This window comes from Chryseobacterium foetidum (genome assembly GCF_025457425.1).
Taxonomy (GTDB): domain Bacteria; phylum Bacteroidota; class Bacteroidia; order Flavobacteriales; family Weeksellaceae; genus Chryseobacterium; species Chryseobacterium foetidum.
Genome location: NZ_JAMXIA010000002.1, coordinates 115,344 through 173,014, shown reverse-complemented (window position 1 = coordinate 173,014; position 57,671 = coordinate 115,344). Strand labels below are relative to the sequence as shown.

General features: G+C 37.0%; 51 protein-coding genes (2 of these 51 cut by a window edge). 25 read left to right on the top strand and 26 right to left on the bottom strand.

Annotated features, from left to right (window positions below):
- Window positions 1-365 carry the start of a DUF4172 domain-containing protein gene (locus NG809_RS18100; RefSeq protein WP_262152736.1) on the bottom strand. It extends 601 nt beyond the left edge of the window, so the window shows 365 of its 966 coding nt (coding positions 1-365); the start codon lies at window positions 363-365; the stop codon falls past the left edge of the window.
- A 271-nt stretch (window positions 366-636) separates the two neighbouring features.
- Here NG809_RS18100 and NG809_RS18095 point away from each other — a divergent pair, with 271 nt between their 5' ends.
- A complete protein-coding gene (locus tag NG809_RS18095) occupies window positions 637-1,479 on the top strand; it encodes a hypothetical protein (protein WP_262152735.1) in 843 nt (280 codons plus the stop codon).
- 132 nt (window positions 1,480-1,611) lie between these two features.
- Window positions 1,612-2,505 (top strand): hypothetical protein, encoded by an 894-nt coding sequence (locus tag NG809_RS18090; protein ID WP_262152734.1) that lies wholly within the window; start codon window positions 1,612-1,614, stop codon window positions 2,503-2,505.
- Between the two features lie 1,137 nt (window positions 2,506-3,642).
- On the opposite strand, the gene NG809_RS18085 is transcribed toward NG809_RS18090, so the two are convergent.
- The 14 genes from NG809_RS18085 to NG809_RS18020 all read right to left on the bottom strand — a co-directional run bounded on the left by NG809_RS18085 (window position 3,643) and on the right by NG809_RS18020 (window position 14,722).
- On the bottom strand, window positions 3,643-4,089 hold the full coding sequence (locus NG809_RS18085) for a DUF3872 domain-containing protein (protein WP_262152733.1): 447 nt from the start codon (window positions 4,087-4,089) through the stop codon (window positions 3,643-3,645).
- 14 nt (window positions 4,090-4,103) lie between these two features.
- The gene (locus tag NG809_RS18080) at window positions 4,104-4,658 is read right to left on the bottom strand and encodes a conjugal transfer protein TraO (protein ID WP_262152732.1); all 555 of its coding nucleotides are present in this window, start codon (window positions 4,656-4,658) and stop codon (window positions 4,104-4,106) included.
- A gap of 1 nt (window position 4,659) precedes the next feature.
- Window positions 4,660-5,559 carry a conjugative transposon protein TraN gene (traN, locus tag NG809_RS18075; RefSeq protein ID WP_262152731.1) on the bottom strand — a complete coding sequence of 300 codons (900 nt, stop codon included), beginning with the start codon at window positions 5,557-5,559 and terminating at the stop codon, window positions 4,660-4,662.
- A 5-nt stretch (window positions 5,560-5,564) separates the two neighbouring features.
- Complete coding sequence (gene traM / locus NG809_RS18070) at window positions 5,565-6,896, bottom strand: conjugative transposon protein TraM (RefSeq protein ID WP_262152730.1); 1,332 nt, start codon at window positions 6,894-6,896, stop codon at window positions 5,565-5,567.
- Entirely contained in the window at window positions 6,893-7,135 is a 243-nt protein-coding gene (locus NG809_RS18065; protein WP_262152729.1) for a hypothetical protein, read from the bottom strand. Before NG809_RS18065 ends, traM begins: the two co-directional genes overlap by 4 nt.
- An 11-nt stretch (window positions 7,136-7,146) precedes the next feature.
- The gene (gene traK / locus NG809_RS18060) at window positions 7,147-7,770 is read right to left on the bottom strand and encodes a conjugative transposon protein TraK (protein WP_262152728.1); all 624 of its coding nucleotides are present in this window, start codon (window positions 7,768-7,770) and stop codon (window positions 7,147-7,149) included.
- A gap of 15 nt (window positions 7,771-7,785) precedes the next feature.
- A complete protein-coding gene (gene traJ, locus NG809_RS18055) occupies window positions 7,786-8,778 on the bottom strand; it encodes a conjugative transposon protein TraJ (protein ID WP_262152727.1) in 993 nt (330 codons plus the stop codon).
- A gap of 1 nt (window position 8,779) precedes the next feature.
- Window positions 8,780-9,412, bottom strand: coding sequence for a DUF4141 domain-containing protein (locus tag NG809_RS18050; RefSeq protein WP_449727701.1), 633 nt, complete (start codon window positions 9,410-9,412; stop codon window positions 8,780-8,782).
- A gap of 19 nt (window positions 9,413-9,431) precedes the next feature.
- On the bottom strand, window positions 9,432-11,939 hold the full coding sequence (locus tag NG809_RS18045) for a TraG family conjugative transposon ATPase (RefSeq protein ID WP_262152726.1): 2,508 nt from the start codon (window positions 11,937-11,939) through the stop codon (window positions 9,432-9,434).
- Window positions 11,936-12,268, bottom strand: a complete 333-nt coding sequence (locus NG809_RS18040) for a DUF4133 domain-containing protein (protein WP_262152725.1) — start codon at window positions 12,266-12,268, stop codon at window positions 11,936-11,938. Before NG809_RS18040 ends, NG809_RS18045 begins: the two co-directional genes overlap by 4 nt.
- Before the next feature lie 10 nt (window positions 12,269-12,278).
- Window positions 12,279-12,584, bottom strand: coding sequence for a DUF4134 domain-containing protein (locus tag NG809_RS18035; RefSeq protein WP_262152724.1), 306 nt, complete (start codon window positions 12,582-12,584; stop codon window positions 12,279-12,281).
- A 323-nt stretch (window positions 12,585-12,907) separates the two neighbouring features.
- A complete protein-coding gene (locus NG809_RS18030) occupies window positions 12,908-13,519 on the bottom strand; it encodes a conjugal transfer protein TraD (protein ID WP_262152723.1) in 612 nt (203 codons plus the stop codon).
- Window positions 13,520-13,521: 2 nt separating this feature from the next.
- A complete protein-coding gene (locus NG809_RS18025) occupies window positions 13,522-13,953 on the bottom strand; it encodes a DUF3408 domain-containing protein (protein ID WP_262152722.1) in 432 nt (143 codons plus the stop codon).
- A 1-nt stretch (window position 13,954) separates the two neighbouring features.
- Window positions 13,955-14,722 carry a ParA family protein gene (locus tag NG809_RS18020; protein ID WP_262152721.1) on the bottom strand — a complete coding sequence of 256 codons (768 nt, stop codon included), beginning with the start codon at window positions 14,720-14,722 and terminating at the stop codon, window positions 13,955-13,957.
- A 776-nt stretch (window positions 14,723-15,498) separates the two neighbouring features.
- Between NG809_RS18020 and mobA the strand changes: the two genes are divergently transcribed.
- The 3 genes from mobA to mobC all read left to right on the top strand — a co-directional run bounded on the left by mobA (window position 15,499) and on the right by mobC (window position 19,340).
- Window positions 15,499-15,936 carry a conjugal transfer protein MobA gene (gene mobA / locus NG809_RS18015; RefSeq protein ID WP_262152720.1) on the top strand — a complete coding sequence of 146 codons (438 nt, stop codon included), beginning with the start codon at window positions 15,499-15,501 and terminating at the stop codon, window positions 15,934-15,936.
- Window position 15,937: 1 nt separating this feature from the next.
- The gene (locus NG809_RS18010; RefSeq protein WP_262152719.1) at window positions 15,938-17,230 is read left to right on the top strand and encodes a relaxase/mobilization nuclease domain-containing protein; all 1,293 of its coding nucleotides are present in this window, start codon (window positions 15,938-15,940) and stop codon (window positions 17,228-17,230) included.
- 118 nt (window positions 17,231-17,348) lie between these two features.
- Window positions 17,349-19,340 (top strand): conjugal transfer protein MobC, encoded by a 1,992-nt coding sequence (gene mobC / locus NG809_RS18005; RefSeq protein ID WP_262152718.1) that lies wholly within the window; start codon window positions 17,349-17,351, stop codon window positions 19,338-19,340.
- A gap of 1,095 nt (window positions 19,341-20,435) precedes the next feature.
- Here mobC and NG809_RS18000 read toward each other — a convergent pair.
- Window positions 20,436-22,310 carry a T9SS type A sorting domain-containing protein gene (locus NG809_RS18000; RefSeq protein ID WP_262152717.1) on the bottom strand — a complete coding sequence of 625 codons (1,875 nt, stop codon included), beginning with the start codon at window positions 22,308-22,310 and terminating at the stop codon, window positions 20,436-20,438.
- 100 nt (window positions 22,311-22,410) lie between these two features.
- Window positions 22,411-27,306, bottom strand: coding sequence for a PKD domain-containing protein (locus tag NG809_RS17995; RefSeq protein ID WP_262152716.1), 4,896 nt, complete (start codon window positions 27,304-27,306; stop codon window positions 22,411-22,413).
- Between the two features lie 273 nt (window positions 27,307-27,579).
- On the opposite strand from NG809_RS17995, the gene NG809_RS17990 reads away from it, so the two are divergent.
- Entirely contained in the window at window positions 27,580-28,338 is a 759-nt protein-coding gene (locus NG809_RS17990) for a response regulator transcription factor (RefSeq protein ID WP_262152715.1), read from the top strand.
- Window positions 28,339-28,737: 399 nt separating this feature from the next.
- On the opposite strand, the gene NG809_RS17985 is transcribed toward NG809_RS17990, so the two are convergent.
- On the bottom strand, window positions 28,738-29,589 hold the full coding sequence (locus NG809_RS17985) for an RteC domain-containing protein (RefSeq protein WP_262152714.1): 852 nt from the start codon (window positions 29,587-29,589) through the stop codon (window positions 28,738-28,740).
- Between the two features lie 41 nt (window positions 29,590-29,630).
- Window positions 29,631-31,343: a helix-turn-helix domain-containing protein gene (locus NG809_RS17980; protein WP_262152713.1), complete on the bottom strand. Its 1,713-nt coding sequence runs from the start codon at window positions 31,341-31,343 to the stop codon at window positions 29,631-29,633.
- A 275-nt stretch (window positions 31,344-31,618) separates the two neighbouring features.
- Between NG809_RS17980 and NG809_RS17975 the strand changes: the two genes are divergently transcribed.
- The 4 genes from NG809_RS17975 to NG809_RS17960 all read left to right on the top strand — a co-directional run bounded on the left by NG809_RS17975 (window position 31,619) and on the right by NG809_RS17960 (window position 35,514).
- Window positions 31,619-31,852, top strand: coding sequence for a hypothetical protein (locus NG809_RS17975; protein ID WP_262152712.1), 234 nt, complete (start codon window positions 31,619-31,621; stop codon window positions 31,850-31,852).
- A gap of 197 nt (window positions 31,853-32,049) precedes the next feature.
- Complete coding sequence (locus tag NG809_RS17970; RefSeq protein WP_262152711.1) at window positions 32,050-33,579, top strand: MauE/DoxX family redox-associated membrane protein; 1,530 nt, start codon at window positions 32,050-32,052, stop codon at window positions 33,577-33,579.
- A gap of 24 nt (window positions 33,580-33,603) precedes the next feature.
- Window positions 33,604-33,879 (top strand): DUF6520 family protein, encoded by a 276-nt coding sequence (locus tag NG809_RS17965; RefSeq protein WP_262152710.1) that lies wholly within the window; start codon window positions 33,604-33,606, stop codon window positions 33,877-33,879.
- Window positions 33,880-33,969: 90 nt separating this feature from the next.
- Window positions 33,970-35,514 carry an IS1182 family transposase gene (locus NG809_RS17960; protein ID WP_262147575.1) on the top strand — a complete coding sequence of 515 codons (1,545 nt, stop codon included), beginning with the start codon at window positions 33,970-33,972 and terminating at the stop codon, window positions 35,512-35,514.
- A gap of 222 nt (window positions 35,515-35,736) precedes the next feature.
- Here NG809_RS17960 and NG809_RS17955 read toward each other — a convergent pair whose 3' ends face one another.
- A complete protein-coding gene (locus tag NG809_RS17955; RefSeq protein WP_262152709.1) occupies window positions 35,737-37,389 on the bottom strand; it encodes a helix-turn-helix domain-containing protein in 1,653 nt (550 codons plus the stop codon).
- A gap of 303 nt (window positions 37,390-37,692) precedes the next feature.
- Between NG809_RS17955 and NG809_RS17950 the strand changes: the two genes are divergently transcribed.
- The 4 genes from NG809_RS17950 (at window position 37,693) to NG809_RS17935 (ending at window position 39,150) form a co-directional block, all read left to right on the top strand.
- Window positions 37,693-37,923 (top strand): hypothetical protein, encoded by a 231-nt coding sequence (locus NG809_RS17950; protein WP_262152708.1) that lies wholly within the window; start codon window positions 37,693-37,695, stop codon window positions 37,921-37,923.
- A gap of 190 nt (window positions 37,924-38,113) precedes the next feature.
- Entirely contained in the window at window positions 38,114-38,347 is a 234-nt protein-coding gene (locus NG809_RS17945) for a hypothetical protein (protein ID WP_262152707.1), read from the top strand.
- A 457-nt stretch (window positions 38,348-38,804) separates the two neighbouring features.
- The gene (locus NG809_RS17940; RefSeq protein ID WP_262152706.1) at window positions 38,805-38,984 is read left to right on the top strand and encodes a hypothetical protein; all 180 of its coding nucleotides are present in this window, start codon (window positions 38,805-38,807) and stop codon (window positions 38,982-38,984) included.
- A 7-nt stretch (window positions 38,985-38,991) separates the two neighbouring features.
- Window positions 38,992-39,150, top strand: coding sequence for a hypothetical protein (locus NG809_RS17935; protein WP_262152705.1), 159 nt, complete (start codon window positions 38,992-38,994; stop codon window positions 39,148-39,150).
- 385 nt (window positions 39,151-39,535) lie between these two features.
- Here NG809_RS17935 and NG809_RS17930 read toward each other — a convergent pair whose 3' ends face one another.
- A complete protein-coding gene (locus NG809_RS17930) occupies window positions 39,536-40,201 on the bottom strand; it encodes an SOS response-associated peptidase (RefSeq protein WP_262152704.1) in 666 nt (221 codons plus the stop codon).
- Between the two features lie 62 nt (window positions 40,202-40,263).
- Here NG809_RS17930 and NG809_RS17925 point away from each other — a divergent pair, with 62 nt between their 5' ends.
- Window positions 40,264-41,520 (top strand): Y-family DNA polymerase, encoded by a 1,257-nt coding sequence (locus tag NG809_RS17925; RefSeq protein ID WP_262152703.1) that lies wholly within the window; start codon window positions 40,264-40,266, stop codon window positions 41,518-41,520.
- The gene (locus NG809_RS17920) at window positions 41,517-41,978 is read left to right on the top strand and encodes a LexA family protein (protein ID WP_262152702.1); all 462 of its coding nucleotides are present in this window, start codon (window positions 41,517-41,519) and stop codon (window positions 41,976-41,978) included. Before NG809_RS17925 ends, NG809_RS17920 begins: the two co-directional genes overlap by 4 nt.
- A gap of 368 nt (window positions 41,979-42,346) precedes the next feature.
- On the opposite strand, the gene NG809_RS17915 is transcribed toward NG809_RS17920, so the two are convergent.
- Complete coding sequence (locus NG809_RS17915; protein WP_262152701.1) at window positions 42,347-42,940, bottom strand: hypothetical protein; 594 nt, start codon at window positions 42,938-42,940, stop codon at window positions 42,347-42,349.
- A 339-nt stretch (window positions 42,941-43,279) separates the two neighbouring features.
- Here NG809_RS17915 and NG809_RS17910 point away from each other — a divergent pair, with 339 nt between their 5' ends.
- On the top strand, window positions 43,280-45,157 hold the full coding sequence (locus NG809_RS17910; protein ID WP_262152700.1) for a T9SS type A sorting domain-containing protein: 1,878 nt from the start codon (window positions 43,280-43,282) through the stop codon (window positions 45,155-45,157).
- A gap of 502 nt (window positions 45,158-45,659) precedes the next feature.
- Window positions 45,660-45,932 (top strand): hypothetical protein, encoded by a 273-nt coding sequence (locus NG809_RS17905; RefSeq protein WP_262152699.1) that lies wholly within the window; start codon window positions 45,660-45,662, stop codon window positions 45,930-45,932.
- Window positions 45,933-46,004: 72 nt separating this feature from the next.
- Here NG809_RS17905 and NG809_RS17900 read toward each other — a convergent pair whose 3' ends face one another.
- Window positions 46,005-47,513: a gluconokinase gene (locus NG809_RS17900; protein ID WP_262152698.1), complete on the bottom strand. Its 1,509-nt coding sequence runs from the start codon at window positions 47,511-47,513 to the stop codon at window positions 46,005-46,007.
- Between the two features lie 56 nt (window positions 47,514-47,569).
- Between NG809_RS17900 and NG809_RS17895 the strand changes: the two genes are divergently transcribed.
- On the top strand, window positions 47,570-48,289 hold the full coding sequence (locus NG809_RS17895; protein ID WP_262152697.1) for a DUF429 domain-containing protein: 720 nt from the start codon (window positions 47,570-47,572) through the stop codon (window positions 48,287-48,289).
- 180 nt (window positions 48,290-48,469) lie between these two features.
- Here NG809_RS17895 and NG809_RS17890 read toward each other — a convergent pair whose 3' ends face one another.
- Window positions 48,470-48,835, bottom strand: a complete 366-nt coding sequence (locus NG809_RS17890; RefSeq protein ID WP_262152696.1) for a winged helix-turn-helix transcriptional regulator — start codon at window positions 48,833-48,835, stop codon at window positions 48,470-48,472.
- Between the two features lie 103 nt (window positions 48,836-48,938).
- Here NG809_RS17890 and NG809_RS17885 point away from each other — a divergent pair, with 103 nt between their 5' ends.
- From NG809_RS17885 to NG809_RS17860, 6 genes are all read left to right on the top strand, one after another.
- Entirely contained in the window at window positions 48,939-49,643 is a 705-nt protein-coding gene (locus NG809_RS17885) for a nitroreductase (protein WP_262152695.1), read from the top strand.
- Window positions 49,644-49,658: 15 nt separating this feature from the next.
- On the top strand, window positions 49,659-50,993 hold the full coding sequence (locus tag NG809_RS17880; protein WP_317619161.1) for an NtaA/DmoA family FMN-dependent monooxygenase: 1,335 nt from the start codon (window positions 49,659-49,661) through the stop codon (window positions 50,991-50,993).
- Window positions 50,994-51,026: 33 nt separating this feature from the next.
- Window positions 51,027-51,770: an NADPH-dependent F420 reductase gene (locus NG809_RS17875; RefSeq protein ID WP_262152694.1), complete on the top strand. Its 744-nt coding sequence runs from the start codon at window positions 51,027-51,029 to the stop codon at window positions 51,768-51,770.
- A 23-nt stretch (window positions 51,771-51,793) separates the two neighbouring features.
- Window positions 51,794-52,216 carry an organic hydroperoxide resistance protein gene (locus NG809_RS17870; protein WP_262152693.1) on the top strand — a complete coding sequence of 141 codons (423 nt, stop codon included), beginning with the start codon at window positions 51,794-51,796 and terminating at the stop codon, window positions 52,214-52,216.
- Between the two features lie 53 nt (window positions 52,217-52,269).
- Window positions 52,270-53,178 (top strand): NmrA family NAD(P)-binding protein, encoded by a 909-nt coding sequence (locus NG809_RS17865; protein ID WP_262152692.1) that lies wholly within the window; start codon window positions 52,270-52,272, stop codon window positions 53,176-53,178.
- A gap of 494 nt (window positions 53,179-53,672) precedes the next feature.
- Entirely contained in the window at window positions 53,673-54,218 is a 546-nt protein-coding gene (locus NG809_RS17860) for a peptidoglycan-binding protein LysM (protein ID WP_262152691.1), read from the top strand.
- 268 nt (window positions 54,219-54,486) lie between these two features.
- Here the strand turns inward: NG809_RS17860 and NG809_RS17855 are convergent, their stop codons facing one another.
- Window positions 54,487-56,973 carry an alpha/beta hydrolase family protein gene (locus NG809_RS17855; RefSeq protein WP_262152690.1) on the bottom strand — a complete coding sequence of 829 codons (2,487 nt, stop codon included), beginning with the start codon at window positions 56,971-56,973 and terminating at the stop codon, window positions 54,487-54,489.
- Window positions 56,973-57,671: the 3' portion of a RagB/SusD family nutrient uptake outer membrane protein gene (locus NG809_RS17850; protein WP_262152689.1), read on the bottom strand. Its footprint extends 681 nt past the window's final position; 699 of the gene's 1,380 nt are visible here — the last part of the coding sequence; its start codon lies off the right edge, out of view; it ends in the stop codon at window positions 56,973-56,975. The genes NG809_RS17855 and NG809_RS17850 overlap by 1 nt, the downstream gene beginning before the upstream one ends.

Below are 57,671 nucleotides of genomic sequence, written 5' to 3'. Positions count from 1 at the left end.
TGCCAGTTTAAGAGAAGATCTTCAGTAAGTTTTTTCGAGTAAGAATTCTGAACTTCAATCATCAGCTTTGCAATGGCATCAGTTTTCCAGTTTTTACTTTTGATCTGGTAATCTTTGAGCTCCAGATTTACTTTTAATGAAGACATTACATCTTCCCGGCTAAAATATTCGCCTTCGATTTCCGAGGTTTTTAAAGCTTCAGACAACATGATTTCTGTAAAGATTTCCTGCTTCATTTCTTTGGAAAACCCCATTACAAAACCATTGGCAACGCCCAGTTGCAAAGTGAAATTTTCGATACCGGAAATGAGTTTATCCTTATCAAAACTGAAATCAGGAAAGTTTTTTTCTTGCCAAATATACATGATGAGCCGAATATTAAGTTTATTTAGCTCAATTATATTGAAAAATTGAGCCGATTAACAAATTTAATCGGCTCAAGAGATTCAAATTTAGTTAGAGTATGAAAATTAATCAGGAAGTTTGTGGTTATTATTTAAGAAAGTAAATATGGTATATCAGACTTATTAATCTAAAATAAAATCTCATGCAATATCATTATTATATGAAATAAAACTCTTCCACATTCAAAAACTAAGTATATTTGAAAGCTTTCAACAGTATAAAAATTACAAAATGAAATCTCTAAAAATATTGTCTCTCGTTGTATTGAATACTTCATTTTTCGCACAGACGAATTCAGAAAAATACGTTGTTGATGACGATGGAATTATAGTTGAGAAACCTGTCACAAGTAAGTCGTATGATGAAAATTACAACAGCAATAATATTATTTATACTATCGGGAAAAAATTCACGTATTCTTATTTTTACCAAAATGCAAAGGGAGAAAAATTTCTGATCAAAAAAGGTAAAGAAATTCTACAGCCGGATGGTTACAGTATTGCCGATTGGGATTTTGTGAATATTGACCAGCAGGACAACGAAACCGTAAAATATTTAATTTTAAAACCTAACTCTGGAAATCCTTTTGCAACTAATCTTCCGGATTATAATCAAACAGCTATAGGCTATGAATACCTGATGAATAATGGTAAATTTCTTACAATGGAAATGACAGGAGCTGTTGAGAATGAAAAAAATGTCTGGATTCACCCACCCAGAAGTAATTTTTTCGAAATTTTAGAATTAAATCCTTTTCCATACATCAAAGCACCTTATCAAGTTGGAACAAAATGGATCTGGAGTCTGGAAATTGGCGACCATTGGTCAGACAAAAGATGGTTGGAATGGAAAGGTGAAATCGAAAATCATTACATTTATGAGATTACAGGCAAGAAAAGTATTTCAATGAAGCTTGGAAATTTAGAATGTTATGTTGTTCATGCAAAAGCAAAAAGCAGAATTGGAGATACTGAGCTTATTTCTTATTTTAATCCAAAATTTGGTTTTGTAAAACTTGAATACACCAACATTGACAAAGCCAAAACCATTCTGGAACTGGAAAAAGTAGAATAATCCAAATTGTTCATCATAGATTCAAAATTAAATCTCATAGTTTTATTCTCGCCAATTTTAATTTTGAGCTTAAAACCTACCATAAAATATTTTCAAATATCAAAAAACAGAACTTCTGTATCAAAATGAGCAATGAGCAATAAAAATTTACTGAAACTGAGTTTTGCTTTAACACTGTTATTTCCTTTCAATAATTATAATTCTCAGGCCGTAAAAACTTCAGACACTAAGGAGTTTTTCTATAATATCAGCATTGGAGCTGTAATTGGGGGAATTGGTGCTTTAATTAATAAGAAGCCCGAGCAAAAATTTGATAAGGTGTTATTTAAAGGAGTATATCAGGGCGCTTTGGGTGGTTATGTGACTTTTGAAAGTAAGAGATTGATCAGAACCGCAGTTAATAATAATGATTACAAACTGTTATGGGCTGCAAAACTTGTAAATGCCGGCGGAGTCTCTATTAAAGAGAACGCCTCAATGAACAGAGATTTCTGGGAAAAATGGCATCTTAATATTGGATTTAACAGGATAGAATTTGATACGACAGATAAATTTAAGATTTATTACAAAATTATGCCTGTCGCATTGGTTTATACCATCGGCGTAGCTTCTCAGACAAAATTTGAATGGGGAAAATCTCTGAAAACAGGTGAGTTTATTTTTTCAAGCAATTCAGAGCAGTTTATAGCTACCAATTCCAGTGCTGTCGCGTTTCCTGCAAACATTGTCTTACACGACCCCTACAAAAATGAATTTGCAATAGTCGCTCATGAGATTACTCATATTTTTCAGCAAAATGACTTCTCACAGTTAGATACTTTTTTCACAAAACCTATAAATTTTGTTAATTCAAAAAGCGAAACGATGAGTAAAATAAACAAGTACATTTACTATGATTTCAGACATTTACCTTACTTGCTTCTTTACTCATTGGAGAATCGAAATACACATTTCTATTATGACAATCGGTTTGAAAGAGAAGCTGGTTACTTTTCAAATACCTTCGGAGAATGGGTCTTAAAGTGAAATAATTTTTGAAATAAATAAAAACAGTATAAGCATACATTAATTTATATATTTCAATAAATTTTATAATTTGTAGATTTAGAATTAGTGATACGGAGACATTATCCAAAGTGAATCAGAAACTTTGAGTTGGACGGAAACATTATCCCGTTTTTACGATATATAATTTAAACTTGTCTTCCAGTTGATTATAAAGTCTCAGGAACTGTTTGAAATTTTATAAATAACTGTATGATTTTTCTTCCTCGGCTCGTAAAATTTCTCAACGTTGTCTGTCATATCTGCTGCGATGTATTCTTACAAAGGTTGTTTTGGCATAATTCCTAAGGCATCCATGCCTATTAAAGCAGTCACCCTATGCCTGGAGTATTGTCGCACGAAAAAAGAAATTTTTTAAAAGACTTTATGCGCAGGCAAGAAAGATCAAAAAACCGATTCCTCAAACATCTCACTAGAATGAAGATTTCTTAAATAAGATTTGTAAAATGTTATCGGTAAATTCAATTTTATAGTACTGTAGACAATTTGGTTCTAATGTTAAATTTGATGTCATAAATCGGATAATTTCCGATTTAAGGGATTAAAAATTACATGTAACTGTTAAGAAATGGAAAAACAGAGTAAAAGGACATGATTGGTTTGACTTGGAATTTTACATCAGGAGGGAGTTCCTCTGGATTTGAATCATCTTCTTTAAAAGCTCAGAATACCGGCAACTGGTTTGAAGAAGAAATATCAAAGAATCAGCTCATAAATCTACTCATCCAAAAAATGAGATCGTAGATTTTACAAAAGTAGAAAAAGATGCAGTAAAGTTTATTCCGGATGCTTCCGTACTAGGTATCTGTAGTGCTGATTTTTTTAGAGCTTCAATTGAAAAAATGAAGGTGGAAGAATAAAAGAACTTTTTATAACATATTTGAAAAAAATAATGATTTCGATTTAACTGCGTCCTTACTGAGAACACAATTTTAGGATATACATAAATATTAAATTGTCAACCCCATTAGGCAACAATTGGATTTTAAAGTTCAAAGATTATGAAAGTGCAGCTAATTGAAAATTGCATAAAAAGATTAATTATATAAACTTATAAAAAAAAATCAATTCCCATTATTAAAAATGGGAATTGGTTTATTAATCCTTGTTACCGAATTCAAATTCGATCTCTTTCTCATTTCCGAAACTATCCGTTATCCATATTTTAAATTTCTGTGACACCGTAGATGACGATGTGTAATACAGGCGAAACTCTTTCTGACTGAGCTCATACGAATCATTGGGTAGATAGGGTGCATCATCATAATACTTCAGTGTTCCGGATCCGTCAAACTGAAAGTACCTCAAGTAGTATGTGGTTTCAGTAAAATCGCCGGAAGGGTGTATTTTAAGTCTGATTTCCACTGTTTCATCCTTTGCTATATTTTTAGGAACAGGCATGACTGAAATATCAAATGGAAAGTTCTGCTTAATTTCTAATTCATCGTTGATACATGATGAAAGGATTATTTCTGTAAAAGTCAGAATGGGAATTATTAGGAAAACAGGTAAAAAGCGTTTCGCTTTGCAGATAAAATTCTTCATAATGTTTGATTATTCTATAAATTGATTCTTAGTCCGATTCCCACTGAAGGGGTAAACTGGTTTTGCGATGTATTCCAAAGTATTTTTGTTCTGCCCGAAGCAATTAGCGTGAAGCGATCTGAAAGGTAGAATTCTGCAGTAAGCCTTCCGGCTGCTCCATATACTAATGAAGATTCATTAATAATGACTGAGCCATCGAATAAGATTCTTTCATCTCTGTTGATTATCTCATACCCGGCAATTGCTGAGATGGTTGCATTAATCATCAGACTTTTCTTTCTGTTACCAATCATGTTCAAACTGTAACCTGCTTCTGCGGTAATAGTTTCCATGGGTATTTTGCAGGTACGGTATTGGATTTCCTCTCTGGAATAATCCAGTGAATAAAGCAGATAATTTCCTTTTTTGGAATGAACAATTAAACCGGCACTTATAAAATAATTATCTGAGTTTTCTGAAACTAATATTCCTGAATTGATTTCAACACCTTTCTGCTTGGGAAGTATTCGTTGTGCGCTGATCGCATGGTTTGTGATGAGCAATACTATAATTATGATAAACCTTTTCATTCTATTTAAATTTTAAATGAATATCCTCAACAAGTTTTGCACTGATAAGGTCAGCATTTTCAACATGTATTTTCTGATGCCTTCCACCCTCTTTTTCAAAGACTTCTATTTCCAGAATCTGATCTTCCAGTAATGTAAACTGATCTAGTAGATAAACTGCCTTTTCATCGGATTGATGATTAATCGTCTTAGTGATTAAATACTCACGAACCGGTGTCAATAATTTATCCTGAACAACTGTTCGTTTCAAATTCTTCTTGTCAACAATCTTAAAGCTGAAAAAATCGATATTGTATGGAATGTTGCTTTTATTCTTAAAATTGAACATAAAATAAAATTTTCCTTCATGAACATATAAAGATTCCAACAGAAAATGTATTCCGAAACTTTTGTTTCCGATATGCCTGATGGTTCTTTTGGGATTTTCGTGCAATGTTTTCATCAAAAGCTCTGTCAATGAAGCCGGTTCTCCTTTAAGGTCTTCTAATAACACTTCTGTTGAATATTCTTTTTCATGCTGTCTTTGCAGTTTAAGAAGATCATAATTTAAAGTGTCCGGATACGAACTGTAAAATACATCAAAGCTGTAAAATTTACCATCCTGCGTAATGACTGAGAAATTCGTTTCTTCTTCAAAATCTTTTATTCCTGCCTTAATTCGCAGAACATTTCCAACATCCTCTGCTTTGTTGGCAATAAGATTTTCGCTTCCCAAATCAACATACCGAATTGGTGAAGGGAATATTAAATGGGTTGTCTTGTTATAGGTGACTTCCATTTTATAAGGTTCCATTCTTGCTTCATTCAGTGAAGCAAATTGTGGCATTTCCTGAGCTCTGGTTGAGCTTGTAAAAAATATCAATAGAATCAATATGATCCATGGTGTATGTATAATCTTCATTATAATTATTTTGATGTTATTTTATTTGTTGAGACCAGAAAAACCTGATGGCCGGCTTTTACAGTAACTTTAGGAAGTCTGACCTTTTTTTGAAAATATCCTGATACTCCCTGAACAACACCTTTTGTCAAGTCTGCCGCAATCTGCTGTCCTGCGGATTGAGTCATCATGATATTGGTTCCTGAAGTCTGTCCCATATTTCCCAAAATTTCATTTGCTGCATTTTGTTCAGGAGAATAAGGAATATGAAGTCCTGACTGCCCGTCGTTATCATGCACATTGATCTCAACCTGCTGGATGTTGCCATTGTACTCAATGGTTGAAATTTTCAACATCAACCTTCCTCCCTGAAATTTTGCAGTTGCTTTGAGTACAGTGCCTGCCGGAATAAAGGTCTTTGCTACAAGCATCGGCTGTGAAAGCCTTAAGCTTACTATACTTTCTGCGGTAATGGTTTTTGTTTCATGGATCACCCCCTTAATACTGTTGGGATAGGAAAAATTATTTACCTGCTTACTGCTTTGCAGATCGTTGAAACTGTTTCGATGTAAAGTTGTTAGAAAAGCACTGTCACTGACTTCACGGTACAGACTGGATATGATGCTTTTTCTTACTGGCAAGGCAGCTGTCACTTGAAGTTTCTTATCTTCATCCTGATTTTCAAGAACTTTATTTTCTACTGATTTCTCTGAGCCGGAGTTCGTTGGAAGATACTTTGCAGCCATCTGATAAGATTTCTCCATCAGTTCAAGCTGATCATTAATGGTTGATCCAACAGGTGCCGAATCTTTTTGTGATGATTCATTCCTGAGTCTGCTAATTTCTCTTTTCAGCTCACGAACTTCCTGATCATCCCTGCTGTAAAAAGAGCCTAAAGTCTGCTGCGCATTTCGATAACTGTTGACGGCATTCTGATCACCTGATAATATTCCGCTTTGATTTAATTGAGATTGATCACCTGCATTTTGTGAATTTCCATTCGGCAAGGTCACAGGGTCTGTCCAGTAATCTGAAAGCGTCGATAAAGCATTTTTTTTCTCTTCATTCTTCTGCTCAAGCAATTGCTGTTCGTAAGCTTTCTGCTTATCGGACTGTAATTTATCTTCTGCTGCCTGTGGAATTGCTGAATTAAAACCGACATCTTCAATTATTATTTTTTCTTTTGGTTTAAAAATAAGATACAGGCATCCTGCACAGACAACAGCCATGAGAAAATAAATCAATGGTTTCTTCAGTTTTTCAAGCTGTTCTTTTCTGGTTTCATGAAGTTCATTGTTCGATGAAAATCCGGAACTTCCTTCAGTAACCCTAACCTGGGTTGTATTCTGATCTTTCATTTTGGTACTTTTTTATTGATGTCGATTCCTACAGGGATGTTGCTGATGTGACTGCCGATTGGAATTGCTTTGCTGTGAGCCGCATTACACCAGATCTGTATAAACGCAGCCATAATGACCAAAGTGTAAACTGCAAAAAAGATTTTTGTCAGTATTCGTTGACGTTTCTCGGGCAATGCTTTCCACTTCTGCTCTGCATTCAGAACCTGTTGATCGATTGTTTGTCTAAACTTTTTCATTGGTTTTGATTTTAACGTTCAACAGTTTCAATATCTTTGTTCTCGACAACATTAAATTTTTCAATAGTAAATCCCTGGGGATTGCTGTCCGACCTTACCGAGTTTACAAGTGAGCAGTTGGTGATCAGACTTCTGATGGTCAGATTACTGGATCTGATAATATACTGACGGGCAAAAGTTTGTACTTGATAAGGATAATTGTTGAAGTTTGCTACAACACTGTCGACTTCAATTCTTTGCTGGATATTTCCAGAAATAATTCGGTTGTAATAGCCTTTTTCAGATAGGTCTTTGTAGTAATTGAAGGCAGACTGGTCAGCCAGGTTGAAAGCTCTTTTGACGTTGCTCTCGATTGCATTTTTATCGGGAGCAATTGTAAAGAAGAGTTCGTGAAAACGCCTAACATGTTCTCTCGCTTCTACAGGACGGTTGATCGACATATCCTGAGAAAGCGCAACCATCAGAGATTTTCCATTGTCCAGTACATAGATCTTCTGTCGTTGTTCTTCTGCAAATTGATAAGATTTGAAGATCACCAGTCCAACCACTCCAAAGCATAACAAGGCAAAAACAAACGTAAATAACCGGATCTGTCTGAAACTGTTTTCTATATTTCTTAAAGTTTTAAATTCCATTGTTTTTGGGTTTAATTATTTTAATAATCTTCCTGAAATATTGCCCGTCGCTGAACCTGCGGCAGCGCCGGCAATGTTTCCTGATTTCTGTGCAGTCTGGTTGACATTGCGCGTAAAGTTGCCTGCACCTCCAGCCTGTATAACCCAGCCGGTAACCGTTGGAACTGTAAAGTATCCGATGATTCCGATAATCATAAAGATGATATAGACTGTGTTAGAAGTATCAGGAATGAAGTTAGGATCAGATAGCATCTCAATATCTCTTTCGATAATCAGTGACTGGATCTTGGCAAGGATTGCACTGAAAATGTCAGCGACAGGAAGCCAAAGGTAAACACTGATATATCGGGTGAGCCATTGCGTTAATGTGGATTGAAAACCATCCCATACCGAAATCGCAAATGCAATAGGCCCGAGAATCGAAAGGACTATAAGAAAAAAAGTTCTGATGGTATCAATTACCAAAGCGGCTGCCTGAAAGAGTATTTCCAGAAATTCCCTAAAGCCGTCCCTGATCTGTTTTTTTACCTCAAACATCTGCCTTTCCATATACATTCCTGACATGGTAACCAAATCTGATGGAGACCAACCCAACTCTTCAAGTTTTTTATCAAACTCCTCATCAGAAGCCAGATAGGACATCTCAGGATTTCGAAGCAGAGCCTCCCTTTCCAACAGATCTTTTTTCTGCTGCAACTCGTTTAGATCCAAAACCTGACCTTCCAGCATGGAATGACTGCCTTCAACAACAGGACTCAGCACTCCATTGATGCCTCCTAAAACCAATGTTGAAAAAAACATAATACAGATTCCGATCGCAAAAGGTCTCAGCATTGGAAAGAGGTCAATGGGTTCGGCTCTGCTTAAAGACTGCCAGACTTTAATGGCAACATAAAACAGTGCTCCCAGTCCGGCAACAGCTTTTGCAACATTGGCCATGTCTTCGCACAACGGCATCATTTCTTCGTATACCGCACGCAATACTTCGTGTAAATTAGTCTCTTCCATCCTACCAGTATTTTTGATTTGCAGTTCCGTACAGATTTAAAACCCTTTGGGTATTATTCTGCTTTTTAGCGCGCAGGTAGCTGACAGAAATATTCTTGTTCGTATAGTAGCGAACCAGATTATGATAGTCCTTCACTTCTTTGTAAACCCTGTCTATGACATCCATTCTCTCTTTGTCATTCAACGACAAGTTGGTAGAAGTAACAATCTGCTTTAACTCTTTAAGCAGTTCAGTACTTTCGTTAAGTAAAGTGGAATATCCATTGGCAATGGCTGTAAGTTCCTGCGTATTAAAGCTTGGGTCATTGAGCATCTTCCCGAAATTGTTGACGTACATATCAGACACATCACCCACTAAAAGTACCGTCTGCTGCACTTTGCGGGCATCCTTGACCAGGTTATTCACTGCCTTTAGCTTATCATAGTATTCCTTTCCCTGTTCATACACCTTCTTGACCTCATTAAAGTTCTTGACCACATTGGAAACTGTGTTTGAGGTCTGAACAATTTCATTGGCGGAGTTCAGAATTCCTGATGCGAGATTGGCAGGGTCGGTCACTACGAACTGTGCTTTTGCAAATGTTGCTATTGCGAGTCCCGCTATCATCAGAGTTTTAATGATTAAATTTTTCATTACTTTTAATTTTAATTGATTAATTTTCTTTGTTCGATTTGATTCTCTTTAAGGAGATCCTCTTGATGGCATGTTCGACATTGCCATCCAGTTCCGAAGCTAAGTTCATGACTTCCATTTTCTCAGTTTCTTCAGTTGTGTAAGCCAGATATTCTTCTGTAGACACTTCCGTAGCATACACAGCGGAATGAGTTCCTCCTAATCCAATCCATACTTCTTTGTAAAGTCTTTTTGAATCATTGTTCATATTGATCGAAAGTACCTGAGCTTTTTCTTTGTCAGTCAAACCGAGCATCGCCTGAATATCATCGAACTTGTTCATGTATTTCCGCTGATCCAGCAGGATTTTGCAGTCTGAATTGTTGATGATACTTTCTTTTACAATGGGTGATTGTATAATGTCGTCTACTTCCTGAGTAACTACGATGGCTTCGCCGAAGAATTTCCTTACTGTTTTGAAGAGATATTTAATATATTCCGCCATCCCTTCTTTAGCAATCGCTTTCCAAGCTTCTTCAATCAAAATGAGTTTTCTGATTCCTTTAAGCCTTCGCATCTTGTTGATGAAAACCTCCATTATGATAATGGTCACAATCGGAAATAGTATCTTATGATCTTTGATGGCATCGATCTCGAAAACAATAAACCTTTTGGAAAGAAGATCCAGCTGTCTATCTGAATTGAGCAGGTAATCATATTCTCCGCCTCTGTAATAAGGTTCGAGAACATTTAAAAAGTTGGCGATATCGAAATCTTTCTCACGTACTTTTTTCAGCTCCAATACTGCCTGATAATCATTCTTTACATAGTCATAAAAGCCATTGAAACAAGGATACTGTACAGCTCGTTTGATCTGCTCAATATATCCGCTGACGGCATTGGACAAGGCGACCTCTTCTGATCTTGTAGGTGGTTCGTCATCTCTTTTCCACAAGGTTAAAATCAATGTTTTTATACTTTCTCTTTTCTCAATGTCGAAAACGCCGTCATCTGTGTAGAATGGGTTAAAAGCGATAGGATTATCTTCAGTGTAGGTGAAATACACTCCGTCCTCCCCCTTTGTCTTTCCTTTGATCAGTTCACATAAACCCTGATAGGAGTTTCCGGTATCTACCAATAATACATGGGCTCCCTGCTCATAATACTGTCTGACCATGTGGTTGGTAAAAAAAGACTTTCCGCTCCCTGATGGTCCGAGAATAAACTTATTACGATTCGTAATAATGCCCTGTTTCATCGGAAGATCAGAAATATCCAGGTGAATCGGTTTACCTGTGAGTCTGTCAGCCATCTTGATTCCAAATGGTGAGGGTGAATTCTGATAATTGGTCTCTTCGGTGAAAAAACACAGTGCAGGTTCAATGAAGGTGTAAAAACTTTCCTCACTTGGAAAATCTCCTGCATTTCCGGGTATTCCTGACCAATACAATGTGGCAACGTCTGTGGTATTGTGGCGGGGTTTGCATTCCATTAAAGCCAAAGCACTTCCGGTATCGTTTTTCAGTTGTTTAAGTTCAGAGAGCTGATCTGACCATGACATGATATTGAAATGAGCACGGATGGATTGCAGGCCATATGAATGGGCTTCATTAAGGTATTTCTCAACCCATTCCTTATTAATCTGATTTGCCCGGCTGTATCTGGCCAGAGAATGCATATTTCTGGCTGACTTTTCAAATTTGCTGAGATTATCTTCACTGTTGTCAATAAAAAGATATTGATTGTAAATGTGATTGCAGTTGAGCAGCAGTCCAACAGGGGAAGCAAATGACAGCAGACAGTCACTTCGGTCTGTACTCAGTTTTTCATAGCGGCTGTAAGAAGACACCGTTCCTGGAAGATCATCCGTATCAGATAATGTGTGCATGCTGATCCGGTTATTCCCGATTCGCATTTCTTCTGCGCCAAGATGAATATCCTGAAGGGATGGATTGAGTTCTCTGGATAAAGTAAGGTACTGTTCCAAAAGTCCTGACTGACCTGCTGTTCCGGTAATCTCATCTTCCGTCATTCTTTCCAGTCTCACATAACCGCTGTCATTCATAATTCTTTCCAACTGATCAACCGCTTCCATGAATTTGGCGATAACTTCCTTATCCCTGATTTCTTTGGGAATGAGTTTTCCTTTGCAGAGCGATGAGAAATTGCTCTGCATTCTCATTCTTTCTTTACTTGTTTTGGTGATGAAGAGATAGCAGTAATGATTCAGAAAAGGTCTTTCATTGAAATGCCTTTCAAAGGATTTGGATAGAAAACTCTGATCTTCTTTTGATAAATCCGGATTGTAGTTTTCTTTGATGAACCAATCCTGCTTGTGTACGATGCTGTAATCAGGTAATGTTTTAACAGCCTTAAACCACGCAGAATGGATGGCTTCATATTCTGCTGAAGCAACGGTAAAAAGCTCCGGTAGTCTCACTTTGAAACAGACCGTAATATCAGCATCTTTTGAAATGATGCAGTTTTCTTCCACTGCTAACAGTGGGAATTTGCTTTCCAGTGTTGCTGCTTTGGATTGATTTCTCATGCTGCAGTTTTTTTAGAGTTGATTGTGATGAACCTGAAGATGGACTTTCGGCTGATGATGTATTGAGGATGTTTTTTCTTTGCACCCAGTTTCATCAAACCATGCTCTCCGTATTTTCTGTTCAATGAGAAAGTCAGCCAGATCAAAAGTCCTGCACTTGATCCGCCCAGAAAAAGGCAGAGGTAAGTATGGACTCCCGCCATGTACATGATCATTACGAATACCAATATTCCCAATAATCCGCCTGCGAAGATGAAGAGATACTGCGCTTTTAACCCTTTGAATTCAACAGTTCTTCCGATACCTTTGTTGATATGATATGTATTCATAAGCATATTTTTAAAGGAAGAATGAACGGAGGATGGTAGCGGCAACAATTAAGAAGATACATGCTCCGAACCAGCTGGCGGCTGTCTTGCTGGTGTCGGGATCTCCACTACTGAATTTGTTGTAAACCTTAACACCTCCAATCAGTCCGACGACAGCTCCAATGGCATAAATAAGTTGAGTTGCCGGCTCGAAATAAGAGGTAACCATCTGGGTGGCTTCATTAATTCCGGCGGTGCCGTTGCCTTGTGCGGATACCTGAAATGCAGTAACAAGAAATACGCTGCAGATCAGAATTTTAATCTTTTGTTTTTCCATGAGTGAAACATTTTAGTTCATGAAAACTGCGCTTTGCAGCTTTCGGAAACAAATGTATCGGGAGCATTTAAAGATGATCTTAAACTGGAATTATCTGATAGACATTGGCATTCTGTTGCTTAACAAAACTATCATAGAAAGATGTTCGCAAAATAAAATTTGATGTTGCAGCAATTAATAATAAGCATGAAAAACCCGGCGTATGCCGGGTAAAAACAGGTAACCTTCTAAACTCAATTATCTGGAGTAGATTAACGCATATAATTAGGAAATAATAAAAAGATGGAGACACCCTACAGGGATATCTGTTTTTTTTAACTGAGCTAAATAAATTCATTGATATCAAACTCTGTCAAATCTTTTTTAATGTCCTTTTCAGCGAAGCTGTTGTCCAAAAGTTCTGCTATTTTTGCAGAGACTCCTTCAAAAGAGCTCTCCAGCAGAGCAAATAATTCTGTGCCATGAATTTTTCCAAACAGATTGCTCGCCGCTTCTTTTTCAGTGGATTGCAGTGCATGAGATTTCAACAATCTTCCTGCATCGTTTAATTCTTCAAAAGTAACTCCCTGAGCTAAATTACCGTAATTAACAGTAAGTCCGTATTTTTTCCATTCCTCTTCCTCCTCTTCCAAATCAATCGGATCGGAAAAAACCTCATCCAGGTCCTCACTGGAAATTTGAACAGATCTATCTTCTTTTACATCTTGATCATTCAAACGTTCAGATGCTTTCTCCGGATATTCTTTTTCACCCTTTGAGGACTCAGATTGAGCCGTATTAATTACAGGTCGCCTGGGCTCACCCATAACCGATGGATCTTTTACTTTTTTAACTTGATTTGAACTGGCTGTGTTAAGTGTTTCTTTATTGGCTGCTTTCTCATAGATGAGCAGGATGATCACGATCAGCAGGCATATAATAATTAATGTTTCCATAATCAAAAAAGCGGTTTAAATTTATTATTGAAATCTTCAGTGATTGCGTTTTCAAACATGTCAAAATGATGTTCGAGAATATTGTCCAGATAAGCATACAATGGAATGTTATCGTCGCCAATTACCTGTACAATACGCGTGAGTCTTTCGTGATATTCCTGCCTGATGTAGATGCTCTTATCTCCCCGCTTAGCCATTGAATGAGTGGTTAGAAACCGGTCGCCATAGTTTTCGGCTGTTAGCTTCTTTGTTTTACCTCGTTCTTTAGGCACAGGTTTATTTTCTGTTGCTGCCTGTTTCATTAGCCTATCAGATTCAGATTCAGTGTGAATCTCCGGAAGCTCAAGCCCATCTTTCTTTACTCCGTCGACCATCATATCCATCATCATCTGTTCATCAATAACAGGTGCATCTTTTTTAGTTTTTTTTTCCATTTTACAATTGAATTATTTTTAAAAATTCTTTCACAAATAAATCCAATCGACAAATCTTCATCAGGCGTTCATCCGGTGGAAGTAAAGTGCAACGGAAAATATTTTTGCTGTCCATTTCACTTTCTTTCCGAAACCTAGTACTGTTTTTGATTCGGCTGTCCATAAGGCTCAAACCTAACTCCTTAATGAGTTTATCGTAGATCCCGTACAGCGGTGTATTTTCCCTGCCGTCCACCTGATTCCAGAAAAGATTGACCGTTTCAATAGAGGTCTCCCCTTTTTTCATCACGACATCCTGTAGTAACTGCGTAAAGATCAGTGTGCTCTCCATAACCAGCCGGTCTGCTGTAATAGGTGTGAAAATGTGATGCATACCTGCGAGTGCGTTCAGTATTCCTGAAGTATTGACGGTGCCGGGAAGATCGAAGAAAATAACATCCGGAAATACCGTAGAAGATTGAATAAAATCCTTCGCCGCTTCCACCACAGTATCTGCCTTGTGCTGAATAATGGGATAGGCTTTTTTATTGATTACTGTAAACTGTCTGTAAGCCTGCTTTTTTAAAATTTCATTTTCCATGACCATTGTCAGGTCACGTGATTTCATCTTTGACAAACTGTATTGTGGGAAATCTGCATCAAAGACTGCAACATTATATCCCATCCGATAATGTAACGTACTTGCCAGCAAAGTGGTGAATGTGCTTTTTCCTACACCACCTTTCTGAGAGGAAAATGAAATAAACAAAGTTTTCTTTTTTGTATCCATATCTAAAAATTTTAGTTCATAATAATTGCACGCTGCTGCACGTCCGTCAGACTGCAAGTCATTTGTTCAGTCCTGCATAATGGCTGACTGGTTTGCCGTCATCAGACCTTGATGGATGGTAAACCTGATCAACTGTTAGCCGCATAACGTTCAGAACTGCCATCATTAAGACGATCCTGCTTTGCGGAAAAGGCTCTGAAATGCTGCCTGCCCGGCAATGATGGAATGCAGAGGGCTAAACATACTTCCCTCTTTCTAATTTGACTTCCGGCATTCCGTGCAGTTAGCAGTCTTGAATTCATGCAATCATGCATTTCTGCATTCCTTATCTCTTTAACCATCTTCATCCGGCAGGCAAACATTCGGTTAAATAATCATTCATTAATGCCAGTCTGCCTGCCAACATTACGCTGCAAAGCAAAAAACTTGATGCATATCATCACTTACTATGGCAATTAATGGCACTACAGAGAACAGTTTGTCCTGAACGGAGTTAAGCTGACATCTCCTTTCAAGCGCTTACTTTGCTTCATGAGATCGGGTAAGCGTTCACTCTTCATTTTTATATGATTTTAAATTAAAAAAGATGTTTTTGAAAATGTGGAATCAATACACATTAATCATCTACAGATGAGTAAGGGTGTTCACCGGAACACGGCAAGTTGTGTTTTGAGTGCCTCATAACTGTTTTTTGTGCCTCAAAACAACTTGCCCTGCCGGGAGCTGAAAAACATTCTCCGAAGTCGAAGTTTTATGAATAAAATAATTGAATTACTATGACCAACCAAAATAATAAGAACAGAAATAAAGGTGGCAGAAAACCAAAGGTGAATCCAAGTACCCACCGCCATGTTTTTAGACTGACAGATGAGGAAAATGATCGTTTGATGATGCTTTATGAAGAGTCAGGACTTCCTAATAAAGCAAAATTCATAGTCCATGCACTGTTTTCGAAAGAAATTAAAACGGTGAAAATTGACAGGGGAGCAGTGGATTTTTACATGCGGCTGACCTCTCTTTATTCTCAGTTTCGTGCAGTAGGGGTTAATTATAACCAGGTGGTAAAGCTTTTACATACCTGGTTTTCGGATCGGAAAGCGGCTGCATTTTTATATAAACTGGAAAAACAAACGGCTGAGTTAGCCGTTTTGTGTAAGAAGATCATTGAGATTACGGAACAGTTTAACAGACATCATTTGAAAAAGGAAGAATGAAATGATTGCAAAAATTGGGAGAAGCAGCAATATGTATGGAGCGTTAGCCTACAATAATAAGAAGGTTGAAAGTGAGAAAGGAAAAATTTTAATGACTAATAAAATGATTGAAACGGCTGATGGAAGGTACACGGTATCTCAATTAGCACATTCATTTGAACCTTATCTGGCAGCAAACCGAAATACAGAAAAGTATACCGTACATATCTCATTGAATCCTGATCCAAAGGATAAAGTCAACGATGAAGATTTTGTACAGATTGCACAGGATTATATGAATAAGATGGGATACGGAGAACAGCCTTATGTTGTATTTAAACATTTGGATGTCGACCGTACGCACATTCACATTGTTTCAGTAGCTGTTGATGAGATGGGAAAAAAGATTTCAGATCGGTTTGAGAAAAGAAGATCAATGGAAATATGCAGGGAGTTGGAAAACAAATTTGAATTAGCACCTGCTAAAATGAAAAGAGATGAGAAATTTGAGTTAACATTTCGTCCTGTCGATTACACAACTGGTGATCTTAAAAAGCAGATCGCTTCTGTAATCCGTCAACTTCCGAAATACTACCAGTTTAGAAGTCTGGGCGAATACAATGCTTTACTTTCCCTCTTTAATATTACAACAGAAAAAGTTGATGGTGACTTACAAGGTACATTACAAAATGGCCTGCTCTATTTTCCACTGAATGAGAAAGGTGAAAAAGCAGGAAATCCCTTTAAGGCATCTTTGTTTGGAAAAGATGCCGGACTTTCTGCTTTGGAAAAACATTTTCTGAAATGTCGTGAATCTCTACTAGATGATGTGCTGAAATCTCATCTGAAGGAAGTTATAGCGAATATCATAAAATCAACATTAAATGAAAATGATTTTAAAAATAATTTAATCAGACAGGGAATAAATACTGTGATTAGAAGAAACAGTAATGGGATGATGTACGGAATTACTTTTATTGATCATAATTCAAAAACTGTCTGGAATGGTTCGGGTCTGGGGAAAGAATTTTCTTCCAATAGTTTAAATGAAAGATGGAAAAATGAAAATCTACCGGAAAATAAAAAATTACGCAAAGAGAAAAATGAAATCCTGAATACAGATAAACCCTCAAATGCACTGTCAGAAAAACCACATGAATTTTTCGGTTTTTTAGAAAAACATCAAAATGACAGTCAGTCCGAAGAGAGCTTTATGGAATCAGCAGGTGGATTATTTTCATTTAACAATGACAGTCTTCAGGAGGAGCTTGAATTTGAGCATCAGATGAGAAAGAGACGGAAAAAGAAACGCTGAGGTGCAAAATATCTTCTGTAATACTGACAGATACTGCCTTATAAAGACGGAAATTTCAAGTATGCCGGCTTCAATCTTATCGTGTCTTACATTCGCTCCTAAATAATTATACAATCTTATGGGAGAAGATGATACAAGAGGTCTGTCCAAAATAATGGGATTTATGAGAGCTATCAGTATTCTATTGGTTTTGATGCATCTCTACTGGTTTTGTCACGGCTTTTTTTTGGAAAGGGGCTGGACTTTAAATCTTATAAATAGAATACTGTACAATTTTGACCGTAATGCAGGCCTGTTTTCCAATCTTTTATATTCCAAAATATTTGCTCTCGTATTACTGGCACTGAGCTGTCTGGGAACAAAAGGGGTAAAGAATGAAAAGATCAGGTGGTCAAAAATATGTGTTGTTTCAGGGATTGGGTTTGTTCTGTTTTTTATGAATTTTCCTTTGTTGGAATTGGAATTAATTATTGGCAATTTTTTTTATATTCTGTTTACGGGATTGGGATATGTCTGTATTATGGTTGCAGGAGTCTGGATGAGCCGACTTTTGCGAAATAATCTGATGGATGATGTTTTTAACAATGAGAATGAAAGTTTTATGCAGGAAACTAAACTGATGCAGAATGAGTACTCTGTCAATCTTCCCACCAGATTTTATTATAAAGGAAAATGGAATGACGGCTATATCAATGTTGTCAATCCCTTCAGAGCAACAATTGTTTTAGGAACTCCGGGCTCAGGTAAATCCTATGCGATTGTCAATAATTATATCAGGCAGCATATTGAAAAAGGCTTTTCAATGTACATTTATGATTTTAAATTCGATGACCTTTCTACGATTGCCTACAATCATTTGTTAAAGCACACCGCTCGTTACAAAGTGCCTCCAAAATTCTTTGTAATTAATTTTGATGATCCAAGGAAAAGTCATCGCTGCAATCCACTGAATCCGGAATTTATGACGGATATTTCAGATGCCTATGAAGCGGCATACACTATCATGTTGAATCTGAACAGAAGCTGGATACAGAAGCAGGGTGACTTTTTTGTTGAATCACCTATCATATTACTCGCTGCAATCATTTGGTTTTTGAAAATCTACGAGGATGGAAAGTACTGTACGTTTCCGCATGCTATAGAACTTTTAAATAAAAAGTATTCAGATGTATTTACCATTCTAACCTCATATCCTGATCTTGAAAACTACCTGTCCCCTTTTATGGATGCCTGGCAGGGAGGCGCACAGGATCAGTTGCAGGGGCAAATAGCTTCCGCAAAAATTCCGTTATCCCGAATGATCTCCCCGCAGTTATACTGGGTGATGACAGGCGATGATTTTTCACTGGATATTAACAATCCGAAGGAACCGAAAATATTATGTGTAGGAAACAATCCTGACAGACAGAATATATATTCTGCTGCTTTGGGTCTGTATAACTCAAGAATCGTAAAGCTGATCAATAAAAAGGGACAGTTGAAGAGTTCAGTGATCATCGATGAATTACCAACGATTTATTTTCGTGGTCTCGATAATCTGATTGCCACAGCAAGAAGCAACAAAGTAGCAGTATGTTTGGGATTTCAGGATTACTCGCAGTTGACCAGAGATTATGGGGATAAGGAAAGTAAAGTGATCCAGAATACAGTTGGTAATATCTTTAGTGGGCAGGTAGTAGGCGAAACTGCTAAAAGCTTATCTGAACGGTTCGGAAAAGTGTTGCAGAAAAGACAAAGCATATCGATCAACAAAAATGATACTTCCACCTCTATCTCAACACAATTGGATACTTTAATTCCGGCATCGAAAATATCTACGTTGACGCAGGGTGTTTTTGTCGGAGCTGTCTCTGATAATTTTGATGAAAGGATTGAGCAGAAAATGTTTCATGCTGAAATTGTTGTCGATAATGATCTGGTTGCGAGAGAAACGAAAAACTACCGGAAAATACCGGAGGTTTTAAGTTTTGTAGATAATGATGGAAATGATCAAATGAAACAGGTGATTGATGAAAATTACCGAAAGATTAAAACAGATATTTCAACCATTATCACTGTTGAACTGGAAAGGATTAAAAATGACCCGGATTTAAAGCATTTGGTTGACTGACAGGAAAGTTCAGTTGTTCCTGTACTTTTAATCTTTAAATGACCTGATTAACTGGAAAATTACGGATTTAATCATTTCTTTTCCGAAATTACAAAAGTAACTTTTGTCTTTTTATTTACGGTCTGACTGTAGTTTTAAAAACTTTTTAAATTGGGAGATAAGCATGGTAGCGGAATTTTCTTATCTTTTAAATCTTGTCTCAGAATATCTTTTTGAGTAAGGAAACAGCAGGATATAAAAGTTTTATGTTGTTTGTTATTCTACATCGCCTTCAATCCTGTATACCCGTATAAGTATTTAGAAATGATATGTTCAACTAAATTGTGAACATCGTTAATTTTTAGAGATATCAGTAAAAAGGAAATTATTATGTGATGTAATTCTTCCCTGGCGCTTAAAAACTTCCTGTAAAAAAGCTTAGAAATTTGATAAAGAATTAAGAGGGAATGCTGAAATCTTAACAGAAGATCTAATACTGATCGAACGCTTCTTCTATCAATTTAGAAAATTACCCGGTTATCAAAACCAGAAGTATATAAAAACCGAAGTGACTTCACTCCGGTTTACTTTTTTAATATCATCAGGACAACTGTTTGTCAATGGTGTAACTTTCCGAATCCATATGATCTCCGAATTTCGCATATTTTGCAGTTACAGGGGTCGTCACTCAGATAATACTTGTAATATTTTCCGCGACAAACTACTTCTTATAGAGGTCTTTTCAGTTTTCTCCTTAAAAAAATTACAGGCCAAAAAGAATGATTTCAAAAACCCGCATAGCATTGGTTCCTGTTTGTAAAAATCAGTATTATAAATTGCCTGATCTTATATTGATTACCTGATGTAAAAATTGTAAATAAATTACTGATTTATTTGTTCAAATTTCGCATATAAACTTGAGACAGTGCTACCCTTGCCTTTTTATCATTTTTCCTATCAAATAAAGAGAAAATGTTAAAAAAAAAGGAATATTGGTCTGTCCACCTGCCTTTTTTGCCCATTGCCACTGATGATTGGATGATTAATAATGCCTGAAAATCACTATAACTGCATACTATTTTTTTAAGATCTCTGCTTAATCTCCGTTTTTTTATTCTACTTCTTCACCACCTTCTCAGTCACCACAGCCTTCTCAGTCTTCACTTTCACATAATAAACTCCGGCAGTCAAAGCACTCATATTAATCTGCGCACTCGTATTCCCAAAGCTTCCTCTTAAAACGGTTTGCCCAACTGAAGAATAAACTTCGTAGCTTTCCAATTTGTTTCTGCTTTTAATTGTCAGGAAGTCCTGAACAGGATTAGGATAAAACTGTAATCCTGCCTCAACAGCATTTTCTTCTACAGATAAATTGCTACATGCAGATTTTGCATACTTCGTAAAGAAATTCTGAGATTTACCAGCAGTAACATTAATTGCCATTGTCGGTACGTTATCATTGGCATCTGTAAACAATTGCTGATGGAAAAAGCCACCTAAAACATAATTCCCGTCATTATCTACTGTAATTGCTGTGAACTCGTCAATCGTATTAAAACCACTGAGAATGTCTGCCATTCCCACAACAGCACCAGAATCTTTACTTAATCTCACAAGAATTGGGTCTGCACGGTCACCACTTGGTCTTGTCATATTGTAAGTTCCCCAGCCACTTCCCCAACTTCCATGAGCAAATCCTATTTCATTACCATTTTGAGCAATTCTGCCTTTCATGAATCCATATGTGGTATTTCCAAGTGTTCCCGGAGCGCCATCGGCAATCTTGGACCATTGCACAGTACCTGAAGAATTCAACTTCATAACAAATGGTATATGACCATTGTAAGATGTGGTTGGAAAAGTATATGCTCCAAAAGTTGCTGTAGAATTTACTGAAAAATACCGGCCTGAAATATAAATATCCGAAGAGTTCGAGTCCTTGATAATGGAATGGATTTCCTCATCTGGGTTTAAATTTCCAGCATCAATTTCTCTTCTCCACGCCTCTGAAACAGAACTGCCGTTGATATCAAAAGCTATAAGAAAAGCCTCTTGAGTCAATGCTGTATTGTTAAAAGTAAAATCAACAAGCGAACCAAAACTTCCCTCTCTTCTTTTTCCTGCAAGATAATAACGGTTAATGGTATCGTCAAAAAGCATGTTTACATGACCATTGTAGGTTCCTGCCATCAGACTTCCTGTTATAGGAAGCAATACAGGTATGGTTGGCGTCATATTTCCATTGTCGTAGTTAAATTTTATAAGATAATACTGGTAAGTTGAAGTGTAAGATGATGGAACTGTAATAAGCCCACCCAGATGAGTTCCTGCCTTCAATCCAATTATTGCGTGAATATTTTTTGCTGAATCCATGTACATCATTTGTGAATCACTTTGACGAACAGTCGAAACAACATCTCCCTGAAGTGGTTTACTCCAAAGAAGATTTCCAGTAGAGGTATTATATTTTAATAGAAATGCTGTCTTGGCGCCCTCATCAATAGTTGTACTGTTTGTGGCGGAGATCGCCGGCATTGTTTGTGAAGCATCAAAATGTATGGGAATGGTACCCGGTTGATAGGTAAAACCCTGATTGGTTAAATTGGTCATAATATACAAACCACCATTGTTATCCACTTCAATATTCCATGCATGTTCGGAAGTTCCTGTCCCACCAATCGTTCTTGACCATCTCACGTTTCCCTGGCAGTCTGTTGAAAAAAGAAATAAGTCTTTTTGATGATAACTTGTTACAGCAGTACCATCCAAATTTTGATTCTGTGCCCAGATTGTTGCTAAATAGTACGTATTATTGTTATTATCAACAGCAATATCCCTTATCGATTCGTCATTCAGGTAGTCGAAGCCCGAACCTACAGAGCCTGTTTGCCCACCTGCCTGTTTTCCCCATTGCCACTGGTAGGTCTGGCTTAACATTAAACCGGGTACGACAACTAAAAATGTCCACCATTTCTTTAAAGATTTCTGCATATTTAAATATTTTGTATTTGTTACTCAAACTTAATAAATAATTATGAAAATGCAGTGTTTATTTGTAAAACACTGCATTTATTATTCACTTTTTTATCAATTATTTTTTTAATAATTTTCCTTGTAATGCTTTGCCATCCGTATGGATAATCACGATATATACTCCCTGAAGCCAATCATCAACCTGAATTCCCAATTCACCGGAAGAAGATTTTAATTCTTTGGTATATTTCACCGATCCCCTAACATCAAAAATCTGAATCTGTTTTGCTTTCTCCTTATCATTACCTGTATTAAAGGAAACTGTAACGTTCTCTTTGGCAGGATTTGGGAAAATTTTCACCAAAGGTTCAGAGATTGAGGAGGAAACATACTTCGGATTTGCTGCCTTACCGATGTAATCAGGTATTTCAACCTTTGTAATGAATTTACATCCATTTCCTGCATCAAAAAATATTTCATCTGCACCACCAGGGAATGTCGGATTAGGATAAAATGCTATTGGATTAGTAAACATATCATAGGTTCCACCAGGAGGAATAGTTATTACCGAAGGTATGTAACTTCCCCATCCATTTAAACTTGAAACAGTAATCGTCATTGGTTGACCCGAGTAATTATTAATTACACCTGACAATATGAAGTGGTCTCCATTCCACTTAACTGATTCGACATGAGCATCGAACTTACATTCAGGCTCAATGCCACATTCCACGCCAGGATAGAAGTTCATTGTTCCTGAAGTAACCTGACATCCTAATTGATCAATTTGCAACTGATATGTCCCGGAATTGCTCATAAACAACGGGTATATAAAGTCATTGACACCACTTTGAATATTATTTCCAAACAGCTGCCACTCGTGACTGTCAAAAATTCCCTTTGGACCAATAACATATCTGTCACCTCTACATTCATCGTAACATCCTGTTGGAAAAACCCACATTAGACTTTCAATACTCAAAGGTACCTGAATCTGACTTGAAACTTTACATCCACTTGGAGCTGTATAGGTAACCTGATAAGCACCTCCTTCAAATACTTCAATCGACTGACCCGACATACCGTTGCTCCAATTATATTGTCCCTGAGACGATCCTGACGCAGTTAACAAAACCTTATATGGTTGACAGCTTTGTAATGAGAAACTTATTACAGGTGCAGCAGGAGGAATACTGACATTTACTGTAAAACTCTTCGATCCTACACAACCGTTCGTTGTTCCGGCAGGACGAACTTCCAAATAATATGTATATGTTCCCGCAGCTAAAGAAACGGTATTGTATATAATTGGTGCCGGAACTGGCATTAATGTCCATGGTCCACTCGGCGGAGAATTTACACCCCAACGATACTCCACATTGTTATCCGTTACAATTCCTGTTAATGTGGTGGATTGATTAGCACAAATATTTGCTTTGCCTGAAATATTGACATATGGTACATTTAATAAAGTTATATTTGCTATGTCTGTACTCATCGCATAAGATTTACATCCCTGTGCTGATTGTAGAATTGGCCAATAGGATCCTGATTCAGAAGGTGTAAATGTGGGAGAGTCGGGAGCATTTGGAACCTGCTGAGAACCATTCATCCAAATATAGTGAGCAACGTTGCCACTAGGTATTACTGTTATTGTTGGTCCATTACCAACACAACCAACCGAACTATAAAAATCATAGTCTCCATCTAAATTTGCCAAATTAATTGTAATAGGAACGTCACCTGATACAAATTCGCATCCATTAGGAGTTTTTATTTTCAACTTAATCACAGTTGAATTGCTAGAATTAATAGTTATAGCAGCCGAAGGTTGTGAAGTTACATATGATGTGTTATCAAAGTACCATGTATAAATATTATTTGGAGAATATGTGCCAGGCACATTTAATGTAAAAACCTCACCTCGACAAACTGAAGCAGGAGCTGTAAAATTCACAGATGGCAACGGCTCTAAAGTAATTATCTGTGTAGTTGTACAGTTTGGAAAACCTCCCCCTTGCATAGTCATTGTAAAGGCATATGTTCCAGGTGCTAAATTGTAAGTTGCAGTCTGACCATTTTGGCTAGGTTGCCCACCTCCACTGAACTGATAATTGATTGGTGATGTGATATCAAATATCGTTGAAGTATTATGCAGGGTAACAGTATAACCGCTTCCATTACAAGTTGTGCTTATATTGAATTTAGGTTCATATTTCTTACGAACTTCATATCCTGTACTGTACCAGCAGTTGCCATACCGTAATTTAAGAAAGACAATATGTGCACCAGCCAAAGTTGTACTATAGACGGGAGAAAGTGTACCCTGGCCGGAGACCAAAGTCAAAACACTGTCACTACCCCACTGGATTTCATCAGGAGTACCGATGTAACTCACATTGCTTACATTGATTGTATTGCAACTCGTCCAGGTTGGGGTAAAATTAATCTGCGGATCAGCCGTACATCCATTTGTAGTACAATCCTGTGTAACTTTTATCTCCGGTGAACGAACTATACAACCATTTTGATCAGTAGCCTGAACATAGTAGCTTCCAAATATATTTGAGCCGGAAAGTACATATGTAGTACCAAAGCCTACAGAGTTACCATTGTGAAACCACTCCCATCCGGTAGTGTTTGTCAAACCGGTAGAACTGTTTGCTGTGAGCGTATAAGGAGAAATTGTAGATGGATCACAAACAACAATATTATATACCGGTGACACCGTTATAAAAGTTTGCGGAAAGACCGTGAATGTTGCGCTTGCAGTAGGTGTATAGCTGCAAACACCTGATCCACTATAGGTAACAGTCACTGTTTGTGATACATTAGCTCCGGAATTATTTTGAATGTATCCGTTGTTTGCAAAAACATAATGTCCTGATCCGTCTGTTTGGGTAGGGTGAAAAGTTGTGTTTGCAAATGTAAATATCACGTTCGTTCCATTAGGAATACTTCCTTCATTAATATCGAAGGTCAAATCAGAACCCAGACAGATCGGTCCGGTGCTTATAAAATTTACTGAAGGTAAAGTATATAGTGAAAGAGGGATATCAATTATTTTCTCTACTCCGCATTTAACAATTTTTAAATGTAAAACTGTGTTAGGTGTGTTAGAGATTTCATTAAAATTGATGATTACGCTTGCCGTGCCTTGACCATTGGCAAAACTTCCAAAGTTTTCGTTGTCAAAATACCATTCCATCGTATCTGGCACAATACCATTTAAATTAGCTGTAAATGTCTGTGAGCTACTAGGACAATATATTCCCCCATTTGGGTTAACTGATATTGTGTTCAAATCTATTGGTGATACGGTTTTTGTTACCGGATTTGACAGACAACCCGCCGCACTCAACGATTTATTACGCACAGATATGGTATAGTTCGGTGCCCCGGCATTAAATATTATAGTAACTGAGTTACCGGTATTGCTGCCCTGGATTACACCACCAATGACTTCCCAAACAGGTACTGTTCCGCTGTTAACAGGATTAAGAGTGTATACATATGGTTTTCCTGCGCAAACTAAATTATCTCCGGTGATTGTTCCGGTTGGAGCTGCCGGCGGCGCAAGAACTTTTATAAATCGTGCATTGCTTTCACAACCCCCTCCTTGTTTAGCAGCTGTTACAGAATAATATCCTGCTGTTGAAAACTGGTAGGTAAATGGCTGTGTCGTAAGAGGAGACACATAAACCGTATTGCTACCTGAACTTACCGTCCACGATACAGGAACATTCGGGCTCGCTGTAAATGTTTGATTTGCTCCAACACAGACTTCATCGCTACCCCCACTTACCGCAACTGGCTCTTCTACAACAATAGTCATCGACGCATATCCTTCACAAAGTAAAAGTGTATTTCTGTAGGAGCACCATAGTGTGTAAGTTCCAGGTTGTGATCCCTGAAAAATCACTTCATTTCTTTGTTGGTTATATATTAACTGTCCCCCGGGACCAGACATATTCCACTGGAAATTGGTCGTAGGCCATTGTGGTAATGAGTAAATATACTGCTTGTCTTTACACACTACCGGAGGTCCCTGGATTTGACCATTTGATAAAATCACAGGTATTTTAATGGTTGTCCACTCCTCGCATCCGCATTTGGATTTATACATTACATATCCGAAACCATCCGCAGGGTCTACCTGATCCCAGATAACTTCGATTTCGTTTCCGTTATTTACGGCGATATGTCCACCAATCACCTTCCATTCTCCATCTTTGCAACCATCCTGAACACTGTATTTTTCAGTACTACCCTCACAAACCACTGACGCACAGTTAATCTGAACAGGTGTTGATTGCAGAACTTCAATATCCAACCTGTAGGTGTCTGAACATCCACATTTATTTGTTACGGTAAGGCTAACCTGATAACTCCCGGCTTGGTTAAATGTATGTGTTGGCTCGAAAGCAGTAGAATAAGCTGTTGGAGAATTATCTCCAAAATCCCAGAAGTAGCTTATAATTTCTGCTCCGCCGTTGTCCTGCGAAAGATTATCAAAGTTAATTACAGTTCCCTTACAAACCTTGACATCAAGATTCATCATTGCAAACTTTGCTGTAGGTCCGTTGATCTTTTCGATACAAATCGTTTGCGTTTCCGTTGTTCCATTATTATAGGTTATCAAAGCCTGAACAGAACCACTACCAACAGTTAAATTCCATGAGATTTGCGCAACGGTATTGCCAGCACCTGAAATGGTTCCGACTGAGCCACCGGCAGCACTCCATTGGACATTGGAAATATTCTGTCCGTTGACTGTGTAATTGACCTGACTTCCTGCACATACTTTAATGCAGGGTGAAGGAGCAATTTGCTCGTACGTAACGCCGTTATCGAACTCGTCTTCTTTTCCTCCCCTGTAATCGGTACAGCCGACCTGAAAATTTGAGGTGATGTGAGTTCCAATTTGGGCTTGCATGACCCAGGGGCAAACAAGCCAGATAAGCAGAAGGCATCTGAAGAGATGCATTCTACCAAAATAGATTTGGTTTTTCATATAAATAATTATTATGGTGAATATATTTCAGAGATGAACATAAAACGTGTCAGAACATTTTATCTCTCTAAAGAGTTTTAAAAAAAATTATTAGTGAAATATCTTGTGTAAAATCTAACCTGTGAGAAATTACAATTCTCGCAAGCACCCTTAGAATTAAGGAAAATGGTATGATTTGGAACATAGTATTAATTTTTTATAAAAATATTTCCTTTTTATTAGATTATTATTACACTTTAGTGTAGTTTTACAGCACCAGCCAAAAACTTTAGCATGAAAGAAATTTACAGCCATTCCAGTGGATGTGATGAGCCAGTTAAGTACTATAACAATCATTCCTTCTGCAATTCAACATTTAACAAAACTATTGAAGCACTGACGAGAGCAACCTATGGTAAAATCTTCGTTGTTAATTTTGAGGAACACAATGTCAACTATTGTCCTCAAAGCCTCTTATACATCAATGAGTTTAAATGTGAATACGACAAGGAACATGGAATTTGTCTGAATAAAAACATAACTGTTCACGCAGATCGCAGAATTTTAAGCATTATCAGTAAAGTGCTGCTGCCATTTTATCAGCAGTTATCTGATGATGAAAGGATCAGCTACATTATAAACTATGATGTTCATGTCATGAATGAGGAGAAAAAAGAAATACTTCTTAATCACAAAATAATTCCAATAGAACTTACGCAGAGTGGTCACATCCGGACTGCCATTGTACATTTATCATTATCACTGCAAAAATCCTCCGGTAACATTCAAATTTCGTCACATCTGTCAGATATTGTCTGGAAATATGATCTTTATCAGGGAAAACTGTTAAAGACAACGAAGAAAAAACTTACATCAAAAGAGATTGACGTTCTTAGATTCTATCTTCAGGGACTGACGATTCCGGAAATTGCAGACAAAATACACCTGTCGGTTGATACAGTTAAATGGCACAGAAGAAAACTTCTTGAAAAACTGGATGTAAAAAATATTTCTGAAGCACTGGCATATGCTGTTACCAATAATTTTATTTAAAGAATATATTTTAAGCTCAGAAATCCACATCATAATTCAGATTTTTAAAATACGTCATATTCTCTTTAACTAAATAGTTGTGGTAAAGTCAGATTAAATCATACAAACAAAAAAAATATTTTTTATTTATTTGATAAAGTGTAAGCTTTAAAAATACAAAACGTTTAGACCCTGTGTGTTAATAAAAAATTGTGCAGGAATATACCTGCTTCTTGGATTTGAATGACAACTGAAATTTATTAAAAGGCAATTTTTTTATAACAATCTGTAAATCGAGGATAAACTATATTTTCCGCTATTATAAAACTTACCCATTTTTAAAAGTGGGTAAGCTTTTTTTCAATATATTACTGTTACTGAAATATTGTATTTTTAATAAATGTCTTTAGCGGAAATGTTTTAAAGATCATCCATATTCCGGAAATGCTGGACCAGATTATCATTGAGTGTTTGAAGAAATTTTGTCGATCCGTTCTTTCGGTTTCTGATTTCAAATATTGTTTTGTGATAATTGCCCAGATCAATATTAAAGGTTTTTTCAGTAAATCTCATTACCTCACTTAGTTCTATGTTTCCTCCATTAAAACAGTTCATTTGAAAGAGACCGTATACAAGTTCAACTAGTGACACTTTGGATTCAGACCAGACCAAAGTGGAAGGCACTTCAGTATTTTGATCTCCATACTGACGCAATTTTTCTATTCTTAGGTTAAGAAATATTTCGGTTTCCCTGTTCGCAAGTAGCTGTGCGACGAGATGATCATGTGAAGTGGTAAAGCTTTCGTCGTAATTATAAAGCCCGGAGGGTAAACTCATTTTAAGGTCATACATTCTTCTCAGGAAATATTTTTTATCAAGATAAGCAGCACCTCTTCTGTAGTAGCTGTAAAATTCAATATGCGCATCATGATGCACAACGAGCTTTTCAATTTCCTGCAGATAATAATTAAGTTGAGCTTCGCGACCGGCTGCGGGCAGGTAGGTCAGTATATCGATGACCCTTGAATGGTAGATGAATTTTGAAATAAATAGAGGCTTCAGGTTTTTGAAAAAATAAATCTCATCTGCTGCACATTCAAATTCAAATTTTGTAACCAGGGATTTTAAACCTCTGACTGCCTCATCTATTTTAAAAAGGCTGAGCTCCGAAATCCTTATGAAGTCTTCCTCTTCAAGTTCAATGTATTCAAGATCAAGTTTTAATTTTTCATAAAGTTGTTCTGTCTTTTTTAAAATTGTTTTGTTTGCCATGTCCTTTTTTCAGAAATTTACAAACTTCCTGTGGCATTTCCCTATAAATCTCCCCTATTATCTTTGCTTTTCATCTTAATAAAGTCAGAAACCGCTATTCCATTAACAGACTTAAAATGGGTTGCAAAATTATTTCTCGAAGCAATTCCACACATTTCAGACAAAGCTTTAACCGTAAATTTCAGATAGTCCGGATCTGAGTTTAGCTTGTGGGTGATATAATTTATCCGTAGGTTCATAAGATAAATTGAGAAATGAACTCCTTTACAGTCATGTATAAATTCTGACAAATAGGTTGGATTGGTTCTGAAACGTCCCGCAAGTTTTGCAACAGTCAGTCCGGCTTCAAGAAACTGATGATGGTCTTCGAAATGTTGAATCTTTTTCTTCAGCCTTTCAACCAGTTCACCCGGCAGCTCAACTTTATTCCTGACGGGAGCCTGTGGCTGTGGCAAAGCTTCTTCCGGTTTCTGTACTGTTTGGAGTCTGAGAATAAGTTCTGCATATTTCTGTTTCAGATTTTGCTCCCTTTGACGGTATTTCCGAATCAGGAACAAGATAAGACCTAAGGAAAGGATACAGACAAGTACAATGCTCACTTTCTGTATATTGATCGACTTCTCCAATTGATATTTTTCCTTAACCAGTCCAGCTATTTCGAAATCCTCATATATTTTCTCAGCCAAATATGAAAAATCCTTTCTGATGCCTTCATTCACTCTAAGAAGCTGATCAGTATAGTACAACTGCTCTTTTTCATCTTGTCTTTTTTTATAGTAGGCAATCAGACTTCTGTAACTTTCTGATGCCTCAGGCAGAAGAAACTGATGCCTGTTGTAGATAGAATCAACTTTTTTAAATTCCATAACTCCTTTTCTGTCATCTCCATGCCTCAGGTAGATATTTCCCAGGTAGAAGTGGATCACAGCTGCCCAAGTGAAATCATTTTTCTGCTCAATAACCGGCAAAGCCTTTTTTAAGTAGTAGAGTGCGTCGCTGTACTGATTGTTTTTATAATAGATGATTCCAGCACACTTAAGAAAATAAGCACGCTCAAGGATAAATTCTGATTTATTTTTTGTGGCTGACAGACCTACGTCCAATAAACTGTCGGCTTTTGTATTTTGGTTAAGATTCCGATGGCAGATTACCATCTGATGAAGACTGTTAAGATAGCCCCTGCAATAATTAAAACGCAGGTTGGCATTGGTTTCATTTTCTGCTTTATTTTCGTTGAATTCTATAGACTGATTGAAAAGCTGCAATGCCTTACTGTAATATCCAAGATAGCTTTTTACAACACCCAGATGATAAATAATTTTCTTTTGAAGATATTCATCATTTGTTTTGACAGCATATTTATGTGCTTTAACGTATTCATCCGAAGCTAACTGAAATTTCCTGAAATTGAAATAATAAATAATCCCCTTTCCCAAAAATGCATCGCTGATCAATTCATTTTTTTTTGATTTAAATGCTGCTGCAATGGTACTGTCAGCATAGAAAAGCTTCACCTGCGCATCCTTGTTAAAGAATACTGCATCCTTGTATCCTAAACTGAGTTTTTCAAAATTATTCTCATTTTTTGCTTTCTGAATAAAAGTTTTGACATAAGGCAGGGCAGCCCTGTCATCTTTTTCCAGATTTTCATATTTCTTTCTGAGTTCAGCGTAGGATGGGCTGACTTTCATTTGTGAAAGCAAGATCGTTCCGATGATTGAAAGAAAAAAAGTAAGTACTGTTCTTCCTGACATTCCTAAAATGTGATTGGTGTTCTCCAAAAATAAATAAAAATTGAAAGATAATCCTGCATTTTCTGAGTAGATAAAAGAATCTTACTGCCTAATGAAGAAACACTAAGACATAGTGCCTGTTTACTGAATTTTTTAGATGCACCAATATCGGAATAAGCGCGTCCCAATTTTAATATATGCTCCCCATCGCCTTTTATCAGGCTCTTCCACACACTATCTTTGACCTAAGAATTCTTAATAATCCGGCCGGGAATTATTTACAAAATCTTATTAAAATGAAAAAATTAATCCCATTATTAAGTATCGCAATCGGAAGTTTTGTCATTCAAAACTGTGCCCATGATGAAGTCGAAATTGAAACATATGAAAATGATTCCGCCAACTTTAAGGATGGTCATCCTACACGTTATTCCGGCAGAGAAGATTCTACACAATCTAACAACTATGATTTAGAACTGGAACCTGATCCACCTGTGAAAGACACACATGACTGGAGAAAAAAACCATAAAATTATGAAAACTAATCCTCATATATCTGCCAGAAAGTCAACGGGTCAAACATGTCCGACCAGCGGGACATGGCAGTGTATGGGGAGTTTTAAGACAACTATCACTCTTGCAAAAGGCTCAAAAATGCCTGACTACTGCGGAATTGAAGTGCAATGGATATTAATCGCCGTCATGTAAACTGTAAAAATTGATATATATGCTTAATATTAAAATAATAAAAAAATATATTCCTGAGACTGTCAGCTACTTTTTCATCCTTTTATTTTGCTATGCAGCTATAAGCAAAGCCATGGATTTTGAAAATTTCCAGGTTCAGATTGGTCAGTCGCCCTTACTCAGCGCTTATGCGGGATGGGTTTCATACACGGTGATTATAATTGAAATTGTCGTGGTCATCTTTCTAAGTCTAAGTGGATTGAGACAGTCGGGACTATATTTTTCCACTGCTTTAATGACAGCATTTACTGTCTACATCTTTCTTATACTGAATTACAGTGACTTTGTACCCTGTTCATGCGGTGGCATTTTAGAGAATCTTGGGTGGACTGAACATTTGATATTTAATTTATTTTGTGTTGTGTTAGGCGGAATCTCAGTATTGATCAATGCAAAAACTTTTAAACCGACCTTTAAAAGATCAGTTGCTTACCTGATCATATCCAATATTGCAGCGGTCCTTATAGTGACTACCCTATTCCAAAAATCCGAGTACATCATTAAACAGGATAATAATTTCACCAGAAGATTCCTGATGCATCCGTTGATTAAGATCAATGCAAGAGACATGGAAGCATCAAGTCTGTATTTCGCCGGTGTCAGTAATGGGAATATATTTATGGGGGATCATAATCATCCGCAGCACCTGATTTCTGTGGACAGTTCTCTAACCGAAATAAACCGTTTCAAAATCAAACTGGATTTGAAAAAACACACCTTCAAAAAGATTGAAATCAAAGTTAGTAACGGATATTATTACATCTGTGACGGAACTGTCCCCATCATTATTAAAGGAAAACCGGGAGACAAGGAAAATTATGCAATCAGTACTGATGATGTATTCTTTAATCAACTTGAAATCATCAGCGACAGTCAGTTTACATTCAGAACGCAATCTGCAAAAACTAAAAATCTAATGCTGGGTCAACTTACCATCACTAAAAGCGGGAAGAATAAAGTGAAACTATTTCCTCAGCTTCTTGAAAGGCAGGCTGACGGAGTCTTTGATTCAGACGGTCATTTGTCCGCCGATCAGAAAAAAGGTGTTGTCAGTTACATTTATTCTTACAGAAATCAATTTTTAATAATGGATTCAGCAATGCGGCTTAAAAATAAAATGCGGACAATTGACACTATCCAGAAAGCTCAAATTAAAACCAGAGCGCTTTCAGATGGTAGAAACAAAATGGAAAAGCCCCCTTTGAAAGTTAACGGTCAGGCTACTCCATTTATGGGACTAATGTTCAATCCTTCTGAACTGAGGGGTAAAAACGAATCCAAAAAGAGATGGAAAAATAATAAAGTGATCGACATCTACAGAACGGATCAACAGGAATATATCGGAAGCCTGTATATCGAAAAATTCAAAGAAGAAACATTATCAGATTTTCTGGTCACCGAAAAATACTTTTATGCACTTGTTGGTCATCAGCTTATCCGATACCGTATAACAAATTCATTACAAAAACATTTCAAAAACGGGGAAGCCGAAAACCGTAACCAAGAGTAGGCACAATTATCAAATTTTTTTATTATGAAAAAAATTCTTTTTCCTGTAGTCCTGATTGTATTGGGAACAGGGTCAGCATTTGCCACAATGATGGCAAAAGAGAACAAAAAAGCCATTGTAAAAGGCTACAGAATTGTAGATGTCGGAGGCGGACAGTTTGAGTGTCAGAACACTTTACAGGACTGCAGCAACATTGCAATAGGCGCATTCTGCCAATGGACAGCAGATCCTAATGTTGAATTGCACAATGCCGGTGCATCTGAAACTATGTGTGGTGATAATCTTTATGAGTTACCATAACAATGGAATCCGTCTCACAACTGAGGCGGTTTTTTTTGGTAATTATTGCAGGATTTCGTATATTTATATCTGATAATCAGACAGTTGTTTATGAATTTTAAGCATTATAATCAAAATCAGTTAGTGCTGTTTCCTTATAGTTTTGAGGATTTGATTCCCGAAAATCATCCTGTTCGGATCGTTAATGATATTTTGGAGAAGGTAAACATTGACCCGCTCCTGAAAGCTTACAGTAAAGAAGGAAATCCCAGTTATCACCCTGTGATGATGCTCAAGGTGATGGTTTTTGCGTATATGAACAATATTTATTCATCGCGGAAAATCGAAAAAGCGCTTCGTGAAAACATCAACTTCATGTGGCTCTCCAACATGAGTATTGTAGATCACAATACCGTGAACCGTTTTCGTGCCCATAAACTTGAAGCCGCCTTCAAAAATATTTTCTCCCAGGTGGTTTTGCTTTTGGCAGAAGAAGGTTTGGTGAGCCTGAAACAGGTGTTTGTAGACGGAACCAAAATTGAAGCACAGGCGGGTCGCTACACTTTTGTCTGGGCAAATTCCATCAAAACCAACAAAGAAAAAATGCTTCGTCAACTGGAAGAGCTCTGGAAATACGCTCAAAGTGTGGCAAAGGAAGAAGATAAAGACCCTGAACCGCCGGAGTTCAAAGAGATCAGCAAAGAAAAAATCCGGCAAACGGCAGAAAATATCAATGCCAAATTAAAAGGCAGCGGGGGTAAAACCGATTCCGACAAAAAAGCCAAAGCCAAACTGAATTACATTAAAAACAATTTTGAGAAAAACCTCGATAAATACGAAGCTCAGGAAGCTATTTTAGCAGAGCGGAATTCCTACAGCAAGACCGATGAAGATGCTACTTTCATGAGAATGAAGGACGATCACATGATGAATGGACAGCTCAAACCGGCTTATAATGCACAGATTTCCACAGAGAATCAAATCATCGTCAATTATACCATCCATCAGCAAACCAATGATATCAATACTTTGGAGCGTCATTTGGAAAATTTTGAGAAATTGTTTGGTAAAAAAAGAATGGAAGAGTTGGAAGAACTCACTGCCGATGCGGGGTACGGAAGCGAGCAGAACTACGAATTATTGGAACAGAACAATATTACACCATTTGTAAAATACAATACTTTCGACAAAGAGCAGAATGCCCATTATCAGGCGAAACACAAGACTTTCAGCAAAGAAAATCTGCATTACAACGGGGAAGGCGATTTTTATATCTGTCCGATGGGACAAAAGATGGAAAAAACGCACGAAAGCACGCGCAAAACCAAGACCGGTTATCCTCAAAAGCTCTCCCATTATCAGGCTAAAAACTGCTATGGATGCCCAATTAGAGGCGTTTGCCACAGTTCCAAAGAAAACCGAAGCATCGAACGGAACCATCATTTGGAAGATTACAAAGAGAAAATACGAAAGCTTTTAAACAGTGAAAAAGGCATTAAAAAAAGAAAACAACGCTCGGTTGAAGTAGAACCTGTGTTTGCACATCTCAAACATTGCAATAATTTTAAGCGGTTTACCCTCAAAGGTCTGAAAAAAGTAGAATTGGAGTTCGGTTTACACGCTTTAGCACACAATCTAAGAAAGAAAGTTGCCTAAAGAGGACAACTTTTTCTATTTTCCAAAATAATATACATTTTTACTGAAATAAAAAATCCGCCTCAAATTTTGTTGTGAGACGGATTCTTTTATTTATAACTATTTCGAAATTATGCAATTGTCTTGAAGATCGCCACAACACTTCTGCAATAATTCTCTTAAATATCTATCAAATAAACATGATATCAATGCAGCATAATCTTGAATTTTGTCGTCAAATTTTTATATGTCAAAATATTCCTTCGGCGATTTGCCGTATTTTTCTTTAAATGCTGTGGCGAAGAATTCAGGACTTCCGAAACCTAATTTTACAGAGATTTCTTTAATCTTTTGGTTTTTAAATTGGAAATCCGTTTTCAATTTTTCATCTAAATATTCAAATCGTAAGTCAGTAAGATAGGCATTAAATGTTTTTCCTAAATTTACTTTAATGACTTTGCTTAAATACTTTTCGTTGGTGTTGAACTTCTGTGCTAAAGCTGTAAGTTTAAGATCCTGTTCTAAAAACCCTGAAGAAGATTCGAAAATTTTCATAAAAGCTAAAATCTGGTTCACCGTAAATTTATTCATTGGGCGATACAAACTATAATCTATCTCAGTGTTTTCAGAAGTCTCTTTTATGTGTCCTTGTGCTTTCGGCCGTTCAGAAATCTCATTGGGATTTTCCAGAATTTCCAAAATCTTAGGAATACCCGTCTCTTTCTTTCCTTTTATTCTTCGATAAACAAAATACACTACAACAAATGAACTTAAAGAAATAATTGCGATACTAAGCCAATTGCTAAATTTTTGCTGATCGTCAGAAAGAAGCTGTTCTTCATTCTGATGTTTCTCGTCAAAGTCCTTAAGCTTTAACTGAACATAGTTTTTAACGTCTTCTTCATATTTGTCGAACTCCAGCAAATCATTAAGTGAAGCCAATTGCTGTTCTGTAGTTCCGTGTTTTTTGTAATATTCAGTGAAGAAGTCAAATGTTGGACGAAATTCTAAAGACGTTTTCTTGGTTTTAAGAAAGTTCTTTTTTATATTTTCAAATATGGGGAAGGCTTTGTTTATATTTCCCATTTTCCAATAACACATTGCTAGATAAAAATCCAATCCATCTGTTTTCTGACTGCCAACTGATAATTTTATTTTCTTCATAATACGAATTGCAGAGTCGTAATTTCCTAAATAATAATCATTTCCAGCATATGAAAAATCCAAAAGATGTCTACCAGAAATAAGATTTTTCTCACTCATATAAAAATCATTTAGTTCCCGAAGTAGTTTTACATTTTCGTCCGGTTTTTCTAATTTTGCGTTAACGAGGATGAGTGTTGATAAATAACTGATATACCATAACTTGTCTTCAAAGTCCTTTTGATTATTTTTAAAGTATAAGTACTGCTCATGTAGTATTTTTTTTGCTGAATCGTGATCCCCAACAATAAATTTTAATCTAGCAATATTGAATAGTGATCTTTTTGCTAAATTTTCAGCTTTTTCAGTAATAAAATAATCATAGGAAATTACTGCAAATTCTGAAGCATTCTTATAATCATATTTCCCGTAACTTTTTGTTGCCATTAAATAATAGGTATTACCTATCAGAATTTGATCCTTAATCTTGACTGAGAGATTTAGAATGCTGTCACTATACTTGCTAGATAAACTATCAGGAGAAAAAAGTGTTGCATATTCATAAGCTGATAAGAGATCATGAGTATTGCCTTTCTTCTTGGCTGAAATTATATATTTCTTTGCCCAATATAGACCTTCACTTGAATCTTTTGAAGTGTTGATTTTATTTTGTAGCTCTTTAAATTCTGGTAAGATGTTTTTTTTAGTATTCTCCTGTGCACTTATTTCATTTGAAAATAAAAAAATTATCATTGAAATAAATAGAAGCCGCAAACTTTTGATCATTAAAAAATGTGAATTATCTGTCAAATTACGGAAATATTTCTATTACATGCAAGTTTGTTTCAATTTGCTGAAAATCAGTATTATTCTTTTTTAATTTTTCCTTTTAGAAAGGCTGTTTTCCTTTTGAAGAAGAATATTTTCCTTCCATCAAATAGAAATTTTCTTTTCATTCAGATACCTAATTCTCTGAATTTGGAAAATGAATTTTAGCCGCAATATATTTGCCTCAGAAATCAAAAACGGGCTATAATTTTTAAAAATAAAACAATCATGAATCAAAAAAAGAATTGGGTGCAACACCCCACACAAACACAACTTGGTGTTAGTTTAACGGCTTATATTATCAGTTTACTAATAGGGCTTGCTGCAATGACAGATTTTTTTAGAGAACCAATAGATTTGAAAGTAAATATGGTGCTGTTATTTCTCAATATTGCTGTGACGTTTATTATGATAAAAGTGGTTAGAAATTATTATATCAATTCTAAAAAGAATAAGTAATGAAATCTAAGAAAATCGCATCTTTATCAATGATTATTGGAGGATTGATATTGCTTGCCAATTACTCTCTAAATACCTTTACGGAAAAAAAAATGACCTCTCAATTCATTATTATAGCTTGTGCTGCAATATTTATCCTCTTAGGTGTTTTTTCGTTCAAAAATCAAATAACAAAATCTAAAAAACAATCATGAAGCAAAAAACCAACTGGGTACAAAACCCGACCAAAACACAACTTATCATAAGTTTAATGGTGTACTTAAACAGTGTTGTCATTATGTTTGCCGCAATGACAGATTTCTTTACAGAACCACTAGATTTGAAAGTCAATATGGTGCTGGTATTTCTCAATATTGCTGTGACTTTTACCATGATAAAAGTGGTTAGAAATTATTTTGCAAACTTAAAAAACAGTAAGCAATGAAAATTCTTGTACCCATTATTATTACATCAATTTGCCTCGTGCTTTTTCTTAATTTAAAATATTTCTTTTTTGCTGATGAAGTGGATTCTGCAACCAAAATTGTCTAACAGGGCTTTTTAAGTGGAGCGGTATTCGTCTTAATACTCGCCTTTTTCAATAAAAGCAATAAAAATAACTCGGGAAGATAATTTTTAGCGTTTAAAATTTAATCAGAAAATAAACAATGAGAATAACCAAACTACCTGTTGGAACTTTAATCTTAATGATTCTTCTTTTCTGTTCCGATTACTTTTTATTTAATAAAGAAAATGATGTTTTGACCAAACGAGCTGTATTTCAAAGTTTACTCTCCGGGATTATATTTTTTATCATCATGTTTCTACCAACTAAAAGAAATAATAATGAATCTTAAAACTAAAAACAAATTAGCCACTATAGTTCATATGATCATTCTTATATGGACTTTAAACCGATTTTGCACTTCCACTGTTTTGATACGATGATTTCTGATGGAAACAACGAAATTAAAGATTTTGTGAAAAAATCTTTCAGCTGGGGAATTTGTTTTGGAGCAATCATCGCAGTGACGATCAAATATCTTTCACAGCTTTTAAATACTAGTAATCAATTAAAATAATTAAATTATGAAACCACTTGCCATTTTATTTGCCGTTCAGGCATCTGCAGTATCTTTTGTAAAATATTATCAGGATTTTTGGGATCTTCCCTCAGTTCTGAGTTTTGGAAGTCTTTTGGTCTTCTCGGGATACTTAATTATTCATTTTGTGAGTTTGAAAAAGTAGGAAAAAAAGGGATAAACATTTTTGCTTATCTCTTTTTTATTTTAAAAACTCTTCAAAATTCTATCTTAGTTTTATTCCAAAATTTTCTGAGATTTGCAAAAACAGATTCTGTAATATTATTTTGCTACTTTTTTTTGATTCTTACAATGTAAAACCTTATGTCGGATTTAAATACTTGATAATACTAACTATTTCAGAGATCTGAAACAACAGTAGAAGAACACTTTTATCCATAATTTTAAGTATCAAAAAATAATGATATTTATATATGCAAAATAATATTTTCCAGTTTGCTGCTAAATATGTCAATTAATATGAGAAAGTCTGATGAAAATATCTTTTCTTCTAACCGGTAATTTTGATCTAAAACAAATAAAATAGTTTTCTAATCACTATTCTTTGCCGGCGAAAACAAATCAACTATTCCGCCGCCGATCTCAGCTGCTTCTAAATTCGGATTGTAATTCGGAAAGGCAAAATCTTCTAATTTTCTTCCCTCCAACCAGTCCTTATCCATATCTCTGTTCAAACAGACCGGCATTCTTTTTTTGGTATTGTGAATTTCAGACATCAGTTCATTGGCATCCGTGGTGAGTACACTGTATGTCCTGTAAGATTTACCGTTTTCAGGATTAGTCCAAAGGTTATAAATTCCGGCCAGAGAAAAGATTTCATGACCTTTAATCATAATCTCAAATTTCTTCTTTTCCTTTCCCTTACTGTCCTGCCATTGCCACTCAAAAAACTTATGCACTGGAATCAGGCAACGATTATTGATTGAATTTTTGTAGGAAGCCAAAGTTGCCGCCGTTTCAATTTTTGCATTCAAAGTATTTGCTTTCTTTTGAAAATCTGCTTTTGCCCAGGAAGGAAATAAACCCCATTTTCCAACAACAATTTCGGTAGGAGCTTTATCCATTATAATAGCGGTCTCAGGATAATTGAATCCATTTAACTCCGGAATCAGATGATATTCATTTTCAATTTCGTATGCTGTATAATACTCTTCAAGTTGCTTCGCCGTAAACTGTGTGGAAAATCTGTAGCACATATGGTATGTTTTTAGGGTTAAAAATTCTATAACTTTACACCAAAATTCATTCCCGATTTCAAATGTTTGCTTTAGTCGACTGTAATAATTTCTACGCATCTTCCGAAAGAGCCTTCCGGCCGGAGCTTAACGGAAAACCTGTTGTTGTTCTGTCGAATAACGATGGATGTGTTATTGCCCGAAGCAATGAAGCTAAAGACCTGGGTATTAAAATGGGATTACCCGCGTTTATGCTGAAAGACTTTGAGAAAAACAAAGATCTTCATATTTTTTCCAGCAACTATGAGTTGTATGATGACATGAGTAAAAGAGTGATGAATACCCTCTCAGGTTTTTCTCCGGAAGTTGAAGTTTATTCGATAGACGAAATTTTTCTGAAATTTACCGGTTTCGAAAACTATAATCTGGATGATTACGGTCAGAAAATGAGAATTACGATTCGCAAAAACTGCTGGATTCCTGTCTCTGTTGGTTTTGCTCCAACCAAAGCTTTAGCGAAGGTGGCTAATAAAATTGCCAAGAAATTTTCAGACCGGTGGAACGGAGTTTATGTCATTGATACTGATGAAAAAAGGATCAAAGCTTTAAAATGGTTGCCAATAGAAGACGTTTGGGGAATTGGCCGGCAGCTTTCAAGGAAGTTGATTGCTTGGGGGTGTAAAACAGCTTACGATTTTACACAAATCGATGATTATACCATCCAGAAAGAATTGAGTATTGTTGGATTGAGGCTTAAAAAAGAACTATCCGGTTTTAATTATTTAGATCTCGAAGAAACTGAAAGGAAAAAAGCAATCGCAACAACCAGAAGTTTTGCAAAGGATGAATATCTGTACGAAAATCTTTGTGAAAGAGTTTCAACGTATGCCACCAGGTGCGCCGAAAAACTTAGAAGAGAACAGTCATACTGCAGTAAAGTTGAAGTATTTGTGATTACAAATCAATTTAAAGTGCATGAAATGCAGTACGCAAACAAAGTCATCATCAATCTACCTTTTGCATCGAATTCCGATATTACAATAGCTAAATATGCAAAGAGAGCTTTGGACATCATTTATAAAGCAAATTACGGTTACAAAAAAACAGGTGTTGTTGTTCACGAAATTACTCCGGAACCATACAAACAGGGAAATTTATTTTTTAATGAAAGTCCGAAACATGAAAAACTGATGAAGGTATTGGATCAGTTGAATATTTCCAAAATGGATCCCGTGGTAACACTTGCATCCAATGATCTGAAGAAAAGAGAAAAAATGCTTCGGGAAAGGCTTTCAAAGTGTTATACGACCAAGTGGAATGATCTTATTGAAATATCATGATATTAAAAAAAGCAGAAAATATTTACAGTGAAATTGAATTTTTTCCTGTAAAAAAAGATGGTGACAGATATTATGTGGAAGTCCATAATAACATCGCCAATGGTTTTCCGTCGCCCGCAGAAGATTTTTCGGGCAAACGTATAAGTCTCGACGAAAAGTTTCTTTCAAAGCCAGAAGCAACATTTATCGGCAGGGCAAAAGGAATGTCAAATTATCCGTTCATAATGCCTGGAGATTACATGATTATTCGATCCGACGCAATTGTTCAGAATGGTGATTTGGCTATAGTATACATTTCCGGAGAAGGGTTTTCGGCAAAGAAAATTGATCTGGAGAAGAATTGTCTGACACCATTAAATAACGAGTTTCCGGAAATAGCGATTGGCGCTGAAGAAATTGTGGAAACCAGGGGCGTTGTAAAAACTATATTCAGGGATATAGAATCACTCAACTTTTAGACCTGTGGATTGAATAAAGTAACTATTGTCATTCTACAAAACATGGCAGAATCGCCAGACGCAATAATGTATGAAATATATTTGAATTCATGCAAAATTACCAAATCAAAAGGTAATGAAATTCGATGACTTTTTCCGTGCAACATGGCAAAAAGAGGCCGAACATCCTGTGACTTTTGACAATGAATATTTAAAAAATCTAAATTAGATCAGGCTTTTCTTTAATATACCACTGAAAATAACAAAGAAGTTTTCCCGAGGCCTGACTATGCCTGAAACATGACGCATGATGATCCGTTTATTGAAAATATGCATCATAAAAAAATCTACTTATTAAAAAAAAGTACCATTTAAATTATTCCTATTTTTTAAAGATCAATTCCAACTTGAGTTTCCCTGTATTGAGTATTAATATTTTCTTTAATTATATATCTGGATTTGTCCAGATATGCGGAGTAGTACATATTGGTATCGTAAAGATTTATGTGTAATTCAAATAATGTTTCATACATATGTTGAGTATGTTTTGTCTGAATTATTTTACGCTCTTCTTTTACATCTTCTTCCGTAGTTGAAAATGTAAGAAATCCATTTTTACTTGAAAAAGTCAAAGCCTTAAATTCGTTCAGGTGATTACGGTACCGCACCCCGCAAATATAATGATCACCATCAAAAAATCCTTTTACTTTAGGAACCCATATGGGTCCTCCTTCCCCGATAATTGCCAATTCCAGTATAGGAGTAATTTTAGTTCCATACATTTCATCAACTTCGTCAATAAGTTTTTCAATTGGATTGAGATGAAGTTTGATATCCTGTATGTGGTATTCTGTGATTTCACCATTGTCGTTCTTTGTAAGAGCCTTGTCGCCATTGATCAAACCGCACAAAATACCTTTGTCAGTTTTCACATTGTAAGGGAGATATTTGGAGTACATTTCAAATAATTGAGTATCGAACATAATGTTGATTTTTAATAAACTCTATATAACAAAAAGGAGTCCTAAAAGAGGTCACTATCCTTTTGGCAGAGTTTGCTCAACAATATTTTTTTAAATAAAGTCTGTGTGCAACTGTGGATTAGCCGGGGATTTAAAAAAAATACTTTTCAGAGTAATAAGACATATACTATCTCACAAAACTGTTAAAAGAACCAATTATTTTATACTGCTGTGATACATTAAATATTTATGTCTACATTCATAATGAGATTTTTTATTTTTGCAGAAAATTAAATCCTCTACTACTGAAATATCTAAAAAAAATATTATTTTTATCAGATATTTTAAAACCAAATTACCATGAATACTCATTTTTACTTTAAGCTCCTCTTTTTATTAACACCCCTAGCCGCATTTTCTCAGACCTATGAGTGGCAATGGGTCAGGCAAGGTGGCGGAAACAGTGGTTCCAGTGGTATCGGATTTAATGAGACTACTGATGAGATGATTCGTAGCGTAGCGGTGGATAACCAAAACAATTACTATTATCTTTCTTCTGTATTTCAGGGTACTCCGCAGCTCGACGGTCAACCGGTAACGCATTACGGTTCCAGGGATTTGCTGTTATTTTCGACTGATTGTCTGGGAAATATTCGCTGGAGCCAAACTATTGGCGGTTATGGCGATGGAGAAAGTGCATGGAAACTTGAAACCGATAATAACGGAGGACTTTATATTATGGCTAATGTTGTAAATCAGGCCAACATTAGTGCGCCTGCAACGTATACTGCGACTCACTTTGATACCAGTACTGCTCTGCCTGTAGTAAATGTTGCGTACGACAGCTCCGATCCTGATCCAGGGATCAATACGGCATTCCTTTTAAAGTATAATACTTCAAACGGAACATTAGCATGGCAAAAGCCTCTGCAGGGCAATGTAAGTTATTCGGTAAGATTCGCTGATAATGGGGTGTGGTGTATGGACAGCTCTAAAAATATTCATGCGGTTTTGGGTTTTGCTGCAGGAACGCACCTTGACGGAATGATAACGGTGCCTTCAACTTTTACTAATACATTTCAGTATTATCTTGTAAAATTCAATAACAGTAATGGAAATATGACTCTGGCAACAAATCCGGTTTTACTGCCTGTCTCAGGGACTCTGGCATCAGCTGTTGGCGGAGGCAAGATAAATATGCTGTATGATGAGACTCTGGACAGGTACTACATTGCAGGCTCAAGAAGTTCAAGTTACGGGAGCCCGTTTCCTTTTTCCTATAATTCTGTTCCTTTTAATAATGAAGGATTTATGCTGGCCCTAAATGCTTCCAATGGAAATGAAATCTGGAGAAAAGAGTTCAATACACCTAATTCCATCTATCAGGACGATAAAATATTCGGACTTGTAAAAGATGATGAATCCAATATTTATCTTTCCGGATATTATTACAGGGGAATAGCCCCTACAGCTATCGCTACGTTTGGAACCTACAGTTTCCCTTTACCTTTCAACAGCGGGATCAATCCTTTTGTGCTGAAGATGAATTCTTCCGGAACGGTACAGTGGTCGAAGATTCACGATGGATTAACCCCTACGGCACCCATGGGATACCGGTTTATGAGAGGTTCTCTGGCACTTAATGGTAATGAGCTGGCATTTATCAAAGGCGCAATTGGTGACAAATGGGGAACGTATCAAATGACCAGAGCACAAAATGACCTTGCAGATCCTTTACTGGTAAGACTTAATAAGGATACAGGCGACGTACTCGGAACCCATGAAATACAGGGCAACTTTGGTTTTCAGGATGAGCTTTCGGCAATTGCCGTGGATAATGACGGTAATTATGTACTGGGCGGCCTGTTTCACAGCCAGCTTTTTACAGATCCCTCGGATGGGGTAAATACACTCATAGCAGCTGGAAACAGTGGGAAATCCCAGTTTTTCATTTCCAAACTGGCAAAATCGGCCTGCGGACCGCTGTCACTTGATGAGACATCAGCTCCGGCAGAAATCAGTATATACCCAAACCCAGTACGCGATGTTCTACATATCAACAGCAAAGTAGCTTTAAAATCTTTTGAAATTTACTCTTCATCCGGTCAGCTCGTAAAAACCGGAAATTTAGCTTTGGAAAAATCTTCGGTTGATACAAGTCATTTAAATAAAGGCGTCTATATTATAAAATTAAAAACCGCAAAAACTACGGTACGTGAAAAATTTATAAAGAATTAACTCAAATATTAATACAAAACCTAAATAACATTATTTGAATCAAACATTTTTTCTTATTTTAGGCGTTTTACTTATTTCATTTTTACCAATTATAAGCGTGTCTTCAACTATCATTCAAACATATTGGATTGATGACGGGAAATTTAGAGCGGGAAGGGAAATGGTTATTACACCACTATTCCATTCACTTACAACGTAGTAACGTTTTTTGAAGATTCGACAGTACATTTTGCGTATATAAATATTCATGCTGTAAGATTGTACACGATTTTTCAAATTTTCACGACCTTATTAATTATTTTTCCTTTGGTACGGGAAGACAGAAAGTTACCATGACACATTAATAAACTTTTAGTTATTTTCAAGTACATGAACCAGCTCCACTGCAAAAGAAGATTTTAAAACAAATAAATTAAATCTGAAAAATGATTCAATACTTTTTTCATTCACTTGGATTTAAACGCATTAAATCGGTTTAAAAATAAAAGTTTAAATTTGTTCTATGAGGTTAAAATGCAGTAATTCCGGATTGATTTATATAAGTCAAAGAGTTATTTTAAGTATTAAAAAACCCAATTCTCCTGAAGGAGCTAAAGTTTTAGGTAAGCCGGTTTTGATAAATGTAGATAATATTATTTTTTTAAGCTACAGTAATGACGGGCACGTTACTTTTTTCATGCAAAATGGGTTTGAAATATCGGTTAACGTATTTTTCTCAGAAGCTGAACAGATTCTAAACAGTGCTATGCAGGCAAAGGAAGACGAAATTAATTAGCATCGGAATTTATTATTGCATCAACTAAACTGAGAAGGTGATTTTAAATCAATCTCAAACATCGATATATAATTAAAACTCGTCTTCCAGCTTATCATAAAGTCTCTGAAACTGTTTGAAATTTTTTAAGTACACTGCATGATTTTGCTTATTCGGCTCATACATTTGTTCATTGTCGTCTGTTATATCTGCTGCTGTGTACTCTTCTAAAGGCTGCTTCAGCGTAATTCCTAATGCTTCCATACCTATTAGTGCAGCTCCCCATGCGGAGCTTTCCACTGTATCTTTAATGAAAACGGGTTTGTTAAAAATGTCTGCTAACATTTGAATCAAATTCTGTGACCGCGCTAAACCGCCACTTACATAGATCTTTTGAATTGAACCGGTATTTTCCTCCAACGCAATTCCAACACTGTAGATGGCGAACAGCATGCCCTCCATCATTGCCCGTGCAAAGTGGGCAGAGGTGTGGTGCAACTGTATTCCAAAATAAACTCCTTTTGCATTGGAATTCCAGTGCGGAGCACGCTCACCAGTTATATATGGTAAAAAAATCAAGCCTTCTGATCCTGGAGCAACTGAATCTATCATTTCGTTTAAAAAATGGGTAAAATCCTCATCCTTTATTTTTATGGTCGATTCGTTTAAGAAGGTATTTCGGAACCAATTTCGCAAAACACCACCATTATTAACAGCTCCTCCAATTATATACTCATTCGGTCTGAGAAGATAACTGAATAACCGTTGTTTTTGCTCCGGATTTGGCAGCGAAGAGGCAACCCGTATAGCTCCGCTGGTACCAACAGTTACAGAAGCCACTCCTGGTTCTATAGCTCCAACTCCCAGATTAGCCAGACATCCGTCGCTACCACCGATAACAAACGTAGTACCTTCTGGGATGCGCATCGAGGCTGCTGTGTTTCGGTTTTGCAATGTGAGAACATAATCAATCGGTACAGGTGCAGACAGTTGTTCGGCAGAGATTCCTGCCAAATTCAGTGCTAAATCAGACCATACTAACTTATGTATGTCAAACAATCCCGTAGCCGATGCAATGGAATGATCAACCACATAGATCCCAAAGAGTCGGTAAAAAAGAAATTCCTTAATACCAATAAATTTATGAGACCGGATAAACACTTTTTCATCACAGGATTTCATCCATATTAGTTTGCAAAGCAAAGTCATGGGATGAATGGGCGTTCCGATCTGTTGATATAATATTCTTCCTTCTTCATTTGTCTTCAATCCGTTAGCTATATCTTCACTTCTCCGGTCAGCCCAGATAATGCAATTCGTGAGTGGACTGCCTGATTCGTCAACAGCTATCAGTCCATGCATGGCACTGCTAACAGAAACACATACAGGCTTCAGCATCTTATAAGGATCCTGTAATTCATTCATTACACGCGCAATCGACTCAATACACGCCTTAAAAATAACCTCAGGATCCTGTTCGTAATGTCCTTCCAGAGGATTCAGTATAGGATAAGATATACTTTGTATTGCCAGGACTTTGCCTTTCAGGTCAAATGCAACGGCTTTTGTAGACGACGTACCAATATCTAATCCTATTATCATAATTTTTAGTCAGTAATTTAAAGTGATTATATTTACCATCTAAATTACATTAGATTTTGGCAAAATGCAAAAAATTAATAGGGATTGATGGCTGTAAGTATGGATGGGTAGCTGTTTCATTGAATTGCAGTTCTGCAAACCTCTTTAAAAGTCTGGCAGATCTGATACGTTTTTATCCTGAAAACAGCATGTTCATGATTGATATGCCTGTTGGTCTCGCCAATGTTGATCTTACTGAAAGAAATTGCGAAATGCTAAACCGAAAAATTTTATCCAAAAAAAGAAAAGCGAGTCTGTTTTCAGTGCCGTGTCGGGAGGCAATATATGCTTCATCATATGAAGAAGCTAATCAGATAAATAAAGAAATAATTAATAAAGGGATTTCCAAACAATCCTGGGGTATAGTTCCAAAAATCAGAGAAGTCGATCAACTTTTACAAAGTAACCGAAGCCTTGTAGATAAAATCAAAGAATCACATCCTGAGGTTGCGTTCCATTTTTTGAACAATCACCAATCTATGGAATTCAATAAAAAGACAGATAAGGGTCAGCAGGAAAGATTGCAGGTGTTAAGCAATTACTCCGATAAAGCAGAAATGATCTATAATAATTCGATGCGTAACTTTAGACGAAAACATGTTTCTGCAGATGATATTTTAGATTCTATCTGCCTGGCAGTGACCCTTGAGGAGATGGTAAATTCTGGCAGTTCTTTCGAGACCAATAATTTAGATATTTTGGGAATACCTATGAAAATACATTATTTTGCAAAGTAAAATTAATCATCTCGTATGATTTTTTTTCACAATAGATATTACCATTTAGTTTTAAATATTAAATTAAATATCAAGAAATAGTTTAAAAAACGATCTGAAAAAGCATTATTATTCCAATAGACGTTTTACATCCTTAAAATTTATGGCATTTTTATAAGAGAAAACATTCTTCATATAATATTAACCATTATCTTCCTCTTTGGCACCAAAAACTTTTTCACGATGGTTGATTCCCCAGTCTTTCATAGCATAAATTATCGGCGTCAGTGTATCTGCGTAAAGTTCTCTTGTATAAGTTATTTTTACCGGATAATCATTGGTAATTGTTCTCTTTATGAGCTCGTGCTGTTCTAATTCTTTTAATTCTTTCGCTAAAACCTTGGGAGTGATTCCGGGAATACTGTCCTGAATATCAGTAAACCTGTCATTTCCTACACCAATAGATACAAGTATTGGAAATTTCCATTTTCCGCTCATAACATCTAGAAAATCACGTACCGGTTTTATTGTGTCAATGCAATTGTTGTAACCTCGTTTTACTGCCATATTATTACTAAAATTAAATGCACTTTCCTTGAGGAAAGGACTATACAAAGTAAAGCATTTTATTCGGAACTTTGTTTAAGGTTATAAAATAGATTTTGAAATAATGAACAGAAATATGACAGAAGACATTCAGCAAAACAATTTTACATTTAAAGAGGTATTACGATCAAGAAAATCATGCCGCGGATTTTTAGATACACCCATAGCAGAAAATATCATTACTTCTATACTGGATGATGCAAAATATTCACCCTCAAACTGCAACACTCAGCCTTGGGAAACGCACATCATTTCAGGAAATAAGTTAAGAGAATTGTCAGAAACTTTGGTAAGAGAAAACAAAGCAGGAAGATTTTCTCCTGATTTTAGTTTCGATGTTAATGATTATCATGGCCAATACAAAGAGCGGTATTTTAACCTTGGTCAGACCATGTATGAAGCGTTTGATGTCAAACGTGAAGATAAAGAGGGACGAAAAGAAATTTCAGACAGGAACTATACTTTCTTTAATGCACCCCATGTTGCAATACCATTTATGCCGTCGTTTGGTGATAATGTACGTGTAGGTGGTGATATTGGAATGTACGGGCAAACCTTCCTGTTATCCCTTACAGCTCATGGTCTCGCCGGCATCCCGCAGACAGCACTGGGCTTTTTCGCTGGAACCATAAGGGAAATCCTGAATGTGCCCGAAGAGTTTAAAATGCTTTTTGGAATTTCATTTGGCTACGCGGATCCCAATTCACCAAGCAACTCAATTAAGCTCGGACGAGAGCCCATTACCAGCAATGTCACTTTTCATCAATAATACATAGAGGTTGAAATGGAAAATAACAAAAATAGAAAAATGATCATCGGCCTGACTTCCGGCAATGGTTATGGCTTCCAACCAGGAGCATGGCGTACACCAGGTATTGATCCAACAGACTACACAAGTTATGACGCCCGCGTGAGACACGCGCAAGCTGCAGAACGTGGGAAGTTTCAGTTCATATTCCTGCCGGATGGTCCTTTCACTGATGATTCTTCTCTTCTCGAAACCGAAGCGCCCAACTTCAATCTCGATGTGATGATGACATTGGCTGCCGTGGCAAGGGAAACCAAACATATTGGCCTGGTTGCCACAGGTTCGACTACTTTCAATGCGCCATATACATTGGCGAAACAGTTCAAGGCACTCGATATCATGAGCCACGGCAGAGCGGGCTGGAATGCCATTACTTCCACCAATAATGATGTGGCTGCGATCTACGGACAAACCATTCCTTCAAGCAGAGACCGTTATGGTCGTGCTCATGAAGTGGTTCAGCTGGTTCAGGCATTTTGGGGAAGCTGGGGAAAAGATGCATGGGTACACAACCAACAGACCGGACAGTTTGCAAAGCACGATGAGATTGCCGGAGTCAGCCTAAAAGGCAAATATGTAAATGCCAGGGGAACGCTGTACATTCCGCCATCTGAACAGGGACAGCCAATCGTTTTTCATGCGGGCGGAAGTCTGAACGCTCATGAGTTGGCGGGAAGGTTTGCAAATGTAGTGATCGGCGCTGCCTTCACGATTGAAGATGGTATACAACAACGCAACGCATTTCGTGAGTCAGCGAAAAAATATGGACGTGATCCTGATGAGATCAAGTTTATCGCAGGAATGATGACCACCATTGTTAAAGACCGTCGCACAGCGCTAGACCGTAGGTTGCAATTAATGGGACACCTTCTCCCACAGCGTGTAGCTTATCTTCAGCAGATGCTTGGTATCAGACAGGATCTTAATGATCTAAATGAACCGCTCTCCGAAGAACAATTGCAGGTGGCGCGTCCATCGCCTTATGATCCTCGGTCTGCAAATGCCCTTAAAATTGCGAAGGAAGGCTGGAGTCTGAAGGATGTCATTGCACACGGGATCATTGATTACCATCCCTCCATTGTGGGACCTGGTGTTGAGGCGGCCGATCACATGCAGGCTTGGTTTGAGGCCGGAGCCTGCGATGGTTTTTGGATCTCGCCCGATATACTGGATGATGGGATTGATGCCTTTGTTGACGAAGTAGTTCCGATTTTACAGCAGCGTGGACTTTTTCACGAAGACTATGAAGGCACAACATTAAGAGAGCATATCGGTGCCCCTGAACAATATGGAATTGACCCAAGGGTTTAAACAGAAAATTATTAATTATAAAATTTAAGAAATATGAACATAGGAATTGTAGGAACTGGAGCCATAGGCAGTCTTTTGGCTCAGAAATTATCTAAAGCAGGACACAGTGTGAAAGTGACCAACACGCGGGCAATGCCTGAACTGGAAAAAATTGCGGCCGATTTGGGAGCAAAAGCCGCAACACTACAGGATGTGGTAAAAGATGTTGATGCCATCATCTTTTCTATGCCTTTCAATGCGTATAAAGATCTGCCAAAGGATTTACTAAAAGAGGTGCCTCAGGATGTGGTGGTGATGGATACATCAAATTATTATCCTTTCAGAGATGGCAACATCGCAGAATTAGAGGAGATCACGGAAAGCGAATATATTTCAGGCATATTAGACCGACCGCTTGTTAAAGTGTTCAACAATATTCTGGAAGGAACCTTAAAACATAAGGGCACAGCAACCGGGACAAAAGGGAGAACAGCCATTTCTATAGCGGGCGATAACGAGGAACATAAGAAGGTTGTTGCTCAAATAGTAGATATTACAGGTTTTGACACCGTTGATGGTGGCACATTGGCTGAATCGTGGAGACAGCAGCCGGGAACTCCAGCATATTGTACAGAACTCGAAGAAGCAGAATTAAAAAAAGCATTGGACAGTGCTGAAAAAGGAAAAGCTCCTGGCATAAGAGATTCAATTATGGACGGTTTGAGAAGTAAAGATTCCTGGCCGACTTACGAAGAAATTTTAGCAGGTAACCGTTTGAAACAGATAGGAAAAAATTAAATCAATACTTAAAATACGTAATAATGAAAATTTTGTATACAGCACAGGTCACCGCAACTGGTGGAAGAAATGGACAGGTAGTAAGTGATAACGGAGTTTTAGATCTACAAGTGAGAGCACCAAAGGCAATGGGCGGCTCTAACGATGAGTACACCAATCCGGAGCAACTGTTCGCAGCCGGTTATGCAGCCTGTTTTGACAGTGCGCTTAACCACACCATTCGTCTGGAAAAAGTAGAAACGGGAGAAACCTCTGTTAAGGCAAAGGTGTCGATCGGTCCTTTAGATGGTGGAGCTTTTGGATTGGCTGTGGAGCTTGCCGTTAATATTTCGAATGTTTCTATTGAAGAAGCAAATCGTCTTACTGAGCGTGCGCATCAGGTTTGCCCATACTCAAATGCCACTAAAAATAATATTCCAGTCAGCATCGTTACTACAAATGATTAAGCTAGAACCTTAGTTTTGTCAGCTATCACAGATTTAATTTAAATAGAGTACAAATGAATAACAGTCAAAATCCCACGATTCTGGTTTTGGGAGCCAGCGGAACAATCGGGAAACATGTAGTTAAAGAACTTGGAGACAAATCCGTCAACGTGCGGATAACTTCCAGAAAACAGGAAGAGGTGGAAAAGCTTCGCAGCGAAGGCAGGGATTGCAGATTTCTTGATTTGGATGATCCTGCTACATTTGCTCTGGCACTCACAGGGGTAGACCGGTTTTTTTTACTCACAGGCTACACCGTTGGTATGCTTACCCAAAGTAAAACCTTGGTGGGCGCTGCAAAAAAGGCTGGTGTAAGACATATTGTGCACATAGGTGTTTTTGCTGAATGGGATACTACAGATGCCCACTTTGCATGGCACCAGTTGATCAAAAAATACATTGAAGCAAGTGGTATCGCATGGACACACCTTCATCCCAATATGTTTATGGAAGCCTTAACAGGTGCCTACCTTCCAAAAAACCTGACATACACCACCTACTGGAAAGACCGAAGAGTGGGCTATATTGCCGCAAGTGATATTGCTGCAGTGGCCGCGCAGGTTCTTGCAGATGGTCCTGAGCGCCATTCAGCTAAGGATTACTGGCTGAGTGTGGAGAGCTACAATGGAAAAGAAATTGCCCAGCTGATGAGCAAAGTCACAGGACTTGAGATCAAATGTGAGGAAAAAGGACTGGAAGAATTCAAGGAACTGATCGAAGACTGGATTGCGGGCGGTGCAGACAGATGGTACGCAAGCGCCAATATAGAATTTGTCAAACAAATGTTGGACGGGCGAATGTCTTATATGTCTATGGTTCAAAATGACATTCCCTATATCCTGGGCAGACCTGCAAAAACTGTTGAAGAATTTTTAACTGAATATAAGGAGCTGCTGATCGGTTCTGCAACGGAAAATATTTAGAATGACTTCCCTTATGGGTATTTCAATAATGGTATTGAGAATTTTATTATTTCTTTTTGGTGTGCATGTATTACTGATGAGATTATTTTTATTCCTGTATATTTTTGCACATCACATATGGGCTAAAAGAATCGGTTGTCATTTAGTGTATTATTACAGCGAATAAACCAGTATAATTTAAGTTATATGACTAAATGGTTTTAAACAAAATTGAAAATAAGTTTAGCAACCTATAATTCCTTATTCTTAACCTCAAAAAAAAAATTATGCACAAACAGTAATTTATATTATGACATCTTTATCATAGAGTACCAGTAATTTTATAGGCCCTCAATACTTAAAAAGAGTTGAGGGTTTTCTGTTTACCAATCAGTGTAGTTATTTTACTACATGAACTTCCATTTTCTACTACAAAGAAACTTTTATCGCTACCGTAGATTTGTATTGTTCAAAAGAGAACAGAAAATCAAAAATTAAAATTAAAAAAAACTCTCATGAAAAAACAAATCGTAATCGCAGCTTTAACTTTCGGAGCAATTATATTAGGAACGAGTAATGTTCAGGCACAGAATACCAATGCAACCACAACCGTAAACATTACTCTGAATGATGTAATTTCTATCGATACCGGAAGTACCGCAATCGGTAACAATGTGGACTTTAACTACGCTACTGCAGCAGATTACAATTCTGATCAAACGGTTAATAAAGCCAACTCTTTAAAAATCACTTCTACGAAAAACTTTAACGTTAAGGTAAAAGCAGGAGGGGCTAATTTCCTGAACGGAACAAACACAATCCCTGTAAATGTTTTGACAATTAAAGCCGCTGCATCTGCGGGAACAATGGGAGGAACAAAAACAGCTGTGGTTTTATCTCAAACTGATCAGACTTTAGTTTCAAATGCTCCACTGGGAAGTGCTTTGACATTGAATTTGGACTATATGATTCCTGCTGCAAAATCATCATCTTCTGATATTTTAGGTAAACCAGCCGGAACTTACACGCAAACAGTGACTTATACTGCAACTGCTTTATAAAAAAAATTTCATATTAATATTTTGTGATTTGGTGTTTCGAAGGCTTTCTGCGGGGAGCCTTCGATTTTATATGTTTAATATAGATATAAAGAAAATCGGAATAGTGGGAATCAGAATCTTTAAGAAGCAAAGTAAAATCCTTGTTATTATCTGCGTAAACAATACATAGTTTTGACAGCGAATGAAGAGATTATTATAAATTATTCATTATCATTTTAAAAAGCTTTATTAAATAGCCACCTGTTAGGAGAACAAAAAACAAAGGATGCTACAGAGCATCCTTCATTTCCTTACTGATCCATTCTGTTTCTTTTTTATCCTTCAAAAAGTAATTCCACCAATCCATAATCCGGTTGTTTAGATCCACTATTTCCTTCGAATTTGTTGTAATACTGTGCTTTTGGGTATCATATAATAGTGCCACGGCTTTTTTCCTGTTTCTCAGAAGTCCCATAAAAAAATTCATTGCATGAATGGTGGGAGCATTGGTATCTTTCTTTCCGGACCACATCAGCACAGGCGCATTGACATTCTCCACATAATTGACAGGGTTATTGCGAAAGTACAACTCCTTATTTTCAGCATACGAGGCATTCATCGCAAACTGCCCGGACTCGAATCTTGAATAGTCTGCCACTTTAAAAAGCTCATTAAAGGAAAAATAAAAACTGGTGATATCTCCTAAAGAAGCACCTGATACGTAAGCAGCAAACCTGTCTGACTGAGTTGCAATAAAATTAGTTTCATAACCTCCTAATGAATGTCCTATCAATCCTGCTTTTTGTGCATCAATATTGTCATTTTTAAGGATGGAATCCAAACCTGCATTCACACAGTCCAGAGCTGCCCTGCCCATTCCCCTTCCATCAGGTACAATATCTGGCTGAAATACAAAATAACCGTTTTCCAGCAGTAACTTTTTACTAAAGCCGTTATTCCCGGGTTCGGACGACAAAAATTTATTTGCTCCGGTGTTCAGTATTCCGTAAATATGAACTATCACAGGATATTTCTTTTGAGGATCGAAATCAACAGGATAATATAATACTCCCTTTAAAGGCTGCCCCAGACTGTTTTTATAATGGAGAATCTCCTGCTTAAGACGCGCTATCCTTTTTTCCGCCGGACTGCTTCTGTACAGCAGTTTAATTTTTGGACTGCCGGATTCTCTTATATTCAGTTCCGCAGGCCGGTTAAAATTCTCCTCTACAGAAAAGAAAATTGAAGCTTTGGGACTGTACGTAAAATCCCTCAAATGCTCTTTTGTAAAAGGTATAATTTCAGTAAGCCTGTCCTGATCATAAGCATAATATGCGGTATCATCCTGCAGGTATCTGCTAACGTTCAGAAGAATACTTTGCCCTGCTTTTATCTGGCTGACTGATGCAGTAAATGTACTGAACACATGAACGACTTCAGGATTAAACTTATAGAATTTCACTTTCTCTCCCTTGCCTATATTAAGCCACTCCGGGGATTTTGATTTTAAGTGATATTTCAGAAGATCAGTGTCCGTTTCAAACAGGATTTCACCCGTACCCGTAAATACAGGATTGGAAGCCTGTAGAGGCAAGTGAAGATTTTCCGATTTTTTACTGACGTGATCGTAAAGTGACCACCCTTTCCTGTTGACTTCATACCCCAGCGTATATCTTCTGTCGGCAGAAGCTGTGAGTCTGCCGGTTCGCTCAAATATTCTTTCTGACTTTCCGGTTTCCGTATCATAAATATTAATTTCAAACTCCCTCTCTCCCGTATAACTGAATCTTTCATCACTGCTGTATGCCCAAAGAAACCGTGAATCCAGCATCCCGAAATAATTATTAAATTGTTGTACAGGCAGTTGTTTAACTTTATCATCCCCAACATTCCAAATATAATAATCATGAAGGATACTTCCTGTTTTCTGATCTCTCAGTGTTTTATCACCTGCATACCATATTTCGGGCATAGTATTTTTAACAGGCATCTCTGTTTTTTGAAAATCAACCAGAAAGACCTCTTCATTATTTATCTGAGTTACATTTATCCTGTCGCCTTTGGATGAGATGACCTCATCACCCTGAAATATTTTATCATCAGAAATCCTTAATAGAGCTACACTAAAAAGATTACTATTCCCGACAGCTTTGTTTTTATTGACTGTCAGAAATTTCCCTGAATCCAAAAACGCTGTTTTATTGATTTTATCGCCGGTATTATAAACCTGCTTCATCCGTTGACCGTCCCATTTAATAATTTCAGTGGTATTGCCTGCCCCTTTTCTCACAGCATACGCTGACTTCCCGTTACCAATCAGATCTGTAACAAGCGTCTGCGTTTTCAGGAGGTTTCCATTCTGATTGTACACCGTAATGTTTCCTTTACCGTCCCCGGTTACAAACTGTTTGTGATCTTTCAGAACTATGATACGTTTAACATCATCAAAAGATTTTACCTTTCTATTTTTGAGATTTAGAAGACTGGCTTTATTATACCCTGATAACAATACTGTTTCATTATTCAAAAACGAAACATCAGCCTGACGCAGTATGGTGTCTGCTATTGGATTTGCAGATTTGCGGTCGAATATCAGAACGGTATCGCTGTTGGTTTTGTATGTTTTATGTAAAACTACATACCGCTGATCAGAAGATGCAGCTAAAATTCGGATATTCGCATATTCCCGAATATTGTTCTCCAATGATCCCCCTGTATTCTGTGCAGAAATACAAATTCCTGCACAGAAAATCAGAAGTAAAAATAACCTGACCATCAGTATCCCTGGTTTTGAGGATTCAGGTTTTTATTCAAAAGCAGCTCGCTTTGGGGAAGAGGCCAGAACTGATGGAAATTTTTCCAGTTGGGTTTGGTCTGAATCAGTGTATTCAGTAAACCAAATCTCTTCAGTGTCAGGAAACGGTTTCCCATTTCTGTAAAGAACTCTTTTCTGTTTTCCTTTACAATCTCATCAAGTATTACCTGCTGCGTTACTGAAACGGGAAGCAAGACCTGACCTGACCTTTGCCTGACCGGATTGATAAACGGTATCGCTTCCGCCGTTTTGTTCTGCCTTGCCAATGCTTCTGCTAAAAGCAGATACGCTTCCTCAAGCCTGAATACAATGGAATATTCAGTTGTGTTGGCAGATCTTGCCTTGTATTTTTCAATACGGTACCATGTTGTTCCGCCAACGGTTACCGCAGCCATCCATTGAGATTTTCGGAGATCACCGGCAGTAAATGCACTGACCAGCGATGATGACGCTGCAACATAAAGCGGTGCCGCATTCGCAAAATAATAGGCTGTTGCTTCCTTGACGGCATCTGTATTGTTTCTTGGTTTGAGCTGCCAGATGATGTGCGTTCCCGGTTTCAGAAATACTTTTGTCAGGTCATTCTGAAACTGATACAGTGAACTCTGAACCACAGATTTCAAAACAGTTTCTGCCTGCTGCGACTTCAGCTGCTGCAT

Coding starts and splice junctions, on each gene's coding strand:
- NG809_RS18095 (WP_262152735.1), top strand. CDS start 637: ATGAAATCTCTAAAAATATTGTCTCTCGTTGTATTGAATACTTCATTT.
- NG809_RS18090 (WP_262152734.1), top strand. CDS start 1,612: ATGAGCAATAAAAATTTACTGAAACTGAGTTTTGCTTTAACACTGTTA.
- NG809_RS18085 (WP_262152733.1), bottom strand. CDS start 4,089: ATGAAGAATTTTATCTGCAAAGCGAAACGCTTTTTACCTGTTTTCCTA.
- NG809_RS18080 (WP_262152732.1), bottom strand. CDS start 4,658: ATGAAAAGGTTTATCATAATTATAGTATTGCTCATCACAAACCATGCG.
- traN (WP_262152731.1), bottom strand. CDS start 5,559: ATGAAGATTATACATACACCATGGATCATATTGATTCTATTGATATTT.
- traM (WP_262152730.1), bottom strand. CDS start 6,896: ATGAAAGATCAGAATACAACCCAGGTTAGGGTTACTGAAGGAAGTTCC.
- NG809_RS18065 (WP_262152729.1), bottom strand. CDS start 7,135: ATGAAAAAGTTTAGACAAACAATCGATCAACAGGTTCTGAATGCAGAG.
- traK (WP_262152728.1), bottom strand. CDS start 7,770: ATGGAATTTAAAACTTTAAGAAATATAGAAAACAGTTTCAGACAGATC.
- traJ (WP_262152727.1), bottom strand. CDS start 8,778: ATGGAAGAGACTAATTTACACGAAGTATTGCGTGCGGTATACGAAGAA.
- NG809_RS18050 (WP_449727701.1), bottom strand. CDS start 9,412: ATGAAAAATTTAATCATTAAAACTCTGATGATAGCGGGACTCGCAATA.
- NG809_RS18045 (WP_262152726.1), bottom strand. CDS start 11,939: ATGAGAAATCAATCCAAAGCAGCAACACTGGAAAGCAAATTCCCACTG.
- NG809_RS18040 (WP_262152725.1), bottom strand. CDS start 12,268: ATGAATACATATCATATCAACAAAGGTATCGGAAGAACTGTTGAATTC.
- NG809_RS18035 (WP_262152724.1), bottom strand. CDS start 12,584: ATGGAAAAACAAAAGATTAAAATTCTGATCTGCAGCGTATTTCTTGTT.
- NG809_RS18030 (WP_262152723.1), bottom strand. CDS start 13,519: ATGGAAACATTAATTATTATATGCCTGCTGATCGTGATCATCCTGCTC.
- NG809_RS18025 (WP_262152722.1), bottom strand. CDS start 13,953: ATGGAAAAAAAAACTAAAAAAGATGCACCTGTTATTGATGAACAGATG.
- NG809_RS18020 (WP_262152721.1), bottom strand. CDS start 14,722: ATGGATACAAAAAAGAAAACTTTGTTTATTTCATTTTCCTCTCAGAAA.
- mobA (WP_262152720.1), top strand. CDS start 15,499: ATGACCAACCAAAATAATAAGAACAGAAATAAAGGTGGCAGAAAACCA.
- NG809_RS18010 (WP_262152719.1), top strand. CDS start 15,938: ATGATTGCAAAAATTGGGAGAAGCAGCAATATGTATGGAGCGTTAGCC.
- mobC (WP_262152718.1), top strand. CDS start 17,349: ATGGGAGAAGATGATACAAGAGGTCTGTCCAAAATAATGGGATTTATG.
- NG809_RS18000 (WP_262152717.1), bottom strand. CDS start 22,310: ATGCAGAAATCTTTAAAGAAATGGTGGACATTTTTAGTTGTCGTACCC.
- NG809_RS17995 (WP_262152716.1), bottom strand. CDS start 27,306: ATGAAAAACCAAATCTATTTTGGTAGAATGCATCTCTTCAGATGCCTT.
- NG809_RS17990 (WP_262152715.1), top strand. CDS start 27,580: ATGAAAGAAATTTACAGCCATTCCAGTGGATGTGATGAGCCAGTTAAG.
- NG809_RS17985 (WP_262152714.1), bottom strand. CDS start 29,589: ATGGCAAACAAAACAATTTTAAAAAAGACAGAACAACTTTATGAAAAA.
- NG809_RS17980 (WP_262152713.1), bottom strand. CDS start 31,343: ATGTCAGGAAGAACAGTACTTACTTTTTTTCTTTCAATCATCGGAACG.
- NG809_RS17975 (WP_262152712.1), top strand. CDS start 31,619: ATGAAAAAATTAATCCCATTATTAAGTATCGCAATCGGAAGTTTTGTC.
- NG809_RS17970 (WP_262152711.1), top strand. CDS start 32,050: ATGCTTAATATTAAAATAATAAAAAAATATATTCCTGAGACTGTCAGC.
- NG809_RS17965 (WP_262152710.1), top strand. CDS start 33,604: ATGAAAAAAATTCTTTTTCCTGTAGTCCTGATTGTATTGGGAACAGGG.
- NG809_RS17960 (WP_262147575.1), top strand. CDS start 33,970: ATGAATTTTAAGCATTATAATCAAAATCAGTTAGTGCTGTTTCCTTAT.
- NG809_RS17955 (WP_262152709.1), bottom strand. CDS start 37,389: ATGATAATTTTTTTATTTTCAAATGAAATAAGTGCACAGGAGAATACT.
- NG809_RS17950 (WP_262152708.1), top strand. CDS start 37,693: ATGAATCAAAAAAAGAATTGGGTGCAACACCCCACACAAACACAACTT.
- NG809_RS17945 (WP_262152707.1), top strand. CDS start 38,114: ATGAAGCAAAAAACCAACTGGGTACAAAACCCGACCAAAACACAACTT.
- NG809_RS17940 (WP_262152706.1), top strand. CDS start 38,805: ATGGACTTTAAACCGATTTTGCACTTCCACTGTTTTGATACGATGATT.
- NG809_RS17935 (WP_262152705.1), top strand. CDS start 38,992: ATGAAACCACTTGCCATTTTATTTGCCGTTCAGGCATCTGCAGTATCT.
- NG809_RS17930 (WP_262152704.1), bottom strand. CDS start 40,201: ATGTGCTACAGATTTTCCACACAGTTTACGGCGAAGCAACTTGAAGAG.
- NG809_RS17925 (WP_262152703.1), top strand. CDS start 40,264: ATGTTTGCTTTAGTCGACTGTAATAATTTCTACGCATCTTCCGAAAGA.
- NG809_RS17920 (WP_262152702.1), top strand. CDS start 41,517: ATGATATTAAAAAAAGCAGAAAATATTTACAGTGAAATTGAATTTTTT.
- NG809_RS17915 (WP_262152701.1), bottom strand. CDS start 42,940: ATGTTCGATACTCAATTATTTGAAATGTACTCCAAATATCTCCCTTAC.
- NG809_RS17910 (WP_262152700.1), top strand. CDS start 43,280: ATGAATACTCATTTTTACTTTAAGCTCCTCTTTTTATTAACACCCCTA.
- NG809_RS17905 (WP_262152699.1), top strand. CDS start 45,660: ATGAGGTTAAAATGCAGTAATTCCGGATTGATTTATATAAGTCAAAGA.
- NG809_RS17900 (WP_262152698.1), bottom strand. CDS start 47,513: ATGATAATAGGATTAGATATTGGTACGTCGTCTACAAAAGCCGTTGCA.
- NG809_RS17890 (WP_262152696.1), bottom strand. CDS start 48,835: ATGGCAGTAAAACGAGGTTACAACAATTGCATTGACACAATAAAACCG.
- NG809_RS17885 (WP_262152695.1), top strand. CDS start 48,939: ATGAACAGAAATATGACAGAAGACATTCAGCAAAACAATTTTACATTT.
- NG809_RS17880 (WP_317619161.1), top strand. CDS start 49,659: ATGGAAAATAACAAAAATAGAAAAATGATCATCGGCCTGACTTCCGGC.
- NG809_RS17875 (WP_262152694.1), top strand. CDS start 51,027: ATGAACATAGGAATTGTAGGAACTGGAGCCATAGGCAGTCTTTTGGCT.
- NG809_RS17870 (WP_262152693.1), top strand. CDS start 51,794: ATGAAAATTTTGTATACAGCACAGGTCACCGCAACTGGTGGAAGAAAT.
- NG809_RS17865 (WP_262152692.1), top strand. CDS start 52,270: ATGAATAACAGTCAAAATCCCACGATTCTGGTTTTGGGAGCCAGCGGA.
- NG809_RS17860 (WP_262152691.1), top strand. CDS start 53,673: ATGAAAAAACAAATCGTAATCGCAGCTTTAACTTTCGGAGCAATTATA.
- NG809_RS17855 (WP_262152690.1), bottom strand. CDS start 56,973: ATGGTCAGGTTATTTTTACTTCTGATTTTCTGTGCAGGAATTTGTATT.